We start from the raw sequence: 40,654 nt of genomic DNA, 5'->3' as shown, positions 1-40,654 counted from the left end.
GGCAAGGGCGTCCTGAACAACCGGATCTCCGAATACGTCTTCCAGCACCTCAACGATATCGGGGTGCCGACGCATTTCATCCGACGTCTCAACATGCGCGAGCAACTGATTCGCGAAGTCGAGATCGTGCCGCTGGAGGTGGTGGTACGGAACGTGGCGGCCGGATCGCTGTCGCAGCGCCTCGGCATCGAGGAAGGCACCCAACTGCCGCGCTCGATCATCGAGTTTTATTACAAGAACGACCAACTCAACGACCCCATGGTCTCCGAAGAGCACATCACGGCGTTCGGCTGGGCGACGCCGCAGGAAATCGACGACATCATGGCGCTGGCGATCCGCGTCAACGACTTCCTGACCGGGCTGTTTCTCGGCATCGGCATCCGCCTCGTCGACTTCAAGATGGAATGCGGCCGGTTGTTCGAGAACGACATGATGCGCATCATCGTCGCCGACGAAATCTCGCCGGATTCATGCCGGCTGTGGGACATCAAGTCGAACGAGAAGCTTGACAAGGACCGCTTCCGCCGGGATCTCGGCGGCGTGCTGGAGGCCTATACCGAGGTCGCCAAGCGGCTCGGCATTCTCGCCGAAAACGAACGCCCGATGGGCACCGGCCCGGTACTGGTCAAGAGCTGAATGTCATTCCGGGGCGCAGGCCAGGGGCCTGCGAACCCGGAACCCAGAGTTGAGCATATCTAGATTCCGGATCGACCGCGTTGCGGATCGTCCGGAATGACGAGGATGAAATGAAAGCGCGTGTGACGGTTACACTGAAGAACGGCGTCCTGGATCCGCAGGGCAAGGCCATCGAGGGCGCGCTGAAGTCGCTCGGCGTCGACGGCATTGCTTCGGTGCGCCAGGGCAAGGTGTTCGACATCGAAATCCCCGGCGGCGACAAGGCCACCGCCGAGGCCGCCCTGAAAGCCGCCGCCGACAAGCTCCTGGCGAATACCGTCATCGAGAATTATGCTATCGAGGTGCAGGGGTAAGGCTTGGGCTTCAAGCTCTGGGGATCGGGTCATGGCTGAGATCAGCAATGAGTTGATTTATGAAGTGCTTAAAGCCGTGCAGGCGCGGCTGGCTCAGGTCGACGGCAAGGTCGACGAAAACAAAAGCGACATGATGGCATTGCGGTCGCAGATGACCGCCGTCCACCATGATCTCCTGAGCATTCACCAGGAACTCGGCGGCGTGCATGCCACGCTGATCCGTCACGAGCAGCGGCTCGATCGCATCGAGCGCCGCCTTGAATTGAGCGAGGCGCCAAGCCTGGTTTGAAATCGCCGGCCGAAAGGCCGGCGATTTTGCTTTCAGGCCCATCTGCCTTTTCGTGAGCCAACGGGGCCGGTTTCTCCGGCCTGATGGATGCGGGGCATCTACGTCTGTGCGTAACGTCGTGGATGGCCGGCATAACGCCGGCCATGACGAAACTCAGGTCAGCGTGAATTCCAGATCGCCGAGCTTGTCGATGCTCGACACCACCTTGTCTCCGGCCTTCAGCCAGACGCGTTTTTCCGGCGGATAGCCGATGATGACGCCTTCGGGCGTGCCGGTGAAGATCAGGTCGCCGGGCTGCAGCGTCATGTAGCGCGAGGCGAAGCTGACGATCTGCTTGACGCTGAAGATCATGTCTTTCGTATTGGCGGATTGCCGCTGCTCTCCGTTTACCAAAGTCTTCAGGTTGAGGTTCTCCGGGTCGACCTGGTCCGCGGTCACCAGCCACGGGCCGATCGGGCCCCAGCCGTCGCCGGTCTTGCCGAGCATCCACTGGCCCGAGCGCATCTGCTGGTCGCGTTCGGAAAAGTCCTGCCCGGTGCAATAGCCGAACACGCAGCCGAGCGCGTCGGCCTCGCTGACATTGCGCGTGGTCTTGCCGATCACCGCCACCAGCTCGGTCTCATAGTCGAAATTCTTGCCGGGCTCCTTCGATACCGCAATGGTGCCGCCGTGGCTGTTGAGCGCCGAATTGTACTTGTTGAACAGGATCGGCTCTTTCGGCAGCTTCTCGTTGGCTTCGGCGGCATGCGCGCGGTAGTTCAGCCCGACGCACAGGATCTTGCTGGGCTCGGTGACGCAGGGCGCGAATATCGCGGCCTTCTCGGCAATCAGGTATTTGCCGCCGGCGGCTTTCGCCTTGTCGATCACGCCCTTCAGCGCCGCGGCGTCGTAGTCGCCGCTGATCACCTCGTCGGTGGAGGCGGGGGCGTCGAGCTTGAACGCCTCGGCGGCGGCGCTGACGTTGACGATGCCCTTGTCGGTGCGAACGCCCAGCGACAGGCCCTGCGGAGTCTGCAGCATCGCCAGGGTCATGTTCCGGGCAACTTCGAGTTTTGGCTGGCCGGGCGGGGGCGGCGCAGCCTTGGGTTGCGCCGGCGCGGCCTTGGCCTGCGCGAAGGCCTCGCGGGCGGTGCCGGCGAGCATGCCTCCGGCGACCACGCTTGCGGCCGTGACGGTAAGGAATTTGCGACGTTGATTGTCCATGTTGTCCATCCCTTTTTGTCGATCAGCCCACATTCGCGGTGCTGAATTGCGAGGCTAGCACTGGAAAACCGCTGCTTAAATGGGTAAGTCAGGGCCAGCGGGCATGACTGGCCTGCGCCGTCTGCGATTGGAAACCAGCATGAAATCCGCCGTCCTCGTCTTCCCCGGTATCAATCGCGAGCGCGACATGGCGCGTGCCCTGAAGCTCGCCTCCGGCACGGACGCGACGATGGTCTGGCACGCCGACACCGCGCTGCCGAAGGGTACCGACCTGGTGGTCGTGCCCGGCGGCTTCTCCTATGGCGACTATCTGCGCTGCGGCGCGATTGCGGCGCGCTCGCCGGTGATGGATGCGGTCCGCGCCTTCGCGGCTGACGGCGGCCTCGTGCTCGGTGTCTGCAACGGCTTCCAGATCCTGTGCGAGTCCGGCCTGTTGCCGGGCATCCTGATGCGCAACGCGAAGCTGAAATTCATCTGCCACGACGTGCATCTGCGCGTCGAGCGTTCCGACACCGCGTTCACCCGCGGCTACAACGCCGGGCAGGTGATCCGCGTGCCGATCGCGCACGGCGAGGGCAACTACACGGCGGATGCCGAGACGCTGAAGCGCCTCGAAGGCGACGGCCGCGTGCTGTACCGCTATTGCAGCCCGACCGGCGAAGTGAACGACACCCACAATATCAACGGCGCGGCGGCCTCGATCGCCGGCATCGTCAGCGAGCGCGGCAACGTGCTCGGCATGATGCCGCATCCGGAAAATCACGTCGAAGACATCATGGGCTGCACCGACGGCCGCGGCCTGTTCGCGGGCCTCGTCGCACAACTCGCCCAGGCGGCGTGAGCGCGGTCTTCTTCAAGCTTGCAGCGGCCGCCGCGATGGCGGCCTTTTCGGCGATAACGGCGCAGGCGCAGGATTTTCCGAAACGCCCCATCACCATGATCGTGCCGTTCGCGGCCGGCGGCACGTCCGACGTGATTGCCCGCGTGGTCGCCGAGCAGATGGCCGCGACGCTCGGGCAGACCATCATCATGGAGAACGTGGTTGGCGCCGGCGGCTCGACGGCGCTGGCGCGTGCCGCGCGTGCGGAGCCTGACGGCTACACCATCGCCATCGGCAATGCCGGCACCAGTGCGGCGACCTACGCGATCTATCCCAGGCTGTCGTTCACACCGGACTCCTTCGCACCGATCGGCATGGTGGCGAAGACGTTCGGCGTCGTCGCGCTGCGCAAGGATTTCCCGGCCGCGACGCTGCAGGATTTTATCGCTTACGCGAAAGCCAATCCCGGCAAGATCAATCTCGGCCATGCCGGCGTCGGCTCGTCGAACTACCTGATCTGCAAGAGCTTCGTCCATGCCGCCGGCATCGAGGTGACGCTGGTGGGCTATCGTGGCGCCGCGCCTGCGCTGACGGATGCGATCGGCGGACAGATCGACGGCGTCTGCGACTCCGCGGCCTCGGTGTCGCAGGCGATCGACGACCGGCTGGTGCGCGGTCTTGTGGTTGGCTCCACGGTGCGGCTCGGTTCGTTGCCGGATCTGCCGACCTCCGCCGAAGCCGGCCTGCCGGAATTCGAGGCGCAGGGCTGGAACGGATTGTTTGCGCCGAAGGGAACGCCGCCGGAAATCATCGCAAAACTCAATGCTGCCGCGCGCGCCGCCGTGGAAAGCGATGCCGTGAAGAAGCGTTTCGCCGATCTCTCCACCGTCGCGCCCGACGCCAACGAGCATAGACCGGACGTGCTGCAGCAACTGGTGACGCGCGATGTCGCCAAATATGCGACGATGCTCAAGGAAAAATAAGTTCCCTTTGCCGAACAACGGGACTGGCTTGGGGCCTTGGGAGTGCTGGGCCTAAGCCATCATCCCCGGCTGCCTGGTTCCTTGCGCCAAAGCCTCAGGCATCCGGCTTCCGGGTTCTTGTCCGATGTTCCGGATCGTTCGCAGTGAGCGAATCAGCGGCGACGGTGATAGCGGTGGCTCGTTGATACACATCGCGATCTGATACGTGATAGACGCGGGGCAGACACGCATTTCGACCGAGGCGGGCATGGTAATTCGAATTTCGTCGGCGCCATCCAGCGCGAAGATGCGACGTCGTGGGGCACCCGCCATTGGTGCGCTTGCGGTGATCGCCGCGCTGGCAGTGCTCACCGTCGGCGCCGCGGCCAAACCGGCGAAACAGCCGCGCCCCGCGGCCGCCACCGAGGCGACCGCGCCGCGCGAGGCCGGCGAGCCGATCATGGCCATCGTCTCGATCAAGACCCAGCACGTCACGTTCTACGACGCCGACGGCTGGATTTTTCGCGCGCCGGTGTCGACCGGCACTACGGGGCGCGAGACGCCGGCCGGCGTCTTTGCCCTGCTTGAGAAGGACAAGGACCACCGTTCGACCATGTATGACGATGCCTGGATGCCGAACATGCAGCGCATCACCTGGAACGGCGTCGCGCTGCACGGCGGGCCGCTGCCCGGCTATGCCGCCTCGCACGGCTGCGTGCGGATGCCGTTCGGCTTTGCAGAGAAGCTGTTCGACAAGACCCAGATCGGGATGCGGGTGATCGTCTCGCCGAACGACGCGGCCCCGATCGAATTTTCCCACCCCGCATTGTTCGTGCCGAAGGCGGAGGCCGTCGCGGCTGCGCCGGCCCGGGCCGAGGCGCTCGCCCGCGAGGCCGCGGAGGCCGCAAGCAAGGCCGACGAGACGAAGCAAGCCGCCGCGAACGCGGCGCGCGAGACGGCGTCGCTCGCATCGTCGCTGCGCAAGCTGCAATCGCTCAAGACACGCGCGGACCGGGAGCTGGCATCCGCAGACAAATCGCTGGCCGCGGCCCGGACGGACGCCGCCAAAGCACGGGCCGAGGAACTGAAGCAGAAGGCCGCCGTCAGGTCCGTGGAACTGGGGACGCAGCTCGACGCCGCCACGGCCGCCGTGGCGTCGAAGCCCAGCGCCGCTGCCGTCAAGGAGGCCGCCAAGGCAGCCCGGTCCGGGAAGGCCGCCGCCGCCGCGGCTTTGAGCGAAGCGAGGCTCGCGCTTGAGCCGGTCTCCGTCTACATCAGCCGCGCGACGCAGATGCTTTACGTGCGGCGCAATACGCACAAGCCGGCGCCGGACGGGGGCGGCGAGGTGTTCGATTCAAGCATTCAGGTTCCGATCACGATCCGCAATCCCGACCAGCCGATCGGCACGCACGTGTTCACGGCGGTCGCGCGCAAAGATGCGGGCCTGCGCTGGACCGCCGTCACCATCGACAAAGCGGACGACGCCAGGAATGCGCTCGACCGCATCACCATCCCGCAGGATGTGCTCGACCGCATCGCGCCGACCGCCATGCCGCGATCCTCGATCGTCATTTCGGATGAGCCGCTGAGCAAGGAAACCAACTATCGCACCGAGTTCGTCGCCGTGCTGGCCAACCAGCCGCAGGGCGGCTTCATCACGCGCAAGCCGACCGTGACCGCCGTCGCCAGCCCCGACGTCGCGGACGACGATGGCTTCACTTCTTTTTTCAGTAATTTCGGCGCGCAACCCGTCGAACCGCGCCGTAGCGGCCAGCCCGTTCGCCCGGTGCAACGCGGCTTCTGGTAGCCGCGGCGCGCCGGGGTTCACTCAGCGGGCACCGGCCTGGCCTTCTTCTTCACGCGCTTGATCGTGCCCGAAAACGTGAACAGCTTGCGTTCGCCGGCTTTCAAAATGCCGCGCAAAAAGATCAGCGAGCCGCCGATGCGGGTCATTTCGCCGTCGCACTCGATCAACTCGCCCTCTTTGGCGGCATCGAGGAATTCGCAGGCGAACGAGACGGTAATGCCCGGTCCCTGCAATTCGCGCGAGGACAGCGCGAACAGGCAGTAATCGGCAAAGGTCATGAAGCAGCCGCCGTGCACATTGCGCATGCCGTTGAGGTGCTTTTGCTCGACCCGGAACGCGCAGCGGACACGGCCGTCGGCCTCTACCTTGTGCCAGAACGGGCCCGAGACCGATTCGAAGGAATCCCGCTTCCAGGTGGTCCAGCCCGCGAATTCCCCCTCCGTGGCGGTATAGGCGTCGGCGTGGAACGGGACGGTGCTCTCGAGGGCGACATTCACGGTCTGAACTCCTTGGATTGGCTCGGAAAAGTGTTAAATCCGATCCATCCGCCGGGCGCAAATGCCGCCTCCGGGCGCCAGTCACCGCAATTGCTTGGACAGGGCAGGACGGCAGCGTAAAAGGCCTTTTCCTGCTGTCGTCTTCTTCCTATGAAGAGCCCTCATTAGCGCAGAGTCCCCAAGAGCCCCAATGAATCAGCCCCAGATCACCCCCGAACTCGTCGCCTCCCACGGCCTCAAGCCCGACGAGTACGATCGCATCCTCAAGCTGATCGGAAGGGTCCCGAGCTTCACCGAACTCGGCATCTTCTCGGCGATGTGGAACGAGCACTGCTCGTACAAATCCTCCCGCCTGCACCTGAAGGGCCTGCCGACCAAGGCGCCGTGGGTGCTGCAGGGGCCGGGCGAGAACGCCGGCGTGATCGACATCGGCGACAACCAGGCCATCGTGTTCAAGATGGAGAGCCACAACCACCCGAGCTATATCGAGCCCTACCAGGGCGCGACAACCGGCGTCGGCGGTATTTTGCGCGACGTGTTCACGATGGGCGCACGCCCGATCGCCTGCCTCAACGCGCTGTCGTTCGGCGCGCCGGAACATCCCAAGACCCGCCATCTGGTGTCGGGCGTTGTCGCCGGCGTCGGTGGCTACGGCAATTCGTTCGGCGTGCCCACCGTGGGCGGCCAGATGCGCTTCCACACCCGCTATGACGGCAACAACCTCGTCAACGCGATGGCGGTGGGGCTTGCCGATGCCGACAAGATCTTTCTGGCCGCGGCGTCGGGCGTCAACATGCCGATCGTCTATCTCGGCTCCAAGACCGGCCGCGATGGCATCCACGGCGCGTCGATGGCCTCCGCCGAATTCGACGAGGACTCGGCCGAGAAGCGCCCGACCGTGCAGGTCGGCGATCCCTTCGCCGAGAAGCTGCTGCTGGAAGCCTGCCTCGAGATCATGGCCGCCGATTGCGTGATCGCGATCCAGGACATGGGCGCGGCCGGCCTGACCTGTTCGGCCGTCGAGATGGGCGCCAAGGGCGACCTCGGCGTCGAATTGAATCTCGACACCGTACCGACGCGCGAGCCGGGCATGAGCGCCTACGAGATGATGCTGTCGGAGAGCCAGGAGCGCATGCTCATGGTGCTCAAGCCGGAGAAGGAAAAGGAAGCCGAAGCGATCTTCAAGAAGTGGGGCCTCGACTTCGCCATCGTCGGCTACACCACGCCGACCATGCGCTTCGTCGTCAAGCATGGCGGCGAGACGATGGTCGATCTGCCGATCAAGGAACTCGGCGACGAAGCGCCGCTGTACGATCGCCCGCATGTGCCGTCGCCGGTGTTGCCGGTGATTCATGCGCGCGACGTCGCGGCGCCACTATCGATTGCGGACGCTTTGGAAAAGCTCATCGCCACGCCGGAGCTTTGTTCGAAACGCTGGGTGTGGGAGCAGTACGATCACGTGATCGGCGGCAACACCGTGCAGCGCCCCGGCGGCGACGCCGCGGTGGTGCGGATCGAGGACGGCCCGAAGGGGCTGGCGATGACCGTCGATGTCACGCCGCGTTATTGCGAGGCCGATCCGGTCGAGGGCGGCAAGCAGGCGGTGGCCGAAGCTTGGCGCAACATCACCGCGGTCGGCGGCAAGCCGATGGCGATCACCGACAATCTCAACTTCGGCAATCCCGAGCGGCCCGAGATCATGGGCCAGCTGGTCGGCTGCCTGAAGGGCATCGCGGAGGCCTGCATCGCGCTCGACTTCCCGATCGTGTCGGGCAACGTCTCGCTCTACAACGAGACCAACGGCCGCGGCATCCTGCCGACTCCGTCGATCGGCGGCGTCGGCCTGCTGGAAGATTTCACCAAGTCCGCGACGCTGGCGTTCAAGGCCGAGGGTGAAGCGATCCTGCTGATCGGTGAGACGAAGGGCTGGCTCGGCCAGTCGGTCTTTCTGCGCGACATCTGCGGCCGCGAAGAAGGCGCGCCGCCGCCGGTCGATCTCGCGGTTGAAAAGCGCAACGGCGACGTGGTGCGCGGCATGATCCACGCCGGCACGGCCACCGCCGTGCATGACCTGTCGGACGGTGGATTGCTGGTCGCATTGGCCGAAATGGCAATGGCGTCCGGCATCGGCGCCAAGCTCGACGCCGCGCCGGAATCGACCGTGGCGCATGCCTATTGGTATGGCGAGGATCAGGCGCGCTACATCGTCACCGTGCCGGAAAGCGCGCTCTTGGGCGTGCTGACCAAGATGAAAGCGGTGGGCGTGCCCTGCCTGCAGATTGGCGCCACGTCAGGCGATCAGGTCGCCATCGCCGGTGAACGCGCGGTCCACGTCAAGGCGCTCTCGCACGCGCATGAAAGCTGGCTGCCGAACTACATGAACGCGAAGGCGTAAGTATACCTGGAGCGCCAGCTCTTTTCCCTCCCCCCAAGCGAAGCTTTGCAGGGTGGGGAGGGTGCCGCGTTTGAGAGCCACCGGGTCCGGCTTCGCCGGCCCGATGATAAACTCCGCGAATAAACGTGACGGGGGGGGCGCAAGCGCCGTCGCCCGCGGCAACCCCACTCCGGCCTCCACTTCAGCGAGGCTGCGCATCGCTTCGTTCGGCCGACCCTCCCTGCAAGGGGCAGGGCGTCCATCAGCGGCTGCGCTTCGATACAGCCAACATCAACGTCTCAATAGCTCAGCGTCCGGTCGACCAGGTGCAACAGCGGTGCGCCGCTTTCCGCCCGTTCGACATTGTCCGCAATGGCGTCAGACGCGGATGTCACGCGGGTGGCGGCGGCTACGTGCGGCGAGATGGTCACGCCCGGGTGCGACCAGAACGGGTGATCTGCCGGAACCGGTTCGGTGCGGAACACATCCAGCGTCGCGTGCTGAATCTGTCCGCTGTCGAGCGCTGCGATCAGCGCGGCGTCGACGATCAGCGAACCCCGTCCGGCGTTCAGGATCGAGCAGCCGCGGGGGAGCAGCGCCAGTGTCTCCGCGTTCAGCAGGTCGATCGTGTCGGGCGTTTCGGGTAGCAGCGATACGAGAATTTCTGCCGCGGCAAGCGCCCGGGGGAGACTCTCCGCGCCGGCGAGGCAATGCACGTCTGAAATCTCCCGGGGCCGCCGGCTCCATCCGGTGACGCGAAATCCCAGGTTCGCGAGTGTTGTTGCCGCAGCCGATCCGAGCTCGCCGAGGCCCAGCACCGTGACCGACCGCTCGGTGGCCAGCGGCGGAACGTGGCGCTGCCATGCCAGCGGTTTTTCACGGACGTACAGATCCGTCTGCAGATGCGCGCGCAGGACGTGACCGACGACCCATTCGACCATGCCCTGCCGGAGCCCGTTTTCCACCATCCGGCACAGCGGCTGCGTCAGCGTCGTGTTGCCGACGATCTTCTCGACGCCTGCCCACAGGCTCAGCACGGCGCGCGCATGGATGAAGGGGTCGAAATCCTTGATCGGGCCTCCGGTGGCATGGATGATGTAGTCGACCTTCTCGGGCGGAATCGCGCCGGGCAGGCCGGCTTGCGCTTCGATGTTGCGGCGCCTGAGGGCCTCCAGGATGGGCTCACGATACTCCTCGAACAGATCGGGAGAGACGTTGAAAAGAAGCTTGATCACCTGGCCGTCGTTACGCGCGCGCATTCCTGTTCCTTGCGAATCTTTTTTCATGGACTGTTTTCGGACTGTTTTCAGGCACGTGGCGCGTCCGTCGAACGCCCATGCCGTATGTCGGGGAGACCGGACGAATGCAGCCGCCTACAACACCTTCTTCGCGCCCGGAATCCTGCGCAGCAACGCCGTCACACCCCAGCTTGCCGCCAGCGTGCCCGCGAACACGATCAGCGCCTTAGGGACGGCCGACAGCGGCGCGGTCAACAGCGCGTATTGCAGCCACAGCACGGCGATGTAGTGCACGACATAGATGCCGTAGGCGTCGTCGCGCAGTGGATCGAAAATGCTCTTTTCGCTCTGCGCAAAGCGCAAAAACAGCGCCAGGATGGCGAGGCAGATCAGCGTGCAGGCCAGCGCGTAGATCACGCCGTAGCTCGATTGCCACCAGAACGGTGGCGCGCCCGGCAGGTTGGACAGCCGCATGCGGCGGAAGTTGACCAGGAAGACGAGCGCACCGAACGACAGCGCGGCGGCGAGCACCCAGACGTACCATTGCCGCGCCAGCGCGCCGGATTTCGCCAGCAGGCCCTGGTCGAGTTGAGCGGCGCCGATGCCCATGCCGGCGAAGAAGAACACGCCGTAGATCGCCACGCGCGACAGCTGTACCTGCAGCGGCCCCCAGTTGAACCAGCGGACGGCGCCGACCTCAAACAGCAGCGGCACATAGGCGATGACGGACGCGATGGCCAGCACGCCGGCGAACAGCATCGGGCGCTGAGCCGATTTCAGCGACAGCCGGTTGATGGCGTCGAGCAGGCCGGGCGTGAAGTACACCAGCGGGATCGCCAGCAGATCGAGGAACAGCAGATACCAGATGAACCAGCCCGGCCCGTCGAACCAGATGCCCTGCTTGAAGTTCGCGACGTAGAACTCGAAGAAGCCGAGCGGTGAGCCGGTCAGCCGGAACGAGGCGTAATAGGCGATCGGCATCAGCACGAACAGCATGGCCGCGAAGGGCAGGCCTAGCCGCCACGCGCGGTCGCGCAGGAAGTGGCCGATGCCCTTGCGCCTGAGGCTGCCGGCGACGAACAGGCCGGACAAAAGGAACATCAGGCACATGAAGAACGCGTCATTGAACAGCGTCAGGAGGTTGAAACCGATCCAGCGCTGGCTGTCGACGATCGGCGCCGATGACCACAAATAATGGTTCGGATAGAACCGGCCGAAGGCGGTGTAGGCGACCACCGAGTGGTTGATCAATACCAGCAGCGTGATGAAGGTGCGGGCGCGATCGAGCGCGGCGTTGCGGTCTGACATCTGGATCGACGGCCCTATCGTTGGATGCCGCGACCGCCGGGAAGCCGGGCGACATTTCCGGCAAGCATAGGACCAGCCGCGGATGGCCGCAAATCACGCCAGGCACAACGTCGTTCCCCGGCGCGCCAATTGGCGTGGCGGGGAACGATAGGGGGGTCAGCCCGCGGCGGTCTCGATGGTCACCTTGTCAGGATAGAACGCCAGATAATCCCTGATCTCCTCCATCGCCGGAAATGGCGTTTCGTAGCTCCAGATCGCGTTCTCCAGTGCCTTGCCGCCGGCATTGACGGTGTAATAGCTGGCGTCGCCCTTGTAGGGGCAATGCGTGGTGCGTGCGGTCTTCGTCACCAGATCGAGCTTCGTGTCGGCGCGCGGGATGTACAGCACCTCGGGGTAGCTCGCCTCTTTCAACGCCAGCGCGCGGCTGGTGTCGGCGATCACGGTGTCGCCGGCTAGCACGCGGACGTGCTTGTCACTGCGCCGGATCGTGATCGGATGGTCGGGGCCGGGGAGCTTCATGGACAAACCCTCTCGCTGGTCGGATGCTGCCCTTCAGATGTGGCGGTTCGCCGGGGTTTAAAAGGGGGGCGGGCCTCGTTATATCGTGAGAAAGCGGTGACGCGCTTCGGCGCCCGCGTTAGATTGGGCCGCCGACGCGAGGCCTTTTTGCCCGATTCGACGACGGTTCTGGAGATACGACAATGCCTATGGACGCCCACGATATCGAGACGATGATCAAGGCCGCGCTGCCCGATGCCGAGGTGACGATCCGCGATCTCGCCGGTGACGGCGACCATTACTCGGCGACCGTGATCTCGGAATCCTTCCGCGGCAAATCCCGCGTCGCCCAGCACCAGATCGTCTACCAGTCGCTGAAAGGCCAGATGGGCGGCGTACTGCACGCGCTGGCGCTGCAGACCGGTGTGCCGGAGGCGTAGAGTCGCTTGCTTCCCTCGCCCCGCCGCGAAGCAACGCTTCGCTGGGCGGGGAGAGGGTGGCTTCGCGCAGCGAAGACGGGTGAGGGGCGAAGCCATGCGCGGCAGTATTCGCAGCACTCCACTATCGCGCCAACTCCGCGCCAACCAGACCGATGCCGAAACCAAACTCTGGCACCGCATTCGCAACCGGCAGGTCAGCGGATTCAAATTCGTTCGGCAGGAGCCGATCGGTCGCTACATCTGCGATTTCGTTTGCCGGGAGCAGTGCATCGTCGTCGAGGTCGATGGCGGGCAGCATCTTGAATCGAAGCGCGATGAGGAGCGGGATCTGTATCTGACAGCGCAGGGCTATCGCGTGATGCGCTTCTGGAACAACGACGTGTTGTCGAACATCGACGGCGTGTTGATGGTGCTCGACGAAGCGTTGCGCGAAGCCGCGGGCAGGAGTGATCCGACCTGATAGACTATGGATGTTGCGATGGCGTGCCCGGCCCCTCACCCGGATCGCAAGTGCGATCCGACCTCTCCCCGCAAAGGGCGGGGAGAGGTTAGGCAAGCATAGCGCCGCTTTTCCCTCGCCCCGCTGCGAAGCAACGCTTCGCTGGGCGGGGAGAGGGTGGCTTCGCGCAGCGAAGACGGGTGAGGGGCTCTTGCTATTCCCCCGCCACCAGCGCGTGGACGGAGAACTGCTTGTCGGAATCCGTCCATGACGCCTTCGGCGTCCAGCCGGAGCCGCGGGCCAAAGCCGCGAAACGCTCCAGGCTGTATTTGTAGCTGCTCTCGGTGTGCAGGCTTTCACCGGCGCGAAACGTGAAGCTGCGGCCGAGCAGGTGCACGGTCTGCGGCTTTCGTGCGATCAGATGCATCTCGATGCGGTGGCGCTCGCGGTTGTAGATCGCGCGATGCGTGAAGGCCGAAAGATCAAAGTCGCCGCCGAGTTCGCGGTTGATGCGCACCAGCACGTTCTTGTTGAACTGGCCGGTGATGCCTGCCGCGTCGTTATAGGCGGCGTGCAGCAGTTTTTCGTCCTTCTCCAGATCGATGCCGATCAGCATCAACGCGCCCGGCCCGAGAATGGCGCGCGCGCTGCGCAGGAAGGCGCAGGCCTCATGCGGCTCGAAATTGCCGAGCGTCGAGCCCGGAAAGAAGCCGACCTTCGGCATCGCCTGCACGGCGTCCGGCAGCGCGAAGGCCGCGGTGAAATCGGCCGTGACCGGATACACGTTGAGCGCTGGAAAATCCGCGCGCAGTTCCGCCGCTTGCGCGTGCAGGAAATCGCCGGAAATATCCACCGGCACATAGGCGCCGAACTCGCACTCATTCAGCAATAGCCGCACCTTGGTGGTGGCGCCGGCGCCGAATTCGACCAGCGCGGCGCCCTTCGGGATGATCGCCCGGATGTCGCTGCCGCGCGCGCGCAGAATCTCCAGCTCGGTGCGGGTCGGGTAGTATTCCGGCAGCCGTGTGATCTGCTCGAACAGTTCGGAGCCCGCGGCGTCGTAGAAATACTTTGGCGAGAGTTTCTTCGGATGCTGCGACAGCGCCTGCGTGACGTCGGCGGCAAAATCGGAGGCATTTTCGTCGAGCGGCACGGCGGCCAGAGGGGCGTGGATGTTCATCGGGGTACTTTCCTCAACGCGTGGCGCTGTGACGGAAATCAGACGGCGTAGTCGGCGAGCCGCAGGCCGGTGAACTGCCAGCGATGATGCGGATAGAAGAAGTTGCGATACGAGATACGGCTGTGGCCGTCAGGCGTTGCAAGCGACGAGCCGCGCAGCACCATCTGGTTGATCATGAACTTGCCGTTGTATTCGCCGAGCGCGCCCTCGATGGCGCGGAATCCGGGATACGGCGCGTATGAGCTGCGGGTCCACTGCCAGACGATGCCATAGGCGTCGTTGAGCGCGCCTGAGCGCGCCGCGACTTCCCATTCCATCTCGGTCGGCAGGTGCCTGCCGCTCCAGCGCGCAAAGGCGTCAGCTTCGTAGTAGCTGACGTGGCACACGGGGGCATCGGGATCGACCGGCTGCAAGCCACCCAGCGTCATGATGCGCCATTCGCCGTCGATCCGGCGCCAGTGGCCGGGCGCCTGCCAGTCGTCGCGTTCGGCGGCAGCAAAGCCGTCCATCAGCCACAGCGTCGGCGTCACGTATCCGCCGGCTTCCATGAAGGCCAGCCATTCGCGATTGGTGACGAGGTTGCGCGCGATCCGGACCGGGCCGACCAGCGCGCGGTGCGCCGGCTTCTCATTGTCGAAATGAAAGCTGTCGCTCTGATGGCCGATGGTGTGGATGCCCTCGGTCAGCGTCAGCCATTCGTCGCCGGACCGGGTCGCGGCGGGGAAGCGCCAGTCCGGTTCATAGGCCGGCGGGATAGGGTTCTGCGCGAAGGCATGCAGGATGTCGGTCAGCATCAATTCCTGATGCTGCTGCTCGTGGTTGAAGCCGACTTCCAGTAGCGGCACCAGCGCGTCCAGGGTCGCGTCATCGGTCGCGTTGAAGAATTTGATGACGGCGGCATCGACATGCCGGCGATAGGCCGTGACTTCGTCGGCGCCGGGGCGGGTGAGGTGGCCGCGCTGCGCGCGGGCATGGCGCGGGCCGGCCGAGACGTAATAGGAATTGAACAGATAGGCGTAATCGGGATGGTAGGGCACATAGCCCGGACTGTGGTCGCCGAGCAGGAATTGCTCCCAGAACCAGGTGACGTGGGCGCGGTGCCACTTCGCCGGGCTGGCGTCGGGCATCGACTGCACCAGCTGGTCTTCAGCAGAAAGTGATGCGGCGCGGCGCTCGGTCTCCCGGCGGACGGCCAGAAACGCATCGCCCAGTTTTTGCGCGAGCGAACCCGATGCGGACAACAAGGAGGGCCCGGAGGCAGCCAGCGGGACCGCGGCGGTGGCGGGATTCGTCACGGCAAACTCCGGTTTTGGAGATAACGCTGCTCCGGCCCGCGGGTTCCGCGCGCGCTCTGTCCTAAATAGGACATCCCGCCGGGGATTAAAGGCTTGCCGTCATCTCATCCGACGATTTGGCGGAGAGCCGCCCTGGGGCGGTGAAAAGCCAACGGGATCAAGGGTCGGGCCGCTGTCCCGGAGGCGATCGAGGCGGCTTGGGTAAACCTTTTCTCGGGTTGTTCTTGGGGTGCGGAACGGTTTGGGCTACATATATGTCCATGCAGACGAAGCCGGCCGAACGTCGGGCCGCAACAGGAACGTGATCATGAGCATTGAACAATTCATCGAAAACGAAGTGAAGACCAACGACGTGTTGCTGTTCATGAAGGGCACGCCGCAGTTTCCGCAGTGCGGCTTCTCGGGCCAGGTGGTGCAGATCCTCGATCACGTCGGCGTCGGCTACAAGGGCCTCAACGTGCTCGAATCCGCCGACCTGCGCGACGGCATCAAGACCTATTCGAACTGGCCGACCATTCCCCAGCTCTACGTCAAGGGCGAGTTCGTCGGCGGCTGCGATATCATCCGCGAGATGTTCCAGGCCGGCGAATTGCAGTCGCTGCTGGCCGAGAAGGGCGTCATCGCCGCCCCAGCCTCGGCCTGATCGAGGTCGCGGACGGCCTCCTTCACCTCTCCCTGCCTGGCGAATCTTCGCGCGGCGGGGAGAGAGATGGGCGGACCGCGTCCGGGAAACGGTACCTGCTTCCCGCCCACCTCACCGCCCTTGTATGCCTCCCCGCCATCGCTAGACTTCCCGCGGGCCGGCAGAAGGAATGGCGATGAGATTGCGACAGGGAATGCGCGCGCTGCTGTGCGCGGCGGCTTTGATGGTCGCTTCGCCGGCTTTCGCCGAAGACCGCTTCGCCGCCGAGGGCACCTTCGATATCCCCGCCGGCGCGCATTTCTCGCCAGAAAAACTGGCGAAGATCGGCGAGTTCTTCAAGAAGCAGATCGCCGACGGCAAGATCCCCGGCGCCATCGTGCTTATCCAGCAGCACGGCAAGCCGGTCTACCGGGAATTCTTCGGCGTCCGGGATCCCGACACCAATCAACCGATGACGGAAGACACGATCTTCCGGCTGCACTCGATGACCAAGCCGATCACCTCGTTCGCGGCGATGATGCTGGTCGACGAGGGCAAGCTCAAGCTCGACGATCCCGTCTCGAAATACATTCCGTCTTTCACGTCCGCCAAGGTCGGCGTCGAGAAGAAACTGGAGAATGGCGAGAAGGCGCTGCAGATCGTGGCGCCGGACAAACCGGTCACGATCCGCGATCTGCTGCTGCACACGTCCGGTATCACCTACGGCTTTTACGGCGACAGCATGGTGCGCCGTGCCTACGGCAACGCGCAGATCTACAACGGCGATTTCGACAACAAGGAATTCGCCGACCGCATCGCGCAACTGCCGCTGGAGCATCAGCCCGGCACGCTGTGGGACTACGGCCATTCCACCGACATTCTCGGTCGCGTTATCGAGGTCGTCTCCGGCAAGCCGCTGCTTGGCTTCGAGCAGCAGAAATTTCTCGGCCCGCTCGGCATGAAGGACACCGGCTTTTTCGTGACGGATAAGAAAAAGGAAGTCCTGCTCGCCAAGCCGATCGGCTGGGATCGCGATTTCCGCACCGGACGGCAGGGCCGGCCGGAGACCTACCGGAAATGGGAATCCGGCAGCGGCGGCATGCTCTCGACGCTGTCGGACTATGCGAAGTTTTCGCAGATGCTGCTCAACGGCGGCGAGTATGACGGCAAGCGCTATATGTCGGCCGCGACCTTCAAGGACATGACCACCGACCACATCAGCAAGGAGTCCGGCATCGCGCGCGATGCGCTGTATTTCCCCGGCGATGGTTTCGGCTTCGGCTACGGCTTTGCGGTGCGCACCGACGCCGGCAACGCCAAGCCATCGCCGCCGGGATCCCTCGGCGAATTGAAGTGGGACGGCGCCAGCGGCTGCTACTTCGTGATCGATCCGAAACAGGATTTCTTCTTCATTTTGCTGGAGCAGACCCCGTCGGAGCGGCAGCGCATCCAGCGATCCCTGAAGTTGCTGGTGTATGAAGCGCTGGAAAACTGACCGCCGCGCGCTGCTGCTCGGCCTGCTCGCCAGCGCCGTCGCGCCTGCGGCGCGGGCAGCGGAGCCGAAAGCGGCGCGAGCGTTTTCGCCGTCGCTGTGGGCAGCGCTCGACGGGTATTTCGGCAACGAGATTTCGACCGGCCAGATCCCCGGCGCGGTCGTGCTGGTGCAGCAGCACGGCCGGCCGCTGTATTTCGAGACTTTCGGCCGGCGTGATGCCGGCAGCCCGATGACACCGGACGCGATCTTCCGGCTGTATTCGATGACCAAGCCGGTCACCTCGGTGGCGGCGATGATGCTGGTCGAGGACGGCGCGCTGCGGCTGGATGATCCTGTCGCCAAATTCATTCCGGCCTTTGCCGGCGCGCGCGTCGGCATCGATCGCAGCGGCGGCGACGAACACGCGACCTCCGAATTCGTGCCGTTGAAGCGCCCGATCAGCATCGAGGACCTGCTGCGCCACACCTCCGGCATCACCTACGGCTTCTACGGCGACGATCCCGCGCGGCGTCGCTATGCCCAGCTCGACCTGTTCGACAGCCGCGATATCGACAACGCGGAACTCGCTGACCGCATCGCGCATCTTCCGCTCGCCGAACAGCCGGGCACGCTGTGGGACTACGGCCACTCCACCGACGTGCTGGGTCGCGTCATCGAAGTGATTTCCGGGCAGAAGCTGTCGCATTTCCTGCAGACGCGGCTGTTCGATCCGCTGGGCATGGTCGATACCTCGTTTTACGTGACTGATCCCCGCAAGCGGCCGCGCATCGCCGAGCCGTTCTCGCGTGACCGCATGATCGGGCCGGTGATCGGAATGCACGATCCGCTGCAGGTCCGGCGCTGGGAGGCTGGCGGTTCGGGGCTGGTCAGCACCATCACCGACTATGCGCGCTTCGCGCAGATGCTTTTGTCCGGCGGCACGCTGGACGGCCGGCGTTATCTGCAGGCGAGCACCATCGCGTTGATGACGTCGGACCATGTCGGACCGATGAGCGGCGTTTCGCGCGACTACTACTACTTCCCCGGCGACGGCAGCGGCTTCGGCCTTGGCTTCGCCGTGCGCACGAAAGAACTCGCCAGCGAGCCCGGCCCGATCGGCGAGTATCGCTGGGACGGTGTCGGCGGCACGTTCTTCTGGATCGATCCACAGGACGACATGTTCGTCATCGTGATGATGCAGTCGCCGCCGCAGCGGGTGCGGATCGAGGGCGAGGTGCGGAAGATTGTGTACGGGGCGATGGAGTAAAGGCTGGCACCACGAAACACCGATTTCACAACACGCTCAGGTGTCATCACCCGCGAAAGCGGGTGACCCAGTATACGTTGTCGATACGGCTTCATCATTGGCCGTGGCGTTTACTGGGTCGCCCGGTCAAGCCGGGCGATGACAGCGGAGTTTGTGGCGATGACAGTTATGTGTGGGGTGGCGACGACGTTACGCGGCCCGCACGATATCCCGCACCAGCCCCAGCGTTTCCTCGATCATTGCCGCACTCACATCGAGATGCGTGCAGGCGCGGATGCGGCCGTCCATCGTGGCGAGCAGCACGCCGCGCTGGCGCAGCGCCGCGACCATCGCGGCACCCGTAACGCCCGTGCCTGCGGGATCGAAGAACACCAGATTGGTCTGCGGCTGCTGCACCACCATGCCCTCGATCTGGGCCAGGCCGCCGGCCAGAACACGGGCATTGGTGTGGTCGTCTTTCAGTCGCTCGACGTGATGGTCGAGCGAATACAGGCAGCCCGCGGCGGACGTGCCGGCCTGGCGCATCGAGCCGCCGAGACGCTGCTTCCAGCGCCAGACTTCGTCGATGAAGTCGCGCGAGCCGGCCATCGCGGCCCCCAGCGGCGCGCCGAGGCCCTTGGTGAAGTCGAGCCACACCGAATCCCAGCCCTCGGACATTTCCGGCGCGCTGATGCCGGTTGCGACACAGGCGTTCAGCAAGCGCGCGCCGTCCATATGCGTGGCCATGCGGTGGTCGCGCGCGATGGCGACGATTTCGTCGAGCGCCGTCTTTGGCCAGATCGTGCCGCCGCCGATATTGGCGGTCTGCTCGACGCTGACGAGGGTCTGCGGCGGCTCGTAGCGGTTGCGCGGATGTAATGCGGCCTTGAACGCGGCGGGCGTGAACTGTCCGTCGGCGCCCGGCACGGCCGTCACCTGGAAGCCGCCGAGGGCTGCATGCGCGCCGCCTTCGCGGCTGATCAGATGGGCGGTCGGATGCGCGAGGATTTCATCGCCGGGCCGGCAATGCACCAGCGTGGCGGCGACGTTGCACATCGTGCCCGACGGCATGAACACCGCGGCTTCCTTGCCGAGCAACCCGGCAACGCGCGCGCACAGCGCGTTGACGGTGGGGTCGTCGCCGATCTGCTCGTCACCGACCGGGGCGTCGGCCATCGCCGCGCGCATCGCAGGCGTGGGACGGGTCTGCGTGTCGGACAACAGGTTGATACGCACCGGGGCTAGTGCGGGGTCGGTGGGAACGGGCGTGTAGGTCATGCGATGAACTCTCGGTCTTTCTCAATCGAAGCGACGCTGGGAGATTACGCTCCCTTTCCCGCACTGAGTGAGAGGGCCAGGGGTGGGGCTCTGGCGCAACGACATACTCCGTTGTCGTCACCCGCGAAAGCCGGTGACCCAGTATACGTTGTCGGCACGGTTCGATCACCGACAGCGGTGTTTACTGGGTCGCCCGGTCAAGCCGGGCGACGACAGGGAGAGGGCTGCTGAAGAAGCGCCCACAAAAAAGGCCCCGGTGAAACCGGGGCCTTGATCTCGTCAGCGCTATCAGAAATTAGCGCGAATAGAATTCGACGATCAGATGCGGCTCCATCTGCACGGCGAACGGAACGTCCGACAGCAGGGGGATGCGGATGAACTTGGCGGTCATCTTGCCGTGATCGGTTTCGACGTAATCCGGGGTGTCGCGTTCGCCGAGCGTCGAGGCTTCCAGCACGAAAGCGAGCTGCTTCGAGGATTCCTTGATCTCGACGAGGTCGCCGACCTTCACCTTGTAGGAGGCGATGTTGACGCGCTTGCCGTTCACCTTGATGTGGCCGTGGTTGATGAACTGACGGGCGGCGAACATGGTGGCGACGAACTTGGCACGGTACACCACGGTGTCGAGGCGGCGCTCGAGCAGGCCGATCAGGTTTTCACCGGTGTCGCCCTTCATGCGGCCGGCTTCCACGTAGATGGAGTGGAACTGGCGCTCGGAAATGTTGGCGTAATAGCCCTTCAGCTTCTGCTTGGCGCGCAGCTGCACGCCGAAGTCGGAGAGCTTGCCCTTGCGGCGCTGGCCGTGCTGGCCGGGGCCGTATTCGCGCTTGTTGACCGGCGATTTGGGACGACCCCAAATGTTCTGGCCCATGCGGCGGTCGATTTTATACTTGGCTTCACTACGCTTGGTCATCGCGTCCTCGATGTTAAGATGTGGATGAGGAGACGCGCCCTCCTGTGCACCGATGAATTCCCTTGAGGGGAAATCCCGGGGCCGACAGGTTCATTCCCAAGCTGGGAGGAGAACCACGGGTGCGAAACGCAACGCGGGCCGAAAACGGCCCGCGAGCAAGCGGGGTTCTAGGAAAAACGGCCGGATATGTCAATTCAAAGCGGCCGATCCCGTGGCCCGGAACCTGCGTTTTTCGCCGCCAAACCGGCTTTTACCGCTTATCCGGCCAGTGCGTGCGGCGAATGGGCGATCACCACGGGGTGGCTGGCGCGCATTTCGGCCGCCAGCTCGCCATTCAGCACCTGTTCCAGCCGACTCAGGGTTCGCGCGATCAGGGCGGCGTCGGTGACGCGGTGGTCCCAGCGGATCACTACGTCCATGCCGTTGTCGGCATCCAGCGCGCCGTAGCTGAGCAGGAACGGCCCCGGACTCAGCGCATCCAGATTGCCGGGCCCGAATGCGGCCACCGAGGTAATGCCGAAATTGCCGCAGAAATTGGCCCGCTGCCGGCCCCAGGCCATGCAGGTGGCCCATAGCAGCCGGCGCAGTGGCATCGGCAGCCGGGATACCCGCAGCAGCTTGCGGAACATCGGCACCTTCTCGACTGGCGCGGTCATGGCGTAGCGAATCTCCGCATCGACCGCCGCCAGCGACATCGCTTCGGCGTTGCAGACCCGCTGCGGCAGCACGCATTGCTCGCCGCCTTCGTTGCGTGAAATCGCCACCATGCCGGTGCTCTGCGGCAATTCGTAGAAATGCGGCCACCATCCCTTGACGTACATGGTGCGCAGGATCGGCTCGTCCCGCGCCACCAGGCAGAACGCCTTGGTGAAGATGGCGGCCCAGCCCGGCCGCAGCGTACAGCCCGCGCGCGCCCCGGCGAGTGCGGTGACATGCAACCGCCGCCGCAAAGCGACGAACGGGACGTCCATGGAGGCATGCATCAGGTCGATGATTAGCCGGCGCGGTACCGACACCTTGTGAATCGAACCACGCATCCCGAACCGCCCCCACGACAGACCGGGCGTTGTTCGCCCGATTTGATTTATTGTGACCTAGCACGGTTCAGGCGTTTACACAGCATTCGGCGGCGCATTCGGGTACCCGAATACAGATTTTCTAGCAGCGTCCGGAGAAGACCTTTTTCCTCTTTTTCAGAGGACACCACCTTTCTCGCGAATGAGCTCCGCCATTTCATCGCGACCGAAAAACTCGGCCCAGCCCAATGCAGTGGCCTGATGCCTGTCGTCACGTACATTCGGATCGGCTCCGGCATCGAGCAGGAGCCGAGCTATCTCGATGGCGCCGCTTTCGGTCGTCATATGGAGCGCGGTGTGATTGATGTCCCACATCCGCCGCTTGGCATTGACGTCGATGCCGTGCGCCAGCAGCCAGCGAATGGCGGGCAGGTTCCGTTTGTTGACGGAAACATGCAGGGCGATGGTGTCGCCGCCGTCAGGACCGATCCGGGACGGGTCGTCCCGCAACATCGTCTCGGCTTCGCCGTACAGTCCCAAATTCACGGCCGTCAGCAAGTCGGGCGTGAGCCCGGCCTGCCGGAGGGCCGCAACGATGTCCGGGTCCGTGCCGCCCTCTGACGCTGTCGTCAACGCGGTTGCGCCGGTCGCATCGCGTGCATTCGGGGCGACGCCGAGTTCGAGAAGAAGCTGCACGATGCGCGGCCGCTTCTTCCTGACGGCATGATGGAGCGGCGTACAGCGATGCTGGTTGCGGGTCATTCGGGAGGCCAGCAAAGAGCGATCTCCGGCCACCATGGCGCGCAGGTCGTCGGTTCGATCGAGCGCAATCGCCGTCCACAGGTCGAGCTTCGCCCCGTGGTCGAGCAGATAGGTGGCGACGTCCTGGCGCACATCGCCGAAGCAGGTTGCCCAGCCGAGCACGCCGACCCCGTGATCGTCGCCTTTGCCATCGACATCGGCGCCGGCCTCGACCAGCAGCCTGATCGTCTCCATATCGCCATGTGCTGCCGCGAAATGCAGCGGCGCGGCGTTGTCCGGAAAGTCACGACGGTTGAGATCGGCCCCCCGCTCGATCAACAGGCGGGTGGCGGCATGTTGGTTGCGCAGAACCGCGAGGTGCAGCGCCGTAGCCTTCTGAAATCCGCCGCCCAGCGCGTCGATCCATTCAGGATGTGCGTCGAGGCCGGCGCGGAGCGCGTCGAGATCGCCGGACTGCGCCGCCCGCATGATGGCCTGGATCGCCTGCATCTCCTCGTCCGGACGGGTTTTTCCTCCCTGGAGACTGCGTACCAGAACCTCGAGCGCTTCATGTCCCCGGTGCTTGGCGATCTGATGTACCGTGCGACCGTCGGCGTCCGGTGTTGCGGGGTCAAAGCCCGCCGCAAAGGCGTTGCGGACGGTCTCAAGGTCGCCGGCGTGTGCGGCTTCGAAAACGCGATCGCGATCGCGAAACGGCGGACTGATGCTGTCGATATGCGACTTCAACGCGCGCCAGCTCTTGAAGCCATAGTCATGGGCGACTGCAAGCTGAGCTTCATGCAGTCTGGCGCCGGGCTGGCCGGTGCGTAGCTGAACGAGCCGCTGCCTGGCGGTCTTTCTGAGCCAATCGAGATGGGGCTTCGCGGGCAAAACCTGCGGCATGGCAACCTTCTTTCCGGGCGCCCGGCGACCGCGATTCTCGGGCAAGAAAGAAGGAGATGTAAGTGAAGTGCTGGAGGCGGGTTCAACCCTTTACGCGGTCCGACGGTCGCCTGCTCGACCAGATGCAACGCTATCTCCGGCAAGTCCGCGACGTCAAGCCGCGAAGATGAGGAGTCCGCTTCGCATCAGTCCGAGCGGCGACGCGTCAATGAGCTCGCGCCCTAGTTCGGAGCCGGGGTCGCCAGTGGCTTGCCCTTGGTGATGATGTAGATGCCCAGCACCTTCAGCGGTTTGTCGCCGGAGGTCTTGGCGTCGTGCACGGCGCCGGCGGGGATCTGGTAGGAATCGCCGGCCTTGAGCTTGAGCGGCGCCTGGCCGTCGATCACCAGTTCGAGTTCGCCGTCGAGCACATAGCCGGTCTCGGCCCCCGGATGGGTGTGACGGCCGGAGGCGCCGCCGGCCGGGACTTCGGCGATCGCGGTGACGGTCTCATAGCCTTCCGGGAAATCGAGCTTCTGTAGCGGGGTGCGCTTGATACCTTGCGCGTAGGCCACGCCGGCGGAAAAAGCCACGACGCTCACACCGAGAATGAGTTTCTTGAGCATGCAATCCTCCATCGCCGTTCTCTTTGCGGAACAAGCGATGAAAGCTAGCAGCGAAGTTTCAAACGCGAAAGGGCGATCAGATCGCCAGCTTCGCGCGGTCGCCGAAAGATGGCAGCAAGGCCGCGCCCGGCGCATGCGGCCGGCCGGAGGTGAAGTACATCTCGGGTGCGCCGGAGCCCGCTTCAATGTCGCCGGCGCCGAGCAGGTCGACGACGCGCCGCGCCACCGCGGGCGCCGGATCGATCCAGGTCACCGGCCACGGCGCCAGCGCGATGAGCCGGTCGAGCAGCAGCGGATAGTGCGTGCAGGCCAGTACCACAGTGTCGGTGCGCGATACGCCATCATCGACGAAGCAGGGCGCGATCTCGGCTGTGATGTCGGCGTCGCTGATGTCGGCATCGCCGCCGAGCGCCTTTTCGGCGAGCGATGCGAGGTTCGCCGAACCGACCAGCGTGACGTCGCATCCCCCGGCGAAATCGTGGATCAGCGCGCGGGTATATTCGCGCTTCACAGTGCCTGACGTGCCGAGCACCGAGACGCGCCTGGTCTGCGATTGTGCGCAGGCCGGCTTGATCGCCGGTACCGTGCCGACGAAGGGCACCGGCCAGGCGCGGCGCAGGTGGCCCATCACCAGCGTCGAGGCGGTGTTGCAGGCGATCACCACGAGGTCCGGCCGGTGCGTGGCGATCAACTCGCCGATCACCGGCACCACGCGGCCGACGATCTCTGCCTCGCTGTGCTGGCCGTAGGGAAAGAACGCATCGTCGGCGACATAGACGTAGCGCGCGTCAGGGCGCGCGCGGACGATCTCGCGCAGCACCGTGAGCCCGCCGAGACCGGAATCGAACACGAGGATGGTGGGAACGGCTGGCATGCCGGCGATCATAGCGAATCCTGGTTACTGCGAGGTTGCGCGGCGCGCCGCGAGTTTGGAGCTATTCCAGCCCGCTTGCGGCTTTATGAGGGCGCGACCGCTTGCCGCAGTGCCGTTGCCGTGGCCTGCTCGGGGACTGGAGTGGTTCAAAGGTGGATCTGTATGCTGCGCAACACTACCCGTGCCTGGGGCAGCCTGTCCCGCGCCTCGCACTGGATCCTGGGCGTCGCCATCATCTTCATGCTGGCCTATGGCTGGTGGTTCAACCACCTCGCGCCGCGGCCGGTGCGGTTCTTCCACCGCTCGATCCATGCCGACATCGGCTACATGATCCTGCTTCTGATGGCGCTGCGGCTGATCTGGCGCGCGCTCAATCCGGTGCCGGCGCTGCCCGCGGGGGCGCCGCGCTGGGAGCGCATGCTGGCCAGCGCCAACCACTGGGCGCTGTATCTCGTCACCATGCTGGTCGCCGTTCTCGGCTGGGCGCATTCCGGAGCGCACAAGCCCGACTATGCCGACTTCTTCGGCCTGTTCCGGGTGCCGCAGTTCACCAGTACCGACAAGGCCAACGCCGACCTCTACGAGGACGTGCACATCTACATGGCCTATGTGCTGATCGCGCTGGTGGTGATCCACATCCTCGCGGCGCTGTATCATCGCTTCATCAAGCGCGACGACGTGGTGATGCGGATGGTGACGGGGGAGTAGGGCCCGGACCTTCAAGGTGTCATTCCGGGCGGACGGTTGGCGAGGTCCGCTATGCCCCGATAGCGATCAAGTTCTGCAGCGCAGCGAGATGTCGTGATGTGCCTGTCATAAGCAGCCTCATGCACCGCAGCAAACAGCATCCCTGTTCGATCACATTGTCAGCTAGAGCATCTTCGTTTTGAGATGGGGCATTCTCTCCGCAAGAATTCGTCATCCTGAGGAGCGGTCGCCTTCGACCGTGTCCCCAGCGAATGGCAACGCCATTCGCTGGGGATGGGCGACAAACGCTTCATGGTTCGAGACGCGCGCCAAGTGGCGCGCTCCTCACCATGAGGACGGCGAGTAGGCTCAATCCAAAAAAGCTCTAGCCTGCGGCGCCGCCAGCCTCATCCTCACGCCCATAGACATGCTCCGCCTTGGAAAACCCGGCGATCGGAAACTCGCCGAGGTCATGCCAGCCGCTGCTGCAGATATCCGCGAACGCCGCGGACGCCACGATGGTGCGGCCGAGCCGGCCCGCGATCTTCTCCAGCCGTGCCGCGAGATTGACCGCAGGACCGATGCAGGTGAAGTCCAGCCGGTTTCCGCCGCCGATATTGCCATACAGGATGCGGCCAACATGAAGCGCGACGCCGAAGCGAAAGCGCTCGGTGACATCCCCTGCGACAAACTCCATCGCCGCAACCGCTGCGCGGGCCTCGGACGCGGCCTCCAGCACCCGGCTGCACACCGCCTGCGCCTCGCGCTCATCGCTGATCGGAAACACCGCGAGCAGCCCGTCGCCCATGAATTTCAGCACCTCGCCGCCGTGCTTCAGGATCGCCGCGACCTGACAGTCGAAGTACAGATTGAGGATCTCGACGACCTGCTCCGGCGGCAGCCGGTCCGACAAAGCAGTGAAGCCGCGCAGGTCGGACAGCCAGATCGCGGCGTGCATGGTCTCGGTATGGCCGCGACGGATTTGCCCGGCGAGTATGCGCTCGCCGGCGCGCGACCCGACATAAGTGTTGAGCAGCGTCGAGGCGGTGCGACGCAAATTGATGACTTCAATGAGTCGGGCCAAAGGCGGCAGCACACGTTTGAGGTCGGCGAGTTGCGCGTCGGTGAAGCCGCCCGGCTGCTTTGTGGTCCAGCTCGAGGCGTGAATGATGCCATCGACGAACGACAGCGGCAGCGCAATGTAGTCGGTGACGCCCTCGGCGCGCATGTCATCGAAAAACGGAAAGCGCTCGCCTGAGGGATCATCGAGCCGGCAGCGCACTTCGATGGCTTGCTGAAACACCACCGCGAGCGGACTTCTGAGGAATTCCGGGGCCTGCTGGATATCAAAATCCACCGATCCCACCTCGACCTCCGTGCCGGGACGCCAGATGAAATTGCGGCCGAAGATATCGGGATGTAGCGTGCGCACAAACACGCCGACGCGCCACAGCGGCAGCCCGGCCGCGATCAGGCGTTCGCAGCATTCCCGCATCATCCCGGCAGGCGTCGGCGAGGAGCGCGCGCCGTCGGTCAACCAGGCGGTGATATCGGTGATGGTGGTAGCAGCGCTCAATGGACACCCACCTTGGTTCGTTTCCCCGATCAGCGAAGCAGCACTACGTGCTGCGCCGCATCCGGGGAACGTCGTGTGAGCCTATCCCACCTGGCCGCGATGCCGCAAAAAGTGATCGGCCATCACGCAGGCGACCATCGCCTCGCCGACCGGCACCGCGCGGATGCCGACGCAAGGATCGTGGCGGCCCTTGGTGAGGATATCGGTATCGGCGCCTGAGCGGTCGATGGTCTTGCGTGGCGCCAGGATCGAGGAGGTCGGCTTGACTGCGAAGCGCGCCACCACCGGCTGCCCCGTGGAAATGCCACCGAGCACGCCGCCGGCATGGTTGGACAGGAACGAGGCGCCGTGATTGGTCATGCGCATCTCGTCGGCGTTCTCCTCGCCGGTCAGTTCGGCCGCGCCAAAGCCGTCGCCGATCTCGACGCCCTTCACGGCGTTGATGCTCATCAGCGCCGCGGCCAGATCGCCATCGAGCTTGGCGTAGATCGGCGCGCCCAGACCTGCAGGAATGCCTTCGGCAATCACCTCGATCACCGCGCCGATCGACGAGCCGGATTTACGGATGCCGTCGAGGTAGCCCTCGAAGAACGCGGCCTTGTCCTTGTCGGGACAGAAGAACGGATTGTTGCCGACCTCGCTCCAGTCCCAGTTGTCGCGGTTGATCTTGTGCGGCCCCATCTGCACCAAAGCCGCGCGCACGGTCATGCCCGGTACGATTTTTCGCGCGATGGCGCCGGCAGCGACGCGGGTCGCGGTCTCGCGCGCCGAGGAGCGCCCGCCGCCGCGGTAGTCGCGCAAGCCGTATTTCGCTTCATAGGTGAAGTCAGCGTGACCCGGACGAAACTTGTCCTTGATGTCGGAATAGTCCTTGGAACGCTGATCGGTGTTCTCGATCATCAGGGCGATCGGCGTTCCGGTGGTGACCTGCACCCCGGTCTCCGGATGCGCCATCACGCCGGACAGGATCCTGACGATATCCGCTTCCTGCCGCTGCGTGGTGAAACGGGACTGACCGGGCTTGCGGCGGTCGAGGTCGGCCTGGATATCGGCCACATCCAGCGGCAGCAGCGGCGGACAGCCATCCACCACGCAGCCGATCGCCGGCCCGTGGCTCTCGCCAAAGGTGGTGACCCGGAACATGTGGCCGAAGGTATTGAAGGACATGGGTAAATTCCGAGACTAGCGAGATCGGCTAGTGTCGTACCGAGAACTCGCGAAAATCGCAATGTTCGTCATGGCCGGGCCTGTCCCGGCCATCCACGATGTTCCGGGAGAACGTGGATACCCGGCACGAGGCCGGGCATGACGAGGAGTGGGCAGCGCATGCTTCCCATCTCCCCCAACGCAGCGAAGCTGCGCCGGGACGAAGGGACGCTGAACACGAACGCTGAGTCCTAGATCAAGTATACTTCGCCAGTCCCTGCGGGCTGAACACATACACCGCGCCCTGCTCGATCGGCAGTTCGGCCGCCGCGGCGATAGTCTGCACGCCCAGCGCGACCATCAGCGCCCTTGCCGTGCCGCCATGCGCCACTGCAACCATGTCGCCGATGAGGCCCTCGTACCAGTCGCGCATCCGGCGCTGCACATCGGCATAGCTTTCGCCGTCGGGCGGCGGCATGCCCCATTTGTCGGTCTGGCGCGCGTTAAAAATCTCGGGGTGCGAAGCTTCCTGCTCCGCCAGCGTCGAGCCTTCCCAGCGGCCATAGCCGATCTCGCGCAGTCGGGCGTCAAGCACGTATTCCTGCGGCGGCAGATCGAGCTGCGTGCGCACGAATTCCATCGTCGAACGCGCCCGTCCGAGCGGGCTCGACACGAAACCGAGCGTATTGGCGCCGCGCCCATGGCCCGCCAACAGATCCCTCAGGATCCCGCCGGCATGCGCCGCCTGCTCGCGGCCGAGTTCGTTCAGCGGAATGTCCTGCGAGCCCTGGAAGCGGCCGGCCGCGTTCCATTCCGTCTGGCCGTGGCGGATGTAGTAGATCGTTGGTTGCGGCATGGAGAAAGCGATCAGTCCTTGCCGAGCGAGATGTCCGGCGCATCAGGACGTTTCATGCCGACGACGTGGTAGCCGGAATCGACGTGATGCACTTCGCCGGTGACGCCGCGCGACATATCGGACAACAGATACAGCGCACTGTCGCCGACCTCGTCGATCGTCGTGGTTCGGCGCAGCGGCGAATTATGTTCGTTCCATTTCAGGATGTAGCGGAAGTCGCCGATGCCCGATGCGGCCAGCGTCTTGATCGGACCAGCGGAGATCGCGTTGACGCGGATGTTCTGCACGCCGAGATCGGCGGCGAGATAGCGCACGCTGGCTTCCAGAGCGGCTTTCGCCACGCCCATCACGTTGTAATGCGGCATCCACTTCTCGGCGCCGTAATAGGTGAGCGTGATGATCGAGCCGCCCTCGGTCATCAGCTTCTCGGCGCGCTGCGCGACGGCGGTCAGCGAGAAGCACGAGATCAGCATGGTCTTGGAGAAATTCTCCGCGCTGGTATCAACGTAGCGCCCCTCAAGCCCGTCCTTGTCGGAGAACGCGATGGCATGGACCACGAAATCGATCTTGCCCCACTTTTCCTTGAGCACGTCGAAGACCGCATCGATGGTGGCGGGGTCGGTGACGTCGCAATGGCCGAGCACGAGGCCACCGAGTTCGGCTGCCAGAGGCTCAACCCGCTTCTTCAGCGCATCGCCCTGGTAGGTGAAAGCGAGTTCGGCGCCCTGGGCGTGGCAGGATTTGGCGATGCCCCAGGCGATCGAGCGGTTGTTGGCGAGGCCTAGAATGACGCCGCGCTTGCCCTGCATCAGGCCTGTTGGTTCAACCATGTCGTATCCTGTCCGCTTGAAATTCAAGGTTTCGGGGTACACTAGCCCTCCCGCCCGGTACAGCCCCAATCGGCCAGGCAGCATCGCGTTTACCGTCCGGCGGCAATGCCGGAATAGATGGACGGCCAAGGTGTTATGAAGGACACGGCCATTCGCCAGCGCCGTGGAACCGGCAGGACACAGCCCGTGACGGTGACTTCATGAGTGCGTTTCGAGACAGCGTCGAGAGCCTGATTCCGGCGCTCCGCCGCTATGCGCGGGCGCTGACGCGCGACGCCGACATCGCTGACGATCTGGTGCAGGACACTTTGGTCCGCGCGCTGCGCTCCGAAAAACTGTTCATCGGCGGCGACCTGCGTAGCTGGCTCTACACCATCCTCACCAACCTCAACCGCAACCGCCGCCGCTCGCTGGCGCGGCGGCCGCAGATGACCGAGCTGTTCGACAACAACCCCGACGCATCAGGCACCGAGGCCGAAGGCCGCGACATCGCGCGCGCGCTGGCCGCTCTGGTCGAGGATCAGCGCTCGGTGCTGCTGCTGGTGATGCTGGAGGGGCTGAGCTACCGCGAGGTTGCCGAGATCCAGAGCGTGCCGATCGGCACCGTGATGTCCCGCCTCGCCCGCGCCCGCGCCCATGTGAAGGCCTATCTCGAAGGCCAGCGCCCGGCGCTTCGCGCGGTCAAATGATTCAAGGGAAAACGAGACCATGACCGAACCCCGCATGCCCGTCACCGAAGACGAACTGCACGCTTACGTCGACAATGAGCTACCGGCGGAGCGCCACGGCGAAGTCGAGGCGTGGCTCAGCGTGCATCCCGACGATGCGGAGCGGGTGCAGTCGTGGCGCACAATGGCCGAGTTGCTGCACGCCCGCTACGACGCGGTCGCCGACGAGGCGGTGCCGGCGCGGCTGGAGATCGATCGCCTGGTACGGCAACCACGATCCCTGCTCTACGGCGCGGTGGCTGCCGCCATGCTGGCGTTCGCGGCCGGTGGCGGCGTCGGCTGGCTGGCGCATGGCGCTGCGGCCTCGCCGTCGGCATTCCAGCATTTCACGCTCGATGCGCTGGGCGCGCACCGGCTCTACGTGGTCGAAGTCCGGCATCCCGTCGAGGTCGCCGGCTCCGAGCGCGCACATCTGCAACAGTGGCTGTCGAAGCGCGTCGGCTACGAGATCAAGGCGCCGGAACTCGACGGCACCGGGCTGAAGCTGGTTGGCGGCCGGCTGCTGCCCGGCCCCGAGGCCCCCGCGGCGTTCTTCATGTATGAAAGCCCGAACGGCGAACGCTTCACGCTGTTCACGTCGCGCGCGACCACCGACACCACGCAGATGCGCTATGCCTCGCAGGACAAGGACGGCGCCCTGTTCTGGGCCGACAAGGGTGTCGGCTACGTGCTGTCGGGCCCGACCGACAAGGACCGCCTCAATCAGGTGGCGCGGCTGGTCTACGACCAGACCGAAAAGGCCGGCGGATAACGCCGGCTCTGACGCAATTTTGGTGATGCTTTGTCGTTCAACGAACGCATTCAATGAGTCCAATCGACATGTTAGGTTGTCACTGCCATGAATCGCGATGGCGTCAACCAATCGCGCTCCAATTGGCTGCTGGCCCCCTGAAATCGGGAGTCTTTTCAATACGATCGACCGCGGCGATTATCGACGGGATCGAGCGTCCATCATCAAAATTGAGTCAGAGCCGAACTTGGCCCCGTGAATTATCGGCCACAATTCCTTGCCGCGCTTGACATAATCCGTACCGGAGTGGGGGCAAGACCGGCGCCGATCGTGACCCCACTTCAACGAAGCTTACTTAAGTTCCTTCAGAGCGTTACCGCCCATCCTTCCTGTTACCTGACCCCGGCGCCGATTCACAGGCAGGGCTGAAAAGGATCGCGAGGCTGTTTCGGCAAACCGTATCACGCCTTGGCCCGGCCGCGAGGGCTTGTCTTACTACCTGGCAGGTAGTTGGCGAGCGTCGATGCTTCGGCTTTAACCCTCGCAGCCCGAACGGATTTCGTTCATGCGGTCATCAGCGAGAAGCGAGAAGCGATCATGTCTTTCTATCCGATCCAATCTATTGCTTCAGCTCCGGACAAATCGAAATCCGTGCTGGAGCAGGTGCAGCAGACTTTCGGCCTAATTCCGAACATTGCCGGCGCCATGGCCAACTCGCCAGAGCTGATCAAGGCTTTCATCGGATTGTTTCAGCAGGTTCATGCCGGCACATTCACAGAGGCGGAGATCCAGATTTTGCTGTTGACCAATGCGGTCACAAATTCCAGTGCCTGGGCAGTCGCGTTTCATACGATGCTGGCGCTCAAGCAAGACGTGGCGGCGGTCGATGTCGATGCGATCCGCGCGCGCCGTGCGCCGGCGAACAAGCGTCTTGCCGCGCTGTCGATCCTGGCGCGCAAGCTGATCGAAACGCGCGGCCACGTGATCGAGCAGGATCTGACGGCTTTCGCCGAGGCCGGCTTCAGGCCGGAACAGACGCTGGAAATTCTGGCAGTTATAGCGGCCTCAACCATCACCAATTATGCTGGCACCATGACCGAGCCGCCGCTAGAGGACTTCCTGCAGCAGCATGCCTGGCAGGCGTAAATCCCAGCGACGGTCCGCACCGCCAATCTATAGTGCCGTGCGGACTGCGCTGACCTAACCGGCTCGGCTTGTCCTGCCTTTGAGAGGGAGCCACGCGCAATGCCGACGCGGAATTCGACAGTTACACCGCAGGGTGGCGAGCTGAGAACCCTGCTGCGCCACTGGCGCGATCTGCGCGGCAAGAGTCAATTCGACCTGTCGCTCGACACCGGCGTGTCGCAGCGGCACATCAGCTTCATTGAGATCGGGCGAAGCGTGCCGAGCCGCCAGATGCTGATCGACATCGCAACAGCGCTGGACATACCCTTGCGCGACCGCAACACGCTCTTGCTGGCCGGTGGTTACGCGCCGATCTACCCGGACGGTGCTTGGGACGGCCCCGAGATGCACAGCATCACCAAGGCCCTAGAGCGCATCCTGCGCCAGCACGAACCGTTCCCCGCTTTGGTCATGGACCGCTATTGGAACGTGCTCATGACCAACCGGGCGGCGCCGCGCTTCTTCGGTCGCTTCACCGACCTGTCGGCGCGCAAGAGCCCGCGCAACATGCTGCACCTGATGTTCGATCCAGAAGGCATACGGCCGTTCGTCGCCGACTGGCCCACCGTCGCGGAAAGCCTGATCCAGCGCGTCTACCGGGAGACGGTCGGACGCGTCGTTGACGACAAAATCAAGGAACTGCTGACATCTCTGCTTGCGTATCCCGACGTCGAACCGGACTGGACCCAGCCTAAGACGACGCGCGTTCAGTCGGTGATGCCGGTCATTCCCATCGGTTTCGTCAAGGATGGCCATGTTCTCAACTATTTCTCTATGGTCACCACCCTCGGAACGCCGCAGACCGTTGCGGCCGAAGAACTGCGCATCGAATGCATGTTTCCAGCGGACGAGCCGACCGAGGCACGCCACGCCGCACTCCTGAATGACGACACAAGGTGAGCGCCAGAATTCCATTCGGCCTCCAAGATTGGGGCTGACTCAGATTTGGTGATGGACGCTCGATCCCGTCGACAACCGCAGCGGTCGATCGTTTTGAAAAGACTCCCGATTTCAGGGGGCCAGCAGCCAATTGGAGAGTGGTCGGTTGGCGTCATCGCGATCCAATGACGGTGACAATCTAACTTGTTGATCGGACTCATTGAATGCGTTCGTTGATCGATAAAGGATCACCAAAGTTGCGTCAGAGCCTAACGCCGCCCCCTGAATGATCAGGCGGTCAATGCGGCCTTGACCAGGCCGCTGGCCTTGCCGAAGTCCATCTGCCCGGCATATTTCGCCTTCAGCGCAGCGATCACCTTGCCCATGTCCTTGATGCCCGCCGCACCCGATGCCGCGATCTCGGCGGTGATAGCGGCCTTGACGTCGTCTTCCGACATCTGCTGCGGCAGGTAGGCGGAGATCACGGCGATCTCGGCGCGCTCCTGCTCGGCCAGCTCGGCGCGGCCGCCCTTGTCGTACAGCTCGACGGATTCCTGGCGCTGCTTGATCATCTTCTGCAGCACGCTGAGCAGATCGCCGTCGGACAAAGGCGGCTTGCTCTGGCCGCGGGCTTCGATGTCGGCGTTCTTGATCGTCGAATTGACCATTCGCAGGGTGGAGAGCTTGCGCTCGTCCTTGGCCCGCATGGCGTCCTTGACGGCGTTGTTGATGTCATCGCGCAGCATGGCGTCTCCTTCGCCGGCCGCAGGGCGGCGCGGGCTCCATTCCAGTGGGCTCGATCTAGGCGCTTTGCCGGTTCCGCACAACCGCGGCCAGGGTCAGGGAAGCACCTGCCGGCGGCTAGACGAGAAATCCACGGCGCCGTCGGACGCCGGATTCCGCACAGCGTCGGCCTTGTCGCCCTGTGGCCGCACCATCAAGGCGATCAGACTGGCAGGCTTGCCGGCCCTTCCCCACAGATGCGGCGTCACGTCAAAGTCGAGACGGGTAAATTCCGGCGCGATCGCCGTCACCTTGTCCATCCAGACCCGGCAGGTTTCGTTGTTCGCGAAGCACATCGCCGCCCAGCCTTTTTCCAGCGTCGTCACCCGCGGCATGCCCCAAGTGTACTGGTACTCAAACGGGCGGCGGTAAAACGGATGATCCGGGCTGTAGAACGCGGTGGCGAAGGCCAGCCCATCGTCGCCGGAGATCGCCGGCATCGGCCGGTCCGAAATCGCACGCCAACGCTGAGTCAGCTCGATGGCGGCCAGCCGGTAATAGCTACGATCGTTCGGATTGATGTTGTTGCGGTAATAGGCATGCACCGGTGCCGCAACGACCACCGCGACGACGGCAATCCCCGCCACCATCACCGCCAGATTGACGACGTAGAGCCGCTCCAGCGTGAAGCTGGCGCCGCAGACGATCAGGATCGCAGGCAGGAACAGGCCCTGCAAGGCCCATAGCGACGGCATGTCAGTGCCGACAGCCACGGCCACGATCGCCGGCAGCACCACGGTGCCGACGAAGATCCAGAACAGCAGCACCAGCCCCGGGCTCATCGCGCGAAAATCGGCAGGAAAGTGCTTCAGGCGGAACTGCGCGGAAAGCACCCATGCCAGCGCCGGCAGCGCCAGCGTCGCAGCGAGGCCGAGCAGGAAGGCGCCCGCCTCCAGGAACGACTGCCCCAGCGGGATCCCGCCATGAACCTGAAGGGCATAAGCGAACGGAGTGGCGCCGGATGTTGCCAGCCAGTGGATGTGCGGTCCCAGCACAATCAGCCCGGTCAGCGCCGAGACCCACGGCGCACACGAGCGAAAATACGCCGCGCGCTGCGGATGCACGATCGCCGCCAGCACGAAGCTGCCGATCAGGAACACCGAATAATATTTGCCGAGCATCGCCAGCGCCGCGAACGCACCGGCGGCGGCTGCCCAGCCTGCCGCGCGGCTCTCATAGGAGCGCAGGAAGCAATAGGTCGCCAGCGGCCACACCGCGAGCAGAACGGTGTTGGCGTTGAAGCGCTGGGCGTGGAACTGGTAGGCCGGCAGCAGCATCAGGAGCAGCAGCACGACGGCCCGCGAATCGCCGCGCACGAAGCGCCGCGAGATCAGGTCCACGGCCCACAGCGCCACCGCGGCATTGGTCATCGCCAGCAGCTGGAACGACCAGTCGGTGAGCGGAAACACCTGCGTCCAGCCATAGGCCGCCCAGCCCATCAGCGGCGGATGCTTGGCATTGCCCCAGGCGAATTGACGGCCGACGGACCAGGTTTCCAGCGCGTCGGCATGGAGGTCGCCGCTGAGATAGGCGATGCTCAGGAACAGCAGCCAGATCGCCGCAAAAGCAGTGATCAGCGCCGGGATCGCCCAGCCCGCCTCGATCCCGTCAAGCCAACGCAAAAACGGCTTGCGCCAACGCGCCGGCGAGGCGGCGGAGCGCGCGGCCATCACGGAGAAATAATCCAGCTGCACTGAAATGTCCGGAAGACAGAGGGTCTGCAGCTTGCTAACGGCGAAAGTCAGCTCGGGCAAGCACGCTTGGGTATTATCGAGGGGTTCCAGATACCGCTGCCACTGCCGAAGATTCGGTTAATACCGGTGACAATCACGGTGCAACGCATATCGCTGATAGACACCTCCTCGCCTCCGCAACCCTGCGATGCCGGCTTTCCCCGCCCCCCAGATTTCCGAAAATTCGGCAGAATGAGATGTGAATCTGCCGGTTCCGGCTTTGACGGCGGCGGATGCGGAGACTATGTAGTCCACTCATGACCCCCTCGGAAACATCCTCAGCCTGGCCGGACCACAAACCGACCGCGCTCCTCGTGCTCGCCGATGGCACCGTGCTGGAGGGCTTCGGCCTCGGCGCGGAAGGCCAAGCCGTTGGCGAAGTCTGCTTCAACACGGCGATGACCGGTTATGAGGAGATCCTCACCGATCCCTCTTATGCCGGACAGCTGATCACCTTTACCTTCCCGCATATCGGCAACGTCGGCACCAACGACGAAGATATCGAGAGCATCAACATGGCGGCGACGCCCGGTGCCCGCGGCGTGATCCTGCGCTCGGCCATTACCGATCCGTCGAATTACCGCTCCTCGCGACATCTCGACGCCTGGCTGAAGGCCCGCGGCATCATTGGCATCTCGGGTATCGATACCCGCGCCTTGACCGCGCTGATCCGCACCAAGGGCATGCCCAACGCCGTGCTGGTGCACGCCCGCGACGGCCAGTTCGACCTGCATGGCCTGAAAGAGGAAGCACGCGAGTGGCCGGGCCTTGAAGGCATGGACCTGGTGCCGATGGTGACTTCCGCCCAGCGTTTCACCTGGGAAGAGACGCCCTGGGAATGGGAAAAGGGCTATGGCCGCCAGACCGCGCCGGAATTCCACGTCGTCGCGATCGACTACGGCATCAAGCGCAACATCCTGCGGCTGCTGGCCGGCGAAGGCTGCCGGATCACGGTCGTCCCCGCTACCACTTCGGCTGAAGACATCATGGCCTTGAAGCCGGACGGCGTGTTCCTGTCGAACGGCCCGGGCGATCCTGCCGAGACCGGCAAATATGCCGTTCCGGTGATCCGCGAAGTGATCGAGACCGGCGTGCCTACCTTTGGCATCTGCCTTGGTCACCAGATGCTCGGCCTCGCCGTCGGCGCCAAGACCAAGAAGATGCATCAGGGCCACCACGGCGCCAATCATCCGGTCAAGGACGAGACCACCGGCAAGGTCGAGATCACCTCGATGAACCATGGTTTTGCGGTGGATGAAGCGACGCTGCCTGCGGGCGCGAAACAGACCCACGTCTCGCTGTTCGACGGCTCAAATTGCGGAATCCAGCTCGAAGGCAAGCCGGTGTTTTCGGTGCAGTATCACCCGGAAGCCTCGCCCGGCCCGCGTGACTCGCATTACCTGTTCAAGCGGTTTTCGGACCTGATGCGGGCCAAGAAAGCGTCGTAGGACGCTGGGCACCCGGAGCCGTCATCATTCGGGGCCGTCGCACGCGCGACGGCCCCGAATGCGTTTTGAGGGTCGGCTACGGGCTATCGATACAACTCTGGAAAGGCTTCGCCGGTGGGCGCGGCGAACGGCGCCCTGCCCACCCAACGAGATTCAGTCCTCGTTGCCGCCTTCCTGGCGGCTGGCTTCAAACAGGAACCATGTGCGGCGCTCGGTTTCGTCGATGAAGTTTTCGAGCAGGCCCGCCGAGGCGGCGTCCTCGACATCATCGACAACCTTGTGGGCTTTGCGCATCGCGGCGGCCATCGCCTTGTTGTCGTTCATCAATTCGCGCAGCATTTCGCGCGGTGGCACATAGGCCTCGTCATTGTCCTTGATAGTCTGCAGCTTGGCGATTCCGCCGATCGAGCGGATCGTGGTGCCGCCGACCTTGCGGACGCGCTCCGCCAGCGCATCGGTGGTGGCGAAGATCTGGTCCGACTGCTCGTCAAGCATCAAGTGGTAATCGCGGAAATGCCGGCCGCTGATGTGCCAATGAAAATTCTTGGTCTTGAGATAGAGCGCAAAGGCGTCGGCGAGCAGCGGATTCAGCGCCTTGGAAATCTTCTCGACGGCATCCTTCGGCAGATCGGTCGGGGTATCGAGATCGGGGGAGACTTTCGAAGCATTCTTGGCTGGGGACACGGTCAGTACCTTCCTGTGGGCGGGGGCGAGGTATGTCGGACAGATGGGCGTCACCAAGTTGATATGCAAAGGCCGCTACCGGTCTTGTCGGAAATCATCCAATTTCACGAAAACGAGGCTTTGCAGGTGAAAGGCGGTTTCCAACGCCCTTGAAAACGCTCTAGACCCCTAACATCGCAAAGCAACACCGGTTCCCGCACCGGAACAGAGATGGCCAGGTCAAATCATGGACGACTGGATCGACTATTACGACTCCACCCATACGATCTACGCCAGCCGGCTGCACCGCGACGTCCATTTCGAGGAAATCGCCCGCGACATCATCGGCTACATCCCCGCGCCGGACGCCGTGGTACTGGATTATGCCTGCGGCGAGGCGTTGTCGGCGGCCAAGGTCGCGGCGGCCTGCGGCAGGCTGATCCTGGCAGAGCCGGCGCCCGGCGTGCGCGGCCGGCTGATCGCCCGATTCGCGCCAATCACCAAGATCCGGGTGCGCTCGCTCGACGAACTGCGCCACATGGAAGAGATGTCGGTCGATCTGGCGGTCATGAATTCGGTGGCGCAGTACATGACGCCGGACGAACTCGACGCTGCATTTAAAGTCATGAAGCGGCTGCTGAAGCCGGGCGGCAAGCTGGTGGTCGGCGATATCCTGCAGCCGGACGTCGGCATGGGCCGCGATGTGGCTGCGTTGATCCAGCTGTCCTGGAAGCACGGATTTCTGAAAGACGCCGTCTGGGGGCTGGTGCGCACCGCTTTGTCCGATTACCGGCAGTTGCGGACCCGGATCGGGCTGCAGCGCTATCCAGAGGCCGAAATGCTGGCCAAGCTCGCCGCCGCCGGCTTCTCGGCGTCGCGCGCGCCGGTAAATATCGGCCATAATCCCTGGCGTATGACCTTCGTGGCCCGCCACGCGTTGTGACGGAACCCTCAAGGTTAAGGTTAATTCCAGGTTAACGTGGATCGCCGCCGCGCCATGGCGCAGGATGACACCGGCCCGGTGGCGGAAGTGTCTACGCGGGGGCAGTGCAACGCTCTTCATCCTGGTTCAAATCCAGGCCGGGCCTCCATCCAGCCGATTGGCGTCTCGCCTGCCGGCTGGCATTTGCCGGTTGATGGCGGCTTTAAAATCCTTTCTTGCGTCGTTATACTGGTCTAAAGACAGCCGCGCGCGAGGATGACCCGCGCCCGGCTCATAGGGACGCGCAACGCGCGCCCTTTTTTTGTGCCCAGTTGCCACAATCGCGAGATTCAATGCCCAAACGCACTGACATATCCACCATCCTGATCATCGGCGCCGGCCCCATCGTTATCGGCCAGGCCTGCGAATTCGATTATTCGGGCACCCAGGCGGTCAAAACGCTGAAGGAAGAGGGCTACCGCATCGTCCTCGTCAATTCCAATCCGGCCACGATCATGACCGACCCGGATCTGGCGGATGCGACCTATATCGAGCCGATCACGCCGGAAATCGTCGCCAAGATCATCGAGAAGGAACGCGGCGACCGTTCCAAGGGCTTCGCGTTGCTGCCGACGATGGGCGGCCAGACCGCGCTGAACTGCGCGCTCTCCTTGCGCAAGCAGGGCACTCTGGAGAAATTCGACGTCGAGATGATCGGCGCCACCGCCGACGCCATCGACAAGGCCGAGGACCGCGGCCGCTTCCGCCAGGCCATGACCAAGATCGGCCTGGAAACGCCGCGCTCGGTACAGATCAAGAATTTGCCGGACGCGATGCGTGCGCTCGATGACATCGGCCTGCCCGCGATCATCCGGCCGTCCTTCACCATGGGCGGCACCGGCGGCGGCATCGCCTACACCAAGGCCGAATTCATCGAGATCGTCGAGCGCGGCATCGACGCTTCCCCCACCGATGAGGTCCTGATCGAGGAATCCGTGCTGGGCTGGAAAGAGTTCGAGATGGAGGTGGTGCGCGACAAGAAAGACAATTGCATCATCGTCTGCTCGATCGAGAACCTCGATCCGATGGGCGTGCACACCGGCGATTCCATCACGGTGGCGCCGGCGCTGACCTTGACCGACAAGGAATACCAGATCATGCGCGACGCCTCGCTGGCGGTGCTGCGCGAGATCGGCGTGGAAACCGGCGGCTCCAACGTGCAGTTCGGCGTCAATCCCGCCGACGGCCGCATGGTCGTGATCGAGATGAATCCGCGGGTGTCGCGCTCGTCGGCGCTGGCGTCGAAGGCCACCGGCTTTCCGATCGCAAAGGTCGCCGCCAAGCTCGCGGTCGGCTACACCCTCGACGAGATCGCCAATGACATCACCGGCGGCGCGACCCCGGCCTCGTTCGAGCCGACCATCGACTACGTCGTCACCAAGATTCCGCGATTTGCATTCGAGAAATTTCCCGGCGC

Annotated in this window: 40 protein-coding genes and 1 tRNA gene; 21 read left to right on the top strand and 20 right to left on the bottom strand. The window is 64.2% G+C overall.

Annotation, left to right across the window (positions count from 1 at the left end):
• The 3 genes from JWQ24_RS27075 to JWQ24_RS27065 all read left to right on the top strand — a co-directional run.
• A partial coding sequence (locus JWQ24_RS27075) for a phosphoribosylaminoimidazolesuccinocarboxamide synthase (protein WP_299815228.1) occupies window positions 1-636 on the top strand: 636 nt, incomplete at its 5' end.
• Between the two features lie 110 nt (window positions 637-746).
• Window positions 747-989: a phosphoribosylformylglycinamidine synthase subunit PurS gene (gene purS, locus JWQ24_RS27070; RefSeq protein WP_299815225.1), complete on the top strand. Its 243-nt coding sequence runs from the start codon at window positions 747-749 to the stop codon at window positions 987-989.
• Between the two features lie 31 nt (window positions 990-1,020).
• The gene (locus tag JWQ24_RS27065; RefSeq protein ID WP_299815222.1) at window positions 1,021-1,278 is read left to right on the top strand and encodes a hypothetical protein; all 258 of its coding nucleotides are present in this window, start codon (window positions 1,021-1,023) and stop codon (window positions 1,276-1,278) included.
• A gap of 153 nt (window positions 1,279-1,431) precedes the next feature.
• Here the strand turns inward: JWQ24_RS27065 and JWQ24_RS27060 are convergent, their stop codons facing one another.
• Window positions 1,432-2,481 (bottom strand): fumarylacetoacetate hydrolase family protein, encoded by a 1,050-nt coding sequence (locus tag JWQ24_RS27060; protein WP_299815219.1) that lies wholly within the window; start codon window positions 2,479-2,481, stop codon window positions 1,432-1,434.
• 139 nt (window positions 2,482-2,620) lie between these two features.
• Here JWQ24_RS27060 and purQ point away from each other — a divergent pair, with 139 nt between their 5' ends.
• The 3 genes from purQ to JWQ24_RS27045 all read left to right on the top strand — a co-directional run bounded on the left by purQ (window position 2,621) and on the right by JWQ24_RS27045 (window position 6,070).
• Window positions 2,621-3,322 carry a phosphoribosylformylglycinamidine synthase subunit PurQ gene (purQ, locus tag JWQ24_RS27055; protein WP_299815216.1) on the top strand — a complete coding sequence of 234 codons (702 nt, stop codon included), beginning with the start codon at window positions 2,621-2,623 and terminating at the stop codon, window positions 3,320-3,322.
• Between the two features lie 35 nt (window positions 3,323-3,357).
• On the top strand, window positions 3,358-4,284 hold the full coding sequence (locus tag JWQ24_RS27050; protein WP_299815234.1) for a tripartite tricarboxylate transporter substrate-binding protein: 927 nt from the start codon (window positions 3,358-3,360) through the stop codon (window positions 4,282-4,284).
• A gap of 247 nt (window positions 4,285-4,531) precedes the next feature.
• Entirely contained in the window at window positions 4,532-6,070 is a 1,539-nt protein-coding gene (locus JWQ24_RS27045; RefSeq protein ID WP_299815213.1) for a L,D-transpeptidase, read from the top strand.
• Between the two features lie 17 nt (window positions 6,071-6,087).
• Here the strand turns inward: JWQ24_RS27045 and JWQ24_RS27040 are convergent, their stop codons facing one another.
• Window positions 6,088-6,567, bottom strand: a complete 480-nt coding sequence (locus JWQ24_RS27040) for a PaaI family thioesterase (RefSeq protein WP_299815210.1) — start codon at window positions 6,565-6,567, stop codon at window positions 6,088-6,090.
• A 190-nt stretch (window positions 6,568-6,757) separates the two neighbouring features.
• Here JWQ24_RS27040 and purL point away from each other — a divergent pair, with 190 nt between their 5' ends.
• The gene (purL, locus tag JWQ24_RS27035) at window positions 6,758-8,962 is read left to right on the top strand and encodes a phosphoribosylformylglycinamidine synthase subunit PurL (protein ID WP_299815207.1); all 2,205 of its coding nucleotides are present in this window, start codon (window positions 6,758-6,760) and stop codon (window positions 8,960-8,962) included.
• 278 nt (window positions 8,963-9,240) lie between these two features.
• On the opposite strand, the gene JWQ24_RS27030 is transcribed toward purL, so the two are convergent.
• The 3 genes from JWQ24_RS27030 to JWQ24_RS27020 all read right to left on the bottom strand — a co-directional run bounded on the left by JWQ24_RS27030 (window position 9,241) and on the right by JWQ24_RS27020 (window position 12,006).
• A complete protein-coding gene (locus tag JWQ24_RS27030; RefSeq protein WP_299815204.1) occupies window positions 9,241-10,227 on the bottom strand; it encodes a glyoxylate/hydroxypyruvate reductase A in 987 nt (328 codons plus the stop codon).
• 87 nt (window positions 10,228-10,314) lie between these two features.
• Window positions 10,315-11,487 (bottom strand): acyltransferase, encoded by a 1,173-nt coding sequence (locus tag JWQ24_RS27025; RefSeq protein ID WP_299815201.1) that lies wholly within the window; start codon window positions 11,485-11,487, stop codon window positions 10,315-10,317.
• Between the two features lie 156 nt (window positions 11,488-11,643).
• Window positions 11,644-12,006, bottom strand: coding sequence for a DUF427 domain-containing protein (locus JWQ24_RS27020; protein WP_299815198.1), 363 nt, complete (start codon window positions 12,004-12,006; stop codon window positions 11,644-11,646).
• Between the two features lie 182 nt (window positions 12,007-12,188).
• On the opposite strand from JWQ24_RS27020, the gene JWQ24_RS27015 reads away from it, so the two are divergent.
• Together JWQ24_RS27015 and JWQ24_RS27010 are read left to right on the top strand one after the other, a co-directional pair.
• Window positions 12,189-12,425: a BolA family protein gene (locus JWQ24_RS27015; RefSeq protein ID WP_299815195.1), complete on the top strand. Its 237-nt coding sequence runs from the start codon at window positions 12,189-12,191 to the stop codon at window positions 12,423-12,425.
• A gap of 94 nt (window positions 12,426-12,519) precedes the next feature.
• Window positions 12,520-12,885: an endonuclease domain-containing protein gene (locus JWQ24_RS27010; RefSeq protein WP_299815192.1), complete on the top strand. Its 366-nt coding sequence runs from the start codon at window positions 12,520-12,522 to the stop codon at window positions 12,883-12,885.
• 193 nt (window positions 12,886-13,078) lie between these two features.
• Here JWQ24_RS27010 and egtD read toward each other — a convergent pair whose 3' ends face one another.
• Together egtD and egtB are read right to left on the bottom strand one after the other, a co-directional pair.
• The gene (gene egtD / locus JWQ24_RS27005; protein ID WP_299815189.1) at window positions 13,079-14,044 is read right to left on the bottom strand and encodes an L-histidine N(alpha)-methyltransferase; all 966 of its coding nucleotides are present in this window, start codon (window positions 14,042-14,044) and stop codon (window positions 13,079-13,081) included.
• Between the two features lie 38 nt (window positions 14,045-14,082).
• Window positions 14,083-15,288 carry an ergothioneine biosynthesis protein EgtB gene (gene egtB / locus JWQ24_RS27000; protein WP_299815231.1) on the bottom strand — a complete coding sequence of 402 codons (1,206 nt, stop codon included), beginning with the start codon at window positions 15,286-15,288 and terminating at the stop codon, window positions 14,083-14,085.
• 358 nt (window positions 15,289-15,646) lie between these two features.
• On the opposite strand from egtB, the gene grxD reads away from it, so the two are divergent.
• The 3 genes from grxD (at window position 15,647) to JWQ24_RS26985 (ending at window position 18,702) form a co-directional block, all read left to right on the top strand.
• Window positions 15,647-15,982, top strand: coding sequence for a Grx4 family monothiol glutaredoxin (gene grxD, locus JWQ24_RS26995; protein ID WP_299815186.1), 336 nt, complete (start codon window positions 15,647-15,649; stop codon window positions 15,980-15,982).
• A gap of 175 nt (window positions 15,983-16,157) precedes the next feature.
• Window positions 16,158-17,456, top strand: a complete 1,299-nt coding sequence (locus JWQ24_RS26990; RefSeq protein WP_299815183.1) for a serine hydrolase domain-containing protein — start codon at window positions 16,158-16,160, stop codon at window positions 17,454-17,456.
• Window positions 17,437-18,702: a serine hydrolase domain-containing protein gene (locus JWQ24_RS26985; protein ID WP_299815181.1), complete on the top strand. Its 1,266-nt coding sequence runs from the start codon at window positions 17,437-17,439 to the stop codon at window positions 18,700-18,702. The genes JWQ24_RS26990 and JWQ24_RS26985 overlap by 20 nt, the downstream gene beginning before the upstream one ends.
• 189 nt (window positions 18,703-18,891) lie before the next feature.
• Here the strand turns inward: JWQ24_RS26985 and JWQ24_RS26980 are convergent, their stop codons facing one another.
• From JWQ24_RS26980 to murI, 6 genes are all read right to left on the bottom strand, one after another.
• Window positions 18,892-19,959 carry a threonine aldolase family protein gene (locus tag JWQ24_RS26980; RefSeq protein WP_299815179.1) on the bottom strand — a complete coding sequence of 356 codons (1,068 nt, stop codon included), beginning with the start codon at window positions 19,957-19,959 and terminating at the stop codon, window positions 18,892-18,894.
• Window positions 19,960-20,254: 295 nt separating this feature from the next.
• Entirely contained in the window at window positions 20,255-20,872 is a 618-nt protein-coding gene (gene rpsD / locus JWQ24_RS26975) for a 30S ribosomal protein S4 (protein WP_299720930.1), read from the bottom strand.
• Between the two features lie 257 nt (window positions 20,873-21,129).
• Complete coding sequence (locus tag JWQ24_RS26970; protein ID WP_299815177.1) at window positions 21,130-21,909, bottom strand: acyltransferase; 780 nt, start codon at window positions 21,907-21,909, stop codon at window positions 21,130-21,132.
• A 156-nt stretch (window positions 21,910-22,065) separates the two neighbouring features.
• Window positions 22,066-23,532 carry an ankyrin repeat domain-containing protein gene (locus tag JWQ24_RS26965; RefSeq protein WP_299815175.1) on the bottom strand — a complete coding sequence of 489 codons (1,467 nt, stop codon included), beginning with the start codon at window positions 23,530-23,532 and terminating at the stop codon, window positions 22,066-22,068.
• A gap of 221 nt (window positions 23,533-23,753) precedes the next feature.
• Entirely contained in the window at window positions 23,754-24,137 is a 384-nt protein-coding gene (locus tag JWQ24_RS26960; RefSeq protein WP_299815173.1) for a cupin domain-containing protein, read from the bottom strand.
• A gap of 76 nt (window positions 24,138-24,213) precedes the next feature.
• Window positions 24,214-25,011: a glutamate racemase gene (murI, locus tag JWQ24_RS26955; protein ID WP_299815170.1), complete on the bottom strand. Its 798-nt coding sequence runs from the start codon at window positions 25,009-25,011 to the stop codon at window positions 24,214-24,216.
• Between the two features lie 162 nt (window positions 25,012-25,173).
• Here murI and JWQ24_RS26950 point away from each other — a divergent pair, with 162 nt between their 5' ends.
• Entirely contained in the window at window positions 25,174-25,719 is a 546-nt protein-coding gene (locus JWQ24_RS26950; RefSeq protein WP_299815167.1) for a cytochrome b, read from the top strand.
• A 364-nt stretch (window positions 25,720-26,083) separates the two neighbouring features.
• Here the strand turns inward: JWQ24_RS26950 and JWQ24_RS26945 are convergent, their stop codons facing one another.
• The 4 genes from JWQ24_RS26945 to fabI all read right to left on the bottom strand — a co-directional run bounded on the left by JWQ24_RS26945 (window position 26,084) and on the right by fabI (window position 30,106).
• Window positions 26,084-27,274, bottom strand: a complete 1,191-nt coding sequence (locus JWQ24_RS26945) for an adenylate/guanylate cyclase domain-containing protein (RefSeq protein ID WP_299815164.1) — start codon at window positions 27,272-27,274, stop codon at window positions 26,084-26,086.
• Between the two features lie 81 nt (window positions 27,275-27,355).
• On the bottom strand, window positions 27,356-28,441 hold the full coding sequence (aroC, locus tag JWQ24_RS26940; protein WP_299815161.1) for a chorismate synthase: 1,086 nt from the start codon (window positions 28,439-28,441) through the stop codon (window positions 27,356-27,358).
• A 235-nt stretch (window positions 28,442-28,676) separates the two neighbouring features.
• Window positions 28,677-29,276, bottom strand: coding sequence for a histidine phosphatase family protein (locus JWQ24_RS26935; RefSeq protein ID WP_299815158.1), 600 nt, complete (start codon window positions 29,274-29,276; stop codon window positions 28,677-28,679).
• An 11-nt stretch (window positions 29,277-29,287) separates the two neighbouring features.
• Window positions 29,288-30,106 (bottom strand): enoyl-ACP reductase FabI, encoded by an 819-nt coding sequence (fabI, locus tag JWQ24_RS26930; RefSeq protein ID WP_299815155.1) that lies wholly within the window; start codon window positions 30,104-30,106, stop codon window positions 29,288-29,290.
• Window positions 30,107-30,306: 200 nt separating this feature from the next.
• Between fabI and JWQ24_RS26925 the strand changes: the two genes are divergently transcribed.
• The 4 genes from JWQ24_RS26925 to JWQ24_RS26910 all read left to right on the top strand — a co-directional run bounded on the left by JWQ24_RS26925 (window position 30,307) and on the right by JWQ24_RS26910 (window position 33,649).
• Window positions 30,307-30,795 carry a sigma-70 family RNA polymerase sigma factor gene (locus JWQ24_RS26925; RefSeq protein ID WP_299815153.1) on the top strand — a complete coding sequence of 163 codons (489 nt, stop codon included), beginning with the start codon at window positions 30,307-30,309 and terminating at the stop codon, window positions 30,793-30,795.
• Window positions 30,796-30,814: 19 nt separating this feature from the next.
• Window positions 30,815-31,585 carry an anti-sigma factor gene (locus JWQ24_RS26920; RefSeq protein ID WP_299815150.1) on the top strand — a complete coding sequence of 257 codons (771 nt, stop codon included), beginning with the start codon at window positions 30,815-30,817 and terminating at the stop codon, window positions 31,583-31,585.
• A 489-nt stretch (window positions 31,586-32,074) separates the two neighbouring features.
• On the top strand, window positions 32,075-32,710 hold the full coding sequence (locus tag JWQ24_RS26915) for a carboxymuconolactone decarboxylase family protein (protein WP_299815148.1): 636 nt from the start codon (window positions 32,075-32,077) through the stop codon (window positions 32,708-32,710).
• A gap of 99 nt (window positions 32,711-32,809) precedes the next feature.
• Window positions 32,810-33,649 (top strand): helix-turn-helix domain-containing protein, encoded by an 840-nt coding sequence (locus tag JWQ24_RS26910; protein ID WP_299815145.1) that lies wholly within the window; start codon window positions 32,810-32,812, stop codon window positions 33,647-33,649.
• A gap of 269 nt (window positions 33,650-33,918) precedes the next feature.
• Here the strand turns inward: JWQ24_RS26910 and JWQ24_RS26905 are convergent, their stop codons facing one another.
• The gene (locus JWQ24_RS26905) at window positions 33,919-34,374 is read right to left on the bottom strand and encodes a GatB/YqeY domain-containing protein (protein ID WP_299815142.1); all 456 of its coding nucleotides are present in this window, start codon (window positions 34,372-34,374) and stop codon (window positions 33,919-33,921) included.
• Window positions 34,375-34,467: 93 nt separating this feature from the next.
• Window positions 34,468-36,105, bottom strand: coding sequence for a glycosyltransferase family 39 protein (locus JWQ24_RS26900; protein ID WP_299815139.1), 1,638 nt, complete (start codon window positions 36,103-36,105; stop codon window positions 34,468-34,470).
• Window positions 36,106-36,401: 296 nt separating this feature from the next.
• On the opposite strand from JWQ24_RS26900, the gene carA reads away from it, so the two are divergent.
• Window positions 36,402-37,592, top strand: a complete 1,191-nt coding sequence (gene carA, locus JWQ24_RS26895) for a glutamine-hydrolyzing carbamoyl-phosphate synthase small subunit (RefSeq protein ID WP_299815136.1) — start codon at window positions 36,402-36,404, stop codon at window positions 37,590-37,592.
• Between the two features lie 153 nt (window positions 37,593-37,745).
• On the opposite strand, the gene JWQ24_RS26890 is transcribed toward carA, so the two are convergent.
• Window positions 37,746-38,276, bottom strand: coding sequence for a DNA starvation/stationary phase protection protein (locus tag JWQ24_RS26890; protein ID WP_299815134.1), 531 nt, complete (start codon window positions 38,274-38,276; stop codon window positions 37,746-37,748).
• A 226-nt stretch (window positions 38,277-38,502) separates the two neighbouring features.
• Between JWQ24_RS26890 and JWQ24_RS26885 the strand changes: the two genes are divergently transcribed.
• From JWQ24_RS26885 to carB, 3 genes are all read left to right on the top strand, one after another.
• A complete protein-coding gene (locus JWQ24_RS26885; protein WP_299815131.1) occupies window positions 38,503-39,198 on the top strand; it encodes a class I SAM-dependent methyltransferase in 696 nt (231 codons plus the stop codon).
• A gap of 72 nt (window positions 39,199-39,270) precedes the next feature.
• Window positions 39,271-39,346, top strand: a tRNA-OTHER gene (locus tag JWQ24_RS26880).
• Between the two features lie 184 nt (window positions 39,347-39,530).
• Window positions 39,531-40,654 (top strand): carbamoyl-phosphate synthase large subunit (gene carB, locus JWQ24_RS26875; RefSeq protein ID WP_299815128.1); only part of this gene is annotated, 1,124 nt, incomplete at its 3' end.

This window comes from Tardiphaga sp., from assembly GCF_028290495.1.
GTDB lineage: Bacteria > Pseudomonadota > Alphaproteobacteria > Rhizobiales > Xanthobacteraceae > Tardiphaga.
This window is presented reverse-complemented; position numbering and strand designations above follow the sequence as displayed.

What these genes read in the sequence shown, in the direction of transcription:
- purS (WP_299815225.1), top strand. Translation starts at nt 747, where the DNA reads ATGAAAGCGCGTGTGACGGTTACACTGAAGAACGGCGTCCTGGATCCG.
- JWQ24_RS27065 (WP_299815222.1), top strand. Translation starts at nt 1,021, where the DNA reads ATGGCTGAGATCAGCAATGAGTTGATTTATGAAGTGCTTAAAGCCGTG.
- JWQ24_RS27060 (WP_299815219.1), bottom strand. Translation starts at nt 2,481, where the DNA reads ATGGACAATCAACGTCGCAAATTCCTTACCGTCACGGCCGCAAGCGTG.
- purQ (WP_299815216.1), top strand. Translation starts at nt 2,621, where the DNA reads ATGAAATCCGCCGTCCTCGTCTTCCCCGGTATCAATCGCGAGCGCGAC.
- JWQ24_RS27050 (WP_299815234.1), top strand. Translation starts at nt 3,358, where the DNA reads ATGGCGGCCTTTTCGGCGATAACGGCGCAGGCGCAGGATTTTCCGAAA.
- JWQ24_RS27045 (WP_299815213.1), top strand. Translation starts at nt 4,532, where the DNA reads ATGGTAATTCGAATTTCGTCGGCGCCATCCAGCGCGAAGATGCGACGT.
- purL (WP_299815207.1), top strand. Translation starts at nt 6,758, where the DNA reads ATGAATCAGCCCCAGATCACCCCCGAACTCGTCGCCTCCCACGGCCTC.
- JWQ24_RS27030 (WP_299815204.1), bottom strand. Translation starts at nt 10,227, where the DNA reads ATGAAAAAAGATTCGCAAGGAACAGGAATGCGCGCGCGTAACGACGGC.
- JWQ24_RS27025 (WP_299815201.1), bottom strand. Translation starts at nt 11,487, where the DNA reads ATGTCAGACCGCAACGCCGCGCTCGATCGCGCCCGCACCTTCATCACG.
- JWQ24_RS27020 (WP_299815198.1), bottom strand. Translation starts at nt 12,006, where the DNA reads ATGAAGCTCCCCGGCCCCGACCATCCGATCACGATCCGGCGCAGTGAC.
- JWQ24_RS27015 (WP_299815195.1), top strand. Translation starts at nt 12,189, where the DNA reads ATGCCTATGGACGCCCACGATATCGAGACGATGATCAAGGCCGCGCTG.
- JWQ24_RS27010 (WP_299815192.1), top strand. Translation starts at nt 12,520, where the DNA reads ATGCGCGGCAGTATTCGCAGCACTCCACTATCGCGCCAACTCCGCGCC.
- egtD (WP_299815189.1), bottom strand. Translation starts at nt 14,044, where the DNA reads ATGAACATCCACGCCCCTCTGGCCGCCGTGCCGCTCGACGAAAATGCC.
- grxD (WP_299815186.1), top strand. Translation starts at nt 15,647, where the DNA reads ATGAGCATTGAACAATTCATCGAAAACGAAGTGAAGACCAACGACGTG.
- JWQ24_RS26990 (WP_299815183.1), top strand. Translation starts at nt 16,158, where the DNA reads ATGAGATTGCGACAGGGAATGCGCGCGCTGCTGTGCGCGGCGGCTTTG.
- JWQ24_RS26985 (WP_299815181.1), top strand. Translation starts at nt 17,437, where the DNA reads ATGAAGCGCTGGAAAACTGACCGCCGCGCGCTGCTGCTCGGCCTGCTC.
- JWQ24_RS26980 (WP_299815179.1), bottom strand. Translation starts at nt 19,959, where the DNA reads ATGACCTACACGCCCGTTCCCACCGACCCCGCACTAGCCCCGGTGCGT.
- rpsD (WP_299720930.1), bottom strand. Translation starts at nt 20,872, where the DNA reads ATGACCAAGCGTAGTGAAGCCAAGTATAAAATCGACCGCCGCATGGGC.
- JWQ24_RS26970 (WP_299815177.1), bottom strand. Translation starts at nt 21,909, where the DNA reads ATGCGTGGTTCGATTCACAAGGTGTCGGTACCGCGCCGGCTAATCATC.
- JWQ24_RS26965 (WP_299815175.1), bottom strand. Translation starts at nt 23,532, where the DNA reads ATGCCGCAGGTTTTGCCCGCGAAGCCCCATCTCGATTGGCTCAGAAAG.
- JWQ24_RS26960 (WP_299815173.1), bottom strand. Translation starts at nt 24,137, where the DNA reads ATGCTCAAGAAACTCATTCTCGGTGTGAGCGTCGTGGCTTTTTCCGCC.
- murI (WP_299815170.1), bottom strand. Translation starts at nt 25,011, where the DNA reads ATGCCAGCCGTTCCCACCATCCTCGTGTTCGATTCCGGTCTCGGCGGG.
- JWQ24_RS26950 (WP_299815167.1), top strand. Translation starts at nt 25,174, where the DNA reads ATGCTGCGCAACACTACCCGTGCCTGGGGCAGCCTGTCCCGCGCCTCG.
- aroC (WP_299815161.1), bottom strand. Translation starts at nt 28,441, where the DNA reads ATGTCCTTCAATACCTTCGGCCACATGTTCCGGGTCACCACCTTTGGC.
- JWQ24_RS26935 (WP_299815158.1), bottom strand. Translation starts at nt 29,276, where the DNA reads ATGCCGCAACCAACGATCTACTACATCCGCCACGGCCAGACGGAATGG.
- fabI (WP_299815155.1), bottom strand. Translation starts at nt 30,106, where the DNA reads ATGGTTGAACCAACAGGCCTGATGCAGGGCAAGCGCGGCGTCATTCTA.
- JWQ24_RS26925 (WP_299815153.1), top strand. Translation starts at nt 30,307, where the DNA reads ATGAGTGCGTTTCGAGACAGCGTCGAGAGCCTGATTCCGGCGCTCCGC.
- JWQ24_RS26920 (WP_299815150.1), top strand. Translation starts at nt 30,815, where the DNA reads ATGACCGAACCCCGCATGCCCGTCACCGAAGACGAACTGCACGCTTAC.
- JWQ24_RS26910 (WP_299815145.1), top strand. Translation starts at nt 32,810, where the DNA reads ATGCCGACGCGGAATTCGACAGTTACACCGCAGGGTGGCGAGCTGAGA.
- JWQ24_RS26905 (WP_299815142.1), bottom strand. Translation starts at nt 34,374, where the DNA reads ATGCTGCGCGATGACATCAACAACGCCGTCAAGGACGCCATGCGGGCC.
- carA (WP_299815136.1), top strand. Translation starts at nt 36,402, where the DNA reads ATGACCCCCTCGGAAACATCCTCAGCCTGGCCGGACCACAAACCGACC.
- JWQ24_RS26885 (WP_299815131.1), top strand. Translation starts at nt 38,503, where the DNA reads ATGGACGACTGGATCGACTATTACGACTCCACCCATACGATCTACGCC.